Genomic DNA, 54,306 nt, shown 5'->3' with positions numbered 1-54,306 from the left:
CCACGCTCAACTCCCTCATCTAGGGAGTGTCAAGGATCAGCCGAAACCACTGTCAACAATCAGCCGAAACACCGTCAGGCATCACCCGAAACCAAACCGTCAAACATCAGCCGACTTCATACATCCTGCTCTGTGCCCCCACTAGGACTCGAACCTAGGACCTGCGGATTAAAAGTCCGTAGCTCTACCAACTGAGCTATAGGGGCGGCGACGCACAAGGATACTGGGTCCTCGTTTGAGGATTCGGTCCCCGGTGCCCTAAGCTGACGTGGCTCCAGCGAACCACGTTGTGAGTACCCCCGAAGAGATTCGGTTCTGGCCCCCATCGTCTAGTGGCCTAGGACGCCGCCCTTTCACGGCGGTAGCACGGGTTCGAATCCCGTTGGGGGTACGCGCGGCGGCGGCGACGCCGGAGCGAGCAGTACAGCAAGGCCCTGTGGCGCAGTTGGTTAGCGCGCCGCCCTGTCACGGCGGAGGTCGCGGGTTCGAGTCCCGTCAGGGTCGCCAGCACGGCGAGGCATTTCCTGCCTACCGGCCAGGTAGCTCAGTTGGTACGAGCGTCCGCCTGAAAAGCGGAAGGTCGCCGGTTCGATCCCGGCCCTGGCCACCGAGATAGGTCAGCCGTCTTTGACCAAGGTGAACTGACACACGTCGGTGTAGCCGTCGCGGAACAAGTCGGCGCAGCCCGTCAGGTACCTCATGTAGCGCTGATAGACCTCTTCGGACTGAATCTCGATGGCCCGCTCCCGTTGGTTCTGCAGCGTCTCCGCCCAGATGTCCAGCGTTCGGGCGTAGTGCGGCCGCAGCGGCTGGACGCGGGCCACCCGGAAGCCGGCTCTGGTGGCGTGCTGCTCGACTTGGGCAACCATCGGCAGGTCCCCGCCGGGGAAGATCTCGTCCATGATGAACAAGATGAAGCGCAGCAGCTTTGCCGGCAGCTCCAGCCCGAGTTTTCGAGACTCCTCCGGGCTGGTCGTGACGATCGTGTGCAGCAGCATCACGCCGTCGGCGGGCAGCGCGGAGTAAGCCATGTTGAAAAAGCTCTCGTAGCGCTTCTTGCCGAAATGCTCGAAGGCACCGATCGACACGATCCGGTCGACCGGTTCACGGAATTGCTCCCAGCCCGCCAGATACACCCGCCGGCTGAGCGGGCTGCTCATCGTGCTGAACGACTTGTTGACCGCCAGGGCCTGGTTTTTGCTCAGCGTCAGCCCGACGACGTTGACGCCGTATTTCTCCAGGGCACGCCGCATCGTCGCGCCCCAGCCGCAGCCGATGTCGAGCAACGTCATGCCAGGTTGTAGTCCCAATTTGCCCAGTGCCAAGTCGATCTTGGCGATCTGGGCCTGCTCCAGCGTCATGTCGTCGGACTCGAAGTAGGCGCAGCTGTATGTCTGCGTCGGGTCGAGGAAGAGCCGGAAGAACTCGTCGGACAGGTCGTAGTGAGCCTGGACGTTGTCGAAATCCGGTCTCAGGCCGGTATTTCCCTGACCCGCAGCCGTAGGGGCCATAGCGCGAGGCTATGCGCTCGCCCGCAACGACGCAATCGCCTCGACGGTGACCGCCCGGTCAGTCGAATTCGATGGGCAGGCTCTTCGGTCACCGTTCGTTCGCTAATGCAAGGCGATTCGGAAGAGCCGGGCTCACGCCCGCAGCAGAAAGACGGGATCTCAGCGATCTCTCAGCGCGGCGTTCCTAGGCTCGGTGATCGTGCAGACCGCATCCGACCACGAGGCAATCTCCCTGCCTGCTTCCGGTGCGCTCAGGGACAGTTCGGCCGAAGGCTTTGACCTTCAGGACATTACGGTGACTCGCGGTCGCGCGACGCTGCTGAGCCACGTGAGCGCCAGCATCCCTGCCGGCTGGTGTACCGCCGTCACAGGTGCCAGTGGTGCCGGGAAGTCGACGTTGCTGCGCCTGCTGAATCGCCTAGCCGAGCCGACGTCGGGACGCATCACCCTCGACGGTGTCCCGATAGGCGAACTCGATGTGCTGGCGCTGCGCCGACATGTCGGTCTGATAGCGCAGACGCCGGTGCTGTTGACCGACAACGTGGTTGATGAGGTCAGAGCCGGCCGCCACGAGCTCTCCGAGTTCATGGTGGAGCAGTTGTTGACCCGCGTGGGTCTGGGTTCGGGCTTCATGCCGCGCGCGACCGCCGACCTTTCTGGTGGAGAGGTGCAACGGCTCTGCCTTGCGCGCGCGTTGGCCGTTGAACCCGACGTGCTGCTGCTCGACGAGCCGACGTCAGCGCTCGACGGCGCTTCCGCGGAGGTCATCAGCGGCCTCATCGTCGACCACGTGACCGAGGGCGGAACCGTCGTTCTTGTCAGCCACGACCGCGACCTCATCGCACGAGTCGCAACGCAGGTCCTGTTCCTCGACTCCGGCCGCATCGTGTCGACGCGCTCGGCCGGTCGGTGAAAAACGTGACATCGATCAGACAACAAAGTGAAGGAGTGTTCGACATGGTGTGGCAAGGGGTTTTGGCAAAGGCAGCACCCACGGTGGTCACCGGGGTAGTCGGGATGGTCGCTTACGAGGGGCTGCGCAAGGTTGCGGCGAAAAAGCCGCTGCGAGCAGCAAGCGTATCGGTGACGGCCTGGGGACTTCGCGTGGCGCGCGAGGCCGAGAAGAGCGCCTCACGGGCCCAATTGGCGGTCGCTGACGTCGTCGCCGAAGCCGCGGAGCGCATCGACAACGAACCCGGGCACACGGCGGCTCACCCGATCGCTGACCTAGCGGAGCCCGATGATGCCGTGCGCTGACGCCGCGATCTCTCCGACGGTCCTGTCTTCGGCAGCGGGACGGATGCGTGTGCATGCCGCCGGGTTGCATCGCGATGACGTGCGGGCCGTTGCGGTCGAGCAGAAACTTGCCGGGCTGTCGGGAGTTCGGATGGTGCAGGTCTTCCCGCGTACTGCATCGGTCGTCATCTGGCATTCCGCGGACTGCGATACCGCGATCGTGCTGGCTGCAGTCGCCGACAGCGCGGGCCTGCCGACCCCGCCGGCAACCGAATCGCCGTCCCGTTCGTCGGCCGCTCACCACCACAGCGGCAGGTCAGGCGGGATCGTCAGCGGGCTCGTGCGGGCACTCACTTCATCGAAGCGTGACGCGGAGCAGGTTCCAGCGGAAATCGTGCGGTTGCGGACGGTGCTGGATCGCTTGGGATATGACGTGGCGCAGCCCGGCACCGAAAGCCCCTCGGCTGTGTCGAGAGTGGAGCGCGCCGCGCCCGGGATCCATCCGCGATGGCTGTGGCTCGCCGTACCGGTGGGCCTGGCGACGATCGGTGTGGCCACGCTCGTGCTGTCGCGCGTGACGCGGTGGCTCGCGGGTGCCGCATGGTCGGCGAACGCAGTCAGCGGCGGCCGGGTTCGACGGTCCAGCGTTTCGCTCGCCGCGCTGACCACCTCTGCGCTGGCTGTGCCCAGTTGGGGTGGTGTCGTGGTGACGCTGGTTCTGGTCTCTGTGGCAGGGGTGATCGCTCACCGTCAGCGGCTGGGGCTCACCCGCGAGATAGCCGTCGCTGCCGGACGTGCTGCGGTTCAACTGGTTGCCGCCGGTGCACTTCTTCGGCTCTTGTTCACGCGTGCAAGCTCGCTCGGCGCCGCCGGTTGGCTGATCGGGATGACGATCATTGCCGGGCAGGTTGCCGGCCGGCGCGCCGTCGGACTACCCCAGGCAAGGGTTGCCGCTACCGGCGGAGTCGCTGCCAGCACTGCCTTCACGCTGGGTGTCCTGTTGATTGGGAGGGTTGTCACGGCGCAGGCGCGCGTAATCGTTCCTGTCGGCGGCATGATCGTCTCGTCCGCCATGCTGGCTGCCGGCAGCTCGTTGCGACGGCTCGATGACGACGTTCGCCAAGCGCGGCCGGTGATCGAGGCTCGGCTGTCTCTCGGACAAGACGGACGGCAGGCCATCGCTGCCTACCGGCAATCCGCGCTGCGTGGTGCCCTGATTCCAGCGATCGACTCCACCAAGGTGGTGGGGCTGATCAGCCTGCCCGGGGCTATGACCGGATTGATCCTGGCCGGGATCAGTCCCCTCACCGCCATCCGATACCAGATCGTGGTGATGTACATGCAGCTCGCCGGCAGCGCGCTGGCTTCGCTGGTCGCGGTCCGCATCGCGGAGGAGTCGCTCTTCGACGACGCGCACCGCCTCATCCAACTGGAGCCGGCAAACGAGCGTCCGTTGCGTCCGCCGTCCGACACGTAGCCTGCCGGCATGCGGGTTTTGCTCGTCGAAGACGAGTCGGGGCTGTCGGCCACCCTTTCCATGGGTCTCAAGGCCGAAGGTTTCGTTGTTGTGAGCACCGTCAACGGTGTCGACGGTCTACATGAGGCCACCACAAGCGATTACGACGTTGTCGTTCTCGACATCATGCTGCCCGGTCTGAGCGGTTATGAGGTGCTTCGTCGGATCCGGACGGCCGGGGTGTGGACGCCGGTGCTGATGCTGACGGCCAAGGACGGCGAGTACGACGAGACTGACGCCTTCGACCTGGGCGCGGATGACTATCTCACCAAACCCTTTTCGTTTCGCGTCCTGGTGGCGCGGTTGCGCGCATTGCGGCGTCGCGGCGCGTCGGAACGTCCGACAGTTCTGACCGCAGGGACGTTGTCGCTCGACCCCGCTCGGCACACCGTGCAGCGAGACGCCACACCCATCGCCCTCACTCCTCGCGAGTTCTCGCTACTGGAGTTCTTGCTAAGCAAGAAAGACGTCGTCGTCACAAAAAACGAAATCCTGCGCAATGTCTGGGACGCCCACCACGAGGGGCCAGACAATGTGGTCGAGGTCTACGTCGGATATCTACGGCGCAAAATAGACTTTCCCTTCGGAACCAGCACCATCGAGACGGTCAGGGGCGTGGGTTACCGGCTGTCGTGCTGAGGCAATTCGACGAGAATCGTTGTTCCGCCCCATGGTGAATCATCGATTGTGACCGTGCCGCCGTGGGCGGCAACGAGTTCCGCGACGATGGCGAGTCCGAGCCCGGCGCCTCCGCTACGGCGGTCGCGGTCTTCGTCCAAGCGGACGAACCGCTCGAACACGCGTGACCGTTCGGACGGCGCGATACCCGGACCGTCGTCGCACACACTGACTGCCGCAATTCCAGAGCGGCTGGTCGTGGCGACGTCGACACGCGAATGTGCATGCTGCAGAGCGTTACTCACCAGATTACGGATCACCAGTGACAACGCCGCGGGGTCACCGATCGTATGGGCCGGGCCTACGTTGGTGCTGATCACGCACTGGGTGGTGCCGCGCGCTCGATCCGCCTCGACCGCGGCGATGTCGTCCAGTGCCACCGCTTCTCGGCGGAGCATGAGGCTGTTTTCGTCGGCGCGGGCGAGAACGAGCAGATCGTCGATGAGCGCCTGCATGCGATGGGCCTCGGGCAGCAGGGTCTTGACAGCGAGGTCGGTGTCAAGCAGCTCGGGGTGGGCCTCGACGACTTCCAGCCCGGAAATGATGGTGGCCAGCGGACTGCGGAGTTCATGCGAGGCGTTACCGACGAATCGCTGCTGTGCAAGGTGTCCGGCCTCCAACCGTGACAGCATTTCGTTCATCGTGACCGCCAGCGCAGAGATGTGATCACGCCCAGCGGGAACCGGTACTCGCTCAGCCAGATCCGACACCGAGATTTCAGCGACCCTGCTGCGAATCGCGTCGACTGACTGCAGGGATCGGCGCACGAGTCGGTGAGTGACGGCCGCTGCGACCGCGACGATGAATGGTGCGCTGCCGGTAAGCAGAAGAGAGCCGACTCGCGCCGTGGCTTCAGCCGCCTCACTCGCGCCCCCGACAATTACGGTGTAGGTGCCGAAGCGGGTCGCGACACGCTGACCACTGACACGCATGTCGTCGTCGGCGACCGCATCGTCGGGCATTCCACGCCGCGTGTCGTAGTCGAAGTTGCTGGTGGGCACCAGTGGCGTTGCCGGTGCCGAACCGGATCGGTGCAGAAACGTCCCGTCAGGGGCGATGATCTGAACGGCAACGATGCGGTGATTGGTGACGAGCAGTGCGGGACTGAGTTCACCCGGCGGATTGGATTGGAGCGCGTTGGCGATGTTGTGCACTCGTGCGGCCGTGGCGTCGTCGATACCCATCAGCAGCGAGCGGTAGAGCACCGCTACAAGTACCGCGCCGGCACACGCGAACGCGATCAGCACCACGATCGCCGACACCGCTGCGGATCGCGCCGGAATGCTCATGTTGGCGAGCGGCTGAAGGCGTGCCAGCGTGTTCCGCCGTAGGGACGCGAACGTGGGCACCTGACCATTGTGGGGCAGCGGCGCAAAGGATTCGCTGAGAACCGACGCGAAACAGTTGCGAGATAGTCTGCGCAGATTCCAAAATATCTGCAGGACAACAGAAATCATATTTCTCAGCGAGTCTTCAGCGGCCGGCTCCTACGCTGCGGCTCATGTCGAGAACTGCAGGCCCCATCCAAAGCGCGACCGCGCCGACCGGGTCAACAATCGTTCGGCAACGGCGGGCGATGTCGAGCGCCGACGCCGGGGTCCGCGGGTCGACACAGAAGGTTTCGAGCCCGCCTTGCTCACTGATGCCGAGTGAAATGGCCTATGCATCCGTCATGGGGGCCCTGTGTGCCGCGATCGCGATCGTCGCCGTGATCCTCCCGCACGGGGGGTGGCTTGGGCTGTTGGGCGTTGTTCCCATGGGGTTGGTGGCATCTCAACACCGGCTCCGTGTACTCGTCACGTCATCGGTTGCGGCTGGAATTACGGGCTTCTTGCTGGCAGGCCTTGGTGGGCTAGGCGCGGTCTGGGTGTGTTCCTGTGTCGGTGCGGTGGCGGGGTCTGTGAAGCGCCGTGGCCGCGGTGCAGCCACCCTCGCGGTGACGTCTCTGTCGTTGGGCACCGTGATCGCCGCGACCGTGGTGGTCTCGATGGCGATTCTCGAACCGGTGCGGACTGTCATGTTGGGCTCCGCCGCAGCGTCGGTGAACGGGGCTACCCGGGTGCTAGCGCAGGTGCCGAGTCTGTTCGCGGCCACACAAGCCCTGCAGCGTTGCTTCGCGGGCGCCTTGATCCATTGGCAGGTGCTCGTATTCCTTGCAGCGCTCATCGGCGTCACGGGGGCGGTGGGATTCGGATGGTGGGTGTTGTCGCGGGTGCTGGAGCGCATGGAAGGCATCCCGGCCAGGCAACTGTTCGATGCGCGCCCCGATGATGGCGCGATCGCGCCGGTGCCCGTGCGGCTGACGAACGTGCGTGTCCGGTTTCCTGACCGCGACCGTGACGCGCTGCCGACTATCAACATGGACGTCCAGCGCGGCGAGCACGTCGCGGTGACAGGCCGCAACGGTTCGGGCAAGTCGACGTTGATGCAGGTTTTGGCTGGGCGCACACCGACGGCGGGGGCAGTCGAACGGCCGGGTGCGGTGGGTCTGGGCCGGGTCGGAGGTACCGCGGTCGTGATGCAGCACCCCGAGAGTCAGGTGTTGGGGATGCGGGTTGCCGACGACGTGGTGTGGGGCCTACCCCCGGGTGTGACCATCGACGTCGAACGGCTGCTAGGTGAGGTGGGCCTGGCCGGGCTGGGCGACCGGGATACTGGCGCCTTGTCCGGCGGCGAATTACAGCGACTGGCCGTGGCCGCCGCACTGGCGCGGGAGCCTGCGCTGATCGTCGCGGACGAGGTGACGAGCATGATCGACCAACAGGGCAGAGATCGGGTGCTGGGAGTGCTGGCCGATCTGGCACGCCATCGCGGAACGGCATTGGTGCACATCACCCACTACCTCGACGAGGCCGAATGTGCTGATCGCACAGCTGATCTCACATCGGATAAGGGATCAACGGTCAGGTCGGGGACGACGCCCGAAACGGCGACTCGGAATCATGGCCGTGGCACTGCACCGGTGCTGAAAGTCATTGGTGTCGGACACGAATACGGCGTCGGCACACCGTGGGCGCACACTGCACTACGGGACATCAGTTTCGAGGTCGACGAGGGTGAGGGCCTGTTGATCTACGGCGACAACGGTTCTGGCAAATCGACGCTGGGATGGATCATGGCTGGACTGACAGCACCGACCACCGGCGTGTGTCTGGTCGACCAACAACCCGCGTCCGCCCGGGTTGGCGCCGTCGCCTGTCAGTTCCAAACAGCTCGCTTGCAGGTCATGCGCCACCGGGTCGATCTCGAAGTGGCGTCATCGGGCGGCTTCTCGCCGCAGGACCGGCAACGGGTCAAGGCAGCGCTGGTGGACGTCGGCCTGGATCCAGCGTTGGCGGACCACCGGGTGGATCAGCTCAGCGGGGGGCAATTACGTCGCGTGGTCCTGGCTGGCCTGCTCGCACGCTCGCCGCGGGTGCTGATCCTCGACGAACCGCTGGCCGGCTTGGATGCCGCGGGCCGCCGGAGTCTGATCGACCTACTCATGAGGCGCCGGCGTGACGACAAGTTGACGTTGATCGTCATCTCGCACGATTACGCCGAACTCGCAGAATTATGCCCGCGCACAATCCATCTCGCGGGCGGATCGCTTCGGGACCCGTCGGGAGCAGACCCAACTGATCAGGTGGCCTCGGTAGCGAACACAGCGCACTTCGGTCGGCGTTCCCGCCGCCCTCTGGTGCTCTTGCGCCCGGTTCCGGGTGACTCCGTGGTTCACCGACTTTGGGCCGGAACCAAATTGCTGACCGTGTTCTCGATGTCGCTGTTGTTGGCCGTCGATCCGACGTGGGTGGCAATCGGGCTGGTAGCTGCCGTTGGGCTGGCAGGTGCGTTAATGGCGCGCATTCCCCGTACGGCGCTACCCTCACCGACTCGGGGACTGTGGGTTGGGCTTGCGATCTTCGGCGCCTTGGCAGCGGGTGCCGGTGGTGCCCCGGAGATCACGCTGGGAACGGTCAGCGTTGGCGTAGGGGGCCTGCTGGACTTCCTGCGCTTCACCTCGTTGTCAGTCGTATTGCTGGGCCTCGGTTTCCTGGTGCAGTGGACAACGAACGTCGCTGAGATCGCGCCCGCGCTTGCCGCCGTGAACCGCCGCCTACACCGATTGCGCATCCCGATGAACGAATGGTCGGTTGCCTTGGCGCTCACGCTGCGCACTTTCCCGATGTTGATCAACGATTTCCGAGTCGTGCATGCCGCCTACCGACTGCGTCCCAGGTCCATGTCGTCGCTCAAGGGGCGAATCCGGCGACGCACAGTCGGACTGCTCGATCTGACGTTCGCCGTCATAGCCGTCGCAATTCGGCGAGCGGAGGCAATGGGTGACGCGATCACGGCGCGTGGTGGTTTCGGACTGATATCGGCAAGCCCATCAGGTCCGAAAATGATTGACTGGTGCGCGCTTTTCGCCGTCGCGACAGTGTGCACCGTCGTCCTGTCGGCTGCATCGATGGTCGGTGGCTAGTCCGCAAGGCCGGCGGATTTTCTTCCTGGCGTGACCGTCCAGCTCATACTGGATCCGTGGTCCGATATCTCTTAGTCGCTGTCCTCATTGCAATGAGCAGTGGCGCGGTCGCCGGCGCCGACGTGCCCCCGCTGAGCCCCCAGGCGCGGGCGGCGGGGTTCGTCGACGTCCGTTCCGTGGTGCCCAACGCGTTGATCGATCTGCGCTACGCGACCCCGAACAACTTCACCCACACGCAGCTGTATCCGGCCGGTGCCCGTTGTCTGGTGCACGAATCTCTGGCGGCCGGGCTCGCCTCGGCGGCCAAGGCGCTCACGGCGACCGGCGACCGGTTGGTCTTCTGGGATTGCTATCGCCCGCATGACGTGCAGGTCAAGATGTTCGACATCGTGCCGAACCCGGCATGGGTGGCCAAACCCGGTAATTTTGCCAAGAGCCACGAGTCGGGCCGCTCGGTCGACGTGACGCTGGCGAACATGTCCGAGCAGTGCCCGCACTGCCTCGTCGACATGGGGACCGACTTCGATGACTTCTCGCCGCGGGCAACGGCTTTCGCCACCGAAGGCGTCAGCATCGGCCAGCAGGCGAACCGCCGGAGATTGCGTGACGCAATGGGTGCCGCCGGACTGTCGGTGTACTCCGGTGAATGGTGGCATTTCGACGGAGCCGGCGCGGGTGTCCAGCGACCGATTCTCGACGTGCCGGTCATCTAGCATCTCACTATGTGAAATAGCCGTTTCTTATTTTGGGATTGACAGCGGTACCCTTGGCGCCGAACCAGATTCGAGGAGGGTCGTGCCATGTCCGGTGAATACCAGGCCGTCTATACCCACGGACATCACGAGTCGGTGCTGCGCGGGCATCGGGTGCGGACCGCGGAGAATTCGGCGGCATATCTGCTGCCGCATCTGCGGCCCGGACTGTCGCTTCTCGATGTGGGCTGTGGCCCCGGGACGATCACCGTCGATCTTGCCGCCCGCGTCGCACCAGGGACCCTGACCGCTGTCGAGATGACAAACGCTGCACTGGATTTGGCGCGCACCGAGGCACAACGGCGAGGTCAGTCCAATGTCGAGTTCGTGACCTCGGACGTTCACGCGCTCGCGTTCTCCGATGACACCTTCGACGTGGTGCACGCTCATCAGGTGTTGCAGCATGTCGCCGACCCGGTCCAGGCGCTGCGTGAGATGCGGCGCGTGTGTAAGCCCGGCGGTGTCGTCGCCGCCCGCGATGCCGACTACGCGGGATTCACCTGGTTCCCGGAGCTTCCGGCGCTTGAGCACTGGAGGGCACTCTATTCCGCGGCCGCGCGGGCCAATGGCGGTGAACCCGACGCGGGACGGCGACTGCTGTCCTGGGCCCGGCATGCCGGGTTCGAGGACATCGCGCCCACCGGGGGGCTCTGGTGTTTTGCGACTCCCGAGACCCGCGACTGGTGGGGCGGGATGTGGTCCGACCGGATCGTCGAGTCGGCCTTGGCGCGACAACTCGTCGACTCCGGGATGGCCACCACGGCCGAACTCGCCGAAATCGCGGCGGCGTGGCGGCAGTGGGCCGCCGCCCCCGACGGCTGGCTGGCCATCCCGCACGGCGAGATTCTCTGTCGCGGCTAGTCCTGTCGCTGCATCACGGCTGATCAGAGCCGTGATATTGGCATTCTCTTTTTTTGCAAGTACGTTATCGTCAGAAAGAAAACGATACTTTGGAGGACACGTGCGTCTCGGAGTAATGATCGGCGCCGAGCGTGGCGATTCCGCCCGCAAAGTCAGCAAGCTGCTCGCCGACATCGAATGGGCCGAAGCGGCGGGCATGGACACCGCGTGGATTCCCCAGGTGCCGAACGACTTCGACGCACTGCTGGCCGTCGCACTGATGGGAACCCGCACCAGCCGCATCGAGCTGGGCACCGCGGTCGTGCCGCTACAGGCGCAGCACCCGATTGCTCTCGCGCGGCAGGCTTTGTCGACGCATGCCGCGACCGGTGGCCGGCTGGCGCTGGGCGTCGGGCCGTCGCATCACTGGATCATCCAAGACATGCTGGGCCTGCCGTATGAGAAACCGGCCGCCTACACCCGCGACTACCTCGAGGTGCTGCGTGCGGCGTTCGCCGGACCAGGCTCGATCGACGTGGAGAACGACCACTTCACCGTGCACAATCCGAACGATCTCGCGCCGATCGCGCCGCTACCGGTGTTCGTCGCAGCGCTCGGGCCGGTGATGCTTCAGCTGGCCGGTGAACACGCCGACGGCACGGTGCTGTGGATGGCCGACGAGCGATCGGTCGCCGAGCACGTTGTCCCGCGGATCACCAAGGCCGCTGCCAACGCCGGACGCCCGGCGCCCCGCATCGTTGCCGGAATTCCGGTATGCCTCTGTGCCGCAAGCGAAGTCGATGCAGCCAAGGAGCGGGCCAACCGGATTCTGGGTGAAGCCGAAGTGTCGCCGAACTACCAGCGGCTGCTGGATCACGGCAATGCCCGCGACGTCGGTGACATCTGCGCAGCCGGCGACGAGGATGCCATCCTGGCACGGATGCGGCGATTCGCCGACGCCGGAGTGACCGACCTGTCGGTGCGACTGCTGCCGATCGGCGACAACCGCGACGAGCTGATCGCCTCGAAGCGACGGACCCGCGAGGTCATCGCCGAATTGGGCGCGCAGCTCCGCTGACTACGGCGCAGCGAGATGCTGCGCGGCGAGCTTGCAGAATGCGGCAACCAACCGGTTGCGGTCATCAGCGCGACACGCGACCACGACGTGGCTGGGCTCGACGCCTTCGAGTGGAATCGTCGTCAAGTCCGGGCGCAGGGCACCGATGTGCGGACCACTGGCCGTGATCGCCACCGCCTGCCCAGCCGCAATGACTTCGAACTTGTCCTCGAGCGCTTCGATGACCGGCCCGCCGGGGGCGCGTCGACCGTCCGGGCGGGGATCTACCCGCCAGAAGGCGCTCCAGGCCGGGTCCGAGCCGCGTATCTGCGGCATCGGCTCGTCGGCGATGTCGTCGATCGTGATCGACTCCTTGCCGGCCAGCCGATGACTCTTCGGCACCACCACGACGCGGGGCTCGTCGTACAGGATCGTCACGTGCAGCTGATCGGTCGGAAATGGCAACCGCGTCACCACGGCGTCGACCCGGTGATCAAGCAGCGACTCGCGCGCGACGTTCCAATCCAGATGCACGGTATGCACATCGGCTTCCGGGTGTTGGCGCCGCATTTCCAGCACGGCCGGGGTGACGATCAGGCCCGTCGTGTAGCCGATGGTGATCCGGCTGGGCTGGGCGGCGGCGCGGGTCTGCGCGGCCGCGCGCGCCGCCGAACGCAGCAGCGCCTTCGCCGACGGCAGGAAGGTCGCGCCGGCCTCGGTGAGTTGAGCGCCCTGCGGGGTGCGGTCCAGCAACCGGGCGCCCAGTTGCTGTTCGAGCCGGCGGATCTGGCGGCTCAGCGACGGCTGCGCCACCCGGAGGCTGGCGGCGGCACGGCCGAAATGACGATGCTCGGCCACCTCGACGAAGTAGCGCACCAACCGCAGATCGAGATCGGCTGAGGTGTCCTCCATGCACAAATGGTAACCGCCCGACACGGCATCTCGTTATCAAAGATGCTTCTCACGTGCGGTGATGCCTGATGTGTATTGACTCATCCGAAACAAGACTTGGACGATCCCGTGGTGCCGACAGCAAGGTGGGAGTTACCGATTCATCGTCATTACAGGGAGCACACCATGCGAGTTTTCGTCACCGGCGCGTCGGGTCATATCGGGTCAGCAGTGGTGCCCGAGCTGATTCAGGCCGGACACCAGGTCATCGGACTGGCCCGCTCCGAGCAGTCCGCAGCGGCGCTGGAAGCAGTCGGAGCCGAGGTGCACCGGGGGACGCTCGACGACCTCGACGGTCTGCGCGAGGCGGCCGCGGCCGCTGACGGCGTGATCCACTTGGCGTTCCACCACGACTTCGGCGACTTCCTCGGCTCCGTCGAGAAGGATCGGCGCGCCGTCGAGGCGATCGGTGAGGCGCTCGTCGGCTCGGGCAAGCCGTTGGTTGGCACATCGGGCACGCTGATGGTGGCCTTTGTCGAGGGGCGACCGGCCACCGAAGAAGACACCTTGCCCGCCGGGCCGCGAATCGACGCGGAGAACTATGCGATTGCCTTGGCGGAGCGCGGCGTTCGGTCTTCGGTCGTTCGGCTCGCACCGCTGGTGCACAGCAACCTGGACCACCACGGCTTCACCAACCACATCATCGATTGCGCGCGCAAGGCAGGCTTCTCCGCCTACATCGGCGACGGCGCCAACCGCTGGCCGGCCCTGCACACCCTCGATGCCGCGCGGCTTTATCGGCTGGCACTGGAGAACGCCCCGGCCGGTTCGCGTCTGCATGGCGTCGCCGACGAGGGCGTGCCGTTCCGCGACATCGCCGAGGCCGTCGGTCGCCACCTGGATCTGCCGACCAAGAGCGTCACCGGTGACCAGATCGCCGAGCACTTCGGTTTCCTCGCGGCATTCGCCGGGTTGGACGATGCGACATCCAGCGAGCTGACGCAGAAGCTGCTCGGGTGGCGCCCGGAACACCCGGGGCTGCTGGCCGACCTCGACGACGGCCACTACTTCGCCGAAGCACAACACTGATGGCAGGCGTGGTCGAAGCCGCTCGAACGGCGTTGGGGCCGTTAGGTGTCTGTCTGCCGGGCTCGTTGACCGTTGCCCTCGATGTTGATCTGCAACGCGATGCAGTGCGGCGTCTCGACCACGTCGGCTACCGGACGGTCTGGGTCAACGAGACGATCGGCAAGGACGCCTTCGTGCAACTGGGCGTGTTGTTCAGCGAGGCGGAGCGGATGGTGTTCGGAACCTCGCCCCGGCGCTGACCGGACTCGGTCAGCCGCGTCCCGGGTTGGTGTAGACGCGGTCCGGGGTGATCAGCACCGCGGTGCGACGCTCTTCGCGCATCACCCGGTCATAGGTGTCCCAGTCGTCGTGGGTGCCGCCGGCCGCGGCGAAGATCTCGCGAAGGATCACCCTCAGCCGCTCGTCGTCCACGTCGGGATGCGGGTCGTCGGGCCCGATGAGCTGGGCGGTGCCCTCGACGGTGGCCCATTGCCAACCGGCCCTCGCCGTGACGGTGGTGCGGGGATCGGCACGCAAGTGGCCGAGCTTGCGCGCACTGCCAATGGCCACCAGCCCGACGACCGGTTCCTGGGTCAGCGGGTGGGGCAGGACTCCGGCATTGACGACGGACGCCTGCGCGCTGCCGTCGCGCCGCAGCGTCGTGAACACAACGAGGCCCTGATCGGAAGAAGCGACGTCAGCGAAGGCGGGAAGGTCGGTCATACGCGATTCAGCCCCGGACGGCCGATTTACATTCCCCTACTCGTATTCCACGGTGATCGACGTGGTGTCCGGGACGGCCTGGCAGGTCAGGATGTAACCGTCTTCGATCTCATCGTCTTCGAGCACGTCGTTGGTGCGCATGGTGGCTTCGCCCTCGACGAGCTTGGCGATGCACGTTCCGCAGTTGCCGGCCTCGCAGCTGAACGGCGGTGACAAACCTGCCCGTCGCGCGCTCTCCAGCAATGTCTCCCCGGGCACCCGCGGCACGGACACTTTCTTACGGTTCAGTCGGATGTTCACCGTGCCGCCCGAGTCGACGTCACCCGCGGCTTCCGATACCTCCGGCGCCGGAGCCTTGACCGGCGGCGTGGCATCGAAATCCTCGACCATGACATTCGCCGTGTCGGGCAGCGCAGACCGGACGACGGCCATGAAGCCCTCGGGGCCGCAGACGTAGCAGTCGGCGCCGGTGTCCGCACCGACGAAGGTCTGGACCTCGGCTGCGCCCAGCAGTCCCTGCTCGTCATCGAGGTGGCGCTGGACCGTCAGCCGTCCGGGATGGCGCGCAACCAAATCGTCGAGCACCGCGTCGAAGATCGCCGAATCCCGGTCCCGGTCGGCGCACAGAATCCGCACCGCACGATCGGTCCCGGCTAACGCGCTCTTGGCCAGCGACAGAATCGGTGTGACGCCACTGCCGCCGGCGAAAGCCAGCAGCGGGGCGGTGGACGGGCTGAGCACGAACGTTCCCGCGGCCCGGGTCATGGTCAGCACGTCGCCCTCGACCACGTTGTCCACCAGCCAGTTCGACACCCGACCGCCGGCGACCCGCTTGACCGTGGTCATCAATTCGGCATCGGTCTCGGGGGCACTCGACATCGAATACGAGCGGTACAGATCCTCGCCGGCAACGGTCACCTTGAACGTGCTGAACTGCCCGGCCCGATAGGAAAAGGGTTGCTCTTCCGGGGCGAGCACGTAGGTACGGCTGTCGGCGGTTTCCTTGACGATCCGAGTCACCGTCGCGCGCTGGAACACGTGGCGTTCCACCATCCGTACACCATCCCTACTTTGCGTTCTTCGCCTGAGAGAATACTATTCTCTCAAAACGATAGGATCTTCTCAATGTCCCCGACCGCGCTGGTCTTCGAGGAGCGGCAGTACACATTGCCGCAGCTCGAGGCGTTGGCGAACGGCCTGGCTGCCACCTTGCGGGCCCGGGGTGTGACGGCGGGCCAGCGGGTCGCGTTGATGACGTCCAATCGTCCCGAATTCGTCATCGCGCTGCACGCGATCTGGCGGCTGGCCGCGGTCGTGGTGCTGATCAGTCCGGCATGGAAGCGGCACGAGGTTGAGCATGCCCTGGCGCTGACCAACCCGCCGCACGCGGTCGGCGACCATGAGGTGCTGTCGGGTCTGATGCCGATGCTGCATCTCGACGAGCCGATCGTTTCCGGCGATCCGGCGCCCACCCCACCTCCGGCGCCCGATGCCGACGCAGTGCTGGCGTTCAGCTCGGGAACCACGGGCCTACCGAAAGCCGTTCGGCACAGCCATCATTCGCTACAGGTCGCGGTGGGTCACTGGCGCGATGCGATGGGCTTGACCGCGCGTGACCGCATCCAGATCGCCACGCCGCCGTCGCACATCCTCGGCTTGCTGAACATCATGACGGCTCTGCAGACCGGCGTATGGATGCGCCTGCACCGGCGGTTCGACATCGACCGCATGTTGCAGCACATCCAGAATGACCGGATCACCGTCGAGATGGCCGTCGCACCAATCGCTTTGGCGATCGCTGGTCACGCGAGGCTCGAGTCCTACGATCTGTCCTCGCTGCGTTTCATCATGTGGGGCGCGACGCCGGTCAGCGCCAGTGTGGCCGAGACCGTCACCCGCCGTACCGGAGTCGGCTGGGTTCCGGCGTACGGCACCACCGAGTTGCCGGTGATCGCCTGCAACCCGCTCGACGGCGCGCGACTCGACTCCGTCGGCCGGCCGGTGCCCGGTGTCGAGGTCCGGGTGACGTCGTCGCAGACCGAGGAGCCGGTAGGTCCCGGTGAGATCGGCGAGATCCAGGCGCGCGCCGAGTCTTTGATGTCCGGCTATCTGCCCCGCGAAGCGACGCGAGAGGTGTTGCGCGACGGCTGGTATCGCACCGGTGATATCGGCTACCTGGATGCCGACGGCTGGTTGCGGATCACCGACCGGTCCAAAGAGATGATCAAGGTTCGCGGCTTCCAAGTCGCGCCCGCGGAAATCGAGACCGTGCTGCACGAACATCCCGCCGTCGACGATTGCGCGGTGTTCGGCATCCCGGACGGTGCCGACGGGGAATTGGTCGTCGCGGCCGTTGCCGTCCGTGAGCCGGTTGACGCCGACGAGCTCACCGCACGGGTCGGTGAGCGTCTGGCGTCCTATAAACGTCTGAGCCGTGTCGTGTTCGTGCCGGAAATACCTCGGCTGCCTTCCGGGAAGGTGCTGCGCCGAGTTCTCAAGGAGCGCTATGGATGTACGTCTGACAGCTGAACAACAACAGCTCCGTGATGCGGCCGCGAAACTGGCCGACGATCTCGGTCCGGGCTCGGTGCAGGATCTCGGTGACTCCGAGCGAATCGCCAGGCTCGACAAGCAGATTCAGCAGGCCGGCTGGCGATCGCTGCGTTCGGACGAGGCATCCGCGGTGGAAGTGGTGATCGTCGCCGAGGAGTTCGGCCGCGGGTTGGTCGACGCGCCGTTTCTCGGTCCGGTGCTGGCCGACGACCTGGCCCGGCGGCTCGGTGACGACGGATCCGGGTCGACCGTCGCGGTCGGTGGCCGGGCAATCGACGCGCGCGGTTACCGACGGGCGTTGACGCTCGATGGCACGACGGTGTCGGCCGTCGACGTGGGCGCCGTCCGGGACGCCGTGGACCTCACCCGATCCACTGCAGATCTTGGCGAAAACGCCACTGCGATAGGTGAGCTCGACGCTGACGCCGCTCGGCGGTGGTTGGCGCTCGCACTGGCCACCACATCGGCAGACCTGGTGGGCGCAGCCCGTGGCGCGCACACTCTGGCGGTCGAGTACGCGAAAATTCGCGAGCAGTACGGTAATTCGATCGGTTCGTATCAGGCCGTCGCGCATCTGCTTGCCGAAAGCCTGGCACTCATCGAGGGCTCGGTGAGCATTCTCCGGCACGCCGCGTGGGCCGTCGACGAACTGGATCCGGACGAGGCGATCCGCGCCGGGCGGTTCGCGAAAGTCTACTGCGGCCGTGCCGCGCGGACCGTGTGCGAGACCGCGATCCAGGTGCACGGTGGAATCGGCAACACCTGGGAATGCCTGGCGCATGTCTTCCTGCGCCGCGTGCTCACCTCGACCGAACTGTGGCCCGTCAAGCTGGAGGAGATCAGCGTTGGACTTCCGTGATTCATCCGAGGAAGCGGCCTTCCGGGATCGACTGCGATCGTGGCTTTCGCTGCATGCCAAAGAGTTTCCCAGCTCGGGCGACGAGTACTGGGCGCGGCAGGGCGAGTGGCACCGGGCGCTCTATGAAGGTGGATTCTTTGGATTGTCCTGGCCGCGCGAGTACGGCGGCCAGGAACTTCCACCCGTCTACGACGTCATCCTCGACGAGGAGTTGGCACGTGCCGAGGCGCCGCCACGGCCCAGCCTCGGTTATCTGGTCGCGGGACTGAGCCGGCACGGCAGCAAGGAACTGTGCACCCGGTTCCTGCCGGGCATGATCAACGGCACCGAGCGGTGGTGTCAGGGCTTCAGCGAGCCGGGCTCCGGCTCCGACCTTGCTTCGTTGACCACCACCGCGACCCGGGACGGCGACAACTACGTCATCAACGGACACAAGATCTGGACCAGCTACTCCGATGTCGCCGACTGGTGTCTACTGCTGGCCCGTACCGATTCCGAGGCCAAGCGGCACCGCGGCATCTCGGCCTTCATCATCCCGATGAAACAGCCAGGCGTGCAACAGCGTCCACTGCAGATGATCAATGGTGTCACCACCGAGTTCGGTCAGGTGTCCTTCGACGGAGCCACCGTGCCGGCCGAGAACATGGTCGGCGCACCCGGCGAAGGATGGCCGCTGGCGATGACCGTGGTCGGCCACGAACGCGAGCCGTCGACCCTGGGTTACGCGGCGCGCTACGGCAAGCTCGTTCGGCAGCTGGCCGCCCGCAGCGGCGATACGCCCAACGAGGAACTTGCCTGGGCCGCAGTGCAAACCGAGATGCTGACCCACCACGTCCGGCGGCGGCTGTCCGAGCAACTCGACGGCGTCACGCACACATCGGACGGGTCGCTGGACAAGCTGCTGATGACCTGGGTCGAGCAGTCGGTCGGCCATGCCGCGCTGGCGGTGGGCGGCATCGACGATCCGAACCTGCTCAGCGCGTACCTCTACAGCCGGGCACAGAGTGTCATGGGCGGCACGTCGCAGATCCAGAAGAACATCATCGCCTCACGAATATTGGGGTTGTAACAGTTATCGAAGCGGGTCACGACCCAGAAGGAGCCTGACATGTACGACATGCCAACCGAAATCGACGTTCAGGCCGACGGGCCGCTGCGGATCATCACGCTGAATAGGCCCGATTCGCTGAACTCGGTCAATGACTCGTTGCACCACGGCCTGGCCAAGCTGTGGCAGCGACTGAGTGACGACCTGAGTGCCCGGGCTGCGGTGATAACCGGTGCGGGACGGGCATTTTCGGCCGGTGGCGATTTCGGGTATCTGGAGGAGCTGGCGAACGACGCGGCCCTGCGGGCCAAGACCATCATCGATGGGCGAGAGATCGTGCTGGGCATGGCGCGCTGCCGGATACCGGTGCTGGCCGCGGTGAACGGGCCGGCCGTCGGGTTGGGCTGCAGCCTGGTGGCACTGAGCGACATCGTCTACATCGCCGAGGACGCCTATCTGGCCGACCCGCACGTGCAGGTGGGACTGGTCGCCGCCGACGGTGGACCGCTGACCTGGCCGCAGCACATCAGCTTGCTGCTGGCCAAGGAGTATGCGTTGACCGGTGCGCGCATTCCCGCCGCCAAGGCCGTCGAACTCGGGCTGGCCAACCACGTCGTCGCCGACCCGGTGGCCGAGGCGATCAAAGCGGCCAAGAAGATTCTCGAGTTGCCGCAGCAAGCGGTCGAGAGCACCAAGCGGGTGCTGAACCTGCATCTGGAACGCGCGGTGCTGGACACCATCGACTACGCGCTGTCCGCGGAAAGCCAGTCCATGCAGACCGACGATTTCCGCGCGATCGTTGCGAAATTCAACGCCGCAAAGAACTAGCCGCCGGTCCGACCTCGGTCAGATGTGGTCCGGGCCGGCCGGATTCATCGGACTCATCGGGTTGGCCGGATTCATGGGATTCATCGGGTTGGCCGGATTCATGGGATTCATCGGGTTGTCGGGGTTGGCCGGGTTCATCGGATTGAGTGGATTGGTGGGGCTGTTCGGATTCGTCGGGCTGTTCGGGCCGTAGGGGCCGAGATTGCATACCGCGCTCGCGTTTGCGATGCAATCCGCGGGATTGAACGGATCGGGGTCGGCGGGGTCGGCACCCGCCGGAAGGGCGAAGGCGCCCAGGAGAACCACGACGGCTGCCACCCCGGCGACCACGCCGGAGACAAGTGTGAACCTCATCGAGACCACCTCCTTCGACTGTGCGAGTTCCGCTACCCGCTATTAGCTCACGTCGCGGGAGCGCAGCCGAGGCGTTTTCGTCATCTCGGCGGGAAGCGCAGCGCTCCGTCCAGGCGGATGACTTCGCCGTTGAGGTAGTCGTTTTCGACGATGCTCTGCACAAAGGCACCGTATTCCGGCGAGCGGCCCATCCGCTTGGGGAAGGGCACCTGCGGGCCCCAGTAGGCTTCCAGCTGGTCGCCGGCCTTGCCGTAGGCGGGCGTCAGGAAAGTGCCGGGGGCGATCGTCACGACCCGGATGCCGAGCGGGGACAGGTCTCGCGCGGCGACCAGCGTCATGCCGACGACGCCGCCCTTGGCCGCGGCGTACGGCAACTGGCCGATCTGACCCTCGTAGGCCGCGATCGATGCGGTGTTGATGATGACGCCGCGGGCACCTTCGTCGAGTGGCTCGGTTCGCGCGATGGCCGCAGCAGCCAGTCGCAACACGTTGAAGACCCCGGTCAGGTAGACATCGATGGTCGTCTTGAAGCCGTCCAAGTCCAGCGGCGAGCCGTCCTTGCCGATCAGCCGTCCGCCACTGGCGGGGCCACCATGCGCATCCACCGAGATCCGTAGCGGGGCAAGCGACTCGGCCTCGGCCAATGCGGCGTTGACGTCGTCGGTCTTGGTCGCGTCGGTGCGGACGTAGCGGGCGTCGAGCTCTTTGGCCAGCGCTGACCCCTTCTCGTCGGCCAGGTCGGCGATCACCACCTTGGCTCCCGCCGCGTGCAGCCGTCGAACCGTGGCTTCGCCCAGCCCGCCTGCGCCGCCGACGACTACCGCCGAACTCCCGCTAATCTGCATCGCTGTTTCCCTTCTTGCAATCCATGCTCTCGCTGAATGAGAATAATGTTCTCATATTCACCTGGAAGCTTGGGGTCCCGTCAACCCGAAGTGAGGTGATGGCCCGGCAGCGACGCTTTGGCGCTGATCTCTGCGGTTGCATGGAAGCCATGACCGTGGGTGACTTTTTGCCCGCGAAGACGGTCACCCAGCCGTCCAGCTAGTCGACCGACGTTCCGGTCGCCGCGGCGTGGCCCGCCCGGTAGCCGAAAACCATTGCCGGCCCGATGGTTCCGCCGGCACCCCCGTAGGCGCGCCCGGTCACTCCGCCCATGGCGTTTCCCGCGGCGAACAGTCCCGGGATCGGCTCGCCGCGGACATGCAGGACACGTCCGTCGCGGTCGGTGCGTGGGCCGCCCTTGGTGCCCATGGCGCCGACCGAGATCGGGACAGCGTAGAAGGGTCCGGTGTCGATCGCGCCGAGCGTCTTGCCGGCCAGCGTCGTCGCGTGATCGTCACCCCAATAGCCGTCGTAAGCGCTTGAGCCACGGCCGAAGTCGGGATCGACGCCATCGCCCACGTTATGGTTCCACTGTTGGATGGTCCGAGTGAGCCCTTCGATCGCGATACCGGTCTTGGCGGCCAACTCGTCGAGATCAGCCGACTCGCAGAACCAGTCTGGAACCGGGCCGTCCGCGTCGACACCCAGGAATCCGTACCGCTTGAGGTGTTGGGCGTCGAACACCATCCAGGCCGGGTCGTTGACGTAGCCCTCGCGAGGGTCGAGATAGTGGAAGGCGCCGGCCATCGAGTTGTAGTCGCACGCCTCGTTGACGAATCGCTTGCCGAGCCGGTTGACGATGATGCTGCGCGGCCGGGTCCGCTCCAGTCGCACGCTGCGGCTGCGTTGATGTCCGTCGATCGTGTCACCCGGGATCTGCACGATCGGCACCCACCACGCCTCACCCATGTTGGCCAGGTCGGCCCCGTGGGCCATCACCATCCGCAGTCCGTCGCCGGTGTTGTTGGGCGGCGAGACGGCGCCGTGCATCGGGCCACGCAGAAAAGCGTTGACCAGACTGGGCTCCCATTCGAATCCGCCGGTACCCAGGATCACGCCACGCCGGGCGTGCACTGTCATTTCCCGACCGTCGGCGTCGATCCGCACCCCGACGATCCGGCCGTCGTCGGCGATCAGTTCCGCGGCGCGGGCCTGGGTCTGCGGCAGGACGCCGGCGTCGAGCAGTCCCTTGAGCAGGCCGGCGATCAGCGCGGTGCCCGCCACGCAGAGGTCGGCGTTCGGGTCGCCCTTCGCGTACAGCCGGGCCCGCGTTTCCGCGTCAAACCCGACGTTGGACCAGTCCTGCGGGAATGCCGTGATGCGGTCACGCCATTCGCCGAGCTGGTTGAGGTCGAATGGAGCGGCGCTCAGCGACCGGCCGCCGCCGGGCTGACCGCCGGGCAACTCGGGCTTGTAATCGGGGAAACCGGTGGCGATTTCGAAACGCAGGCTGCTGTGCGCCTCGATGAAGTCGAGCATCGCCGGGCCGGTTCGGACGAATGTCTCGACCAGAGCGTCGTCCATCGACCCGAGCGCCTGCGCCCGCAGATAACTGAGCGCGTCGTCGACCGACAATTCGCCGTCAGGGGAGCGGTCGTGTGCCGGGATCCACACCACGCCACCCGAAACCGCGGTGGTACCGCCGACGGTCGCCGCCTTCTCGTACACCGCGACCGAGGCGCCGTTGGAAACGGCGGTCAGTGCCGCTGCCAGCGCGGCACCGCCGCTGCCGAGAACGATGATGTCGACCTCGTGGTCCCACGACGGCATGAGCTCCCGTTGTCCTTCCTGTCCGGTTCAGTTCAGTCAGTTGAGGATTGCCGATAATTCCTTGGCGGCCTTGACAACTGCGTCTTTACCGCGCATCACCACGTCCTCGCGGTGCGAGATCAAGTTGATACACGCCGGCGGTGACGGCAGATCGCGATGCACCGGGACCGCCAAACCATAAGTGTTCGGTTCGATTTCACCGTGGGTGATCACCCAGCCCTGCTGCCGGGCGCTTGCCACCAAATCGCGCTCGTCGGGCCGCGGCGGCAAACTGGCCGACAGCGCAATGCCGGCGGCACCCCGATCGAGCGGGTAGCGACTGCCCTCGTGAAACGCCAGCTGATAGGGGACCTGCGTCGGGACGATCACCGCGACGGCCACCTGTTGATCGCCCTCGGCTACCAGTAGCGACACCGTGGTGCCCAACTCGTCGGCCAGCGTGCGCAGGATCGGGACACTGAGCTGCCGCACATTGTTGTCGAACGATGCACCCAGCGGCACCAGGCCGGCGGCTGGTCGATAACGGCCGTCCTCGCCTTTGGCGACGAATCGGAATTGGGCCAGCGTGGCGAGCAGTCGATAAGCGATCGTCCGATGCACGCCGACACCGTCGGCCACCTGCTGCACGGTCAGACCCGCGGGAGCATCGGCCACCAGCTGCAGAGCAGTGAGTCCCCGGGCCAGGGTCTGCGAACCGGGTGCGGTGGTTGTCGGTACCTCGCCCATGTCAGCGGCCCGCGATCCTGCTTGACAGACACTTCGCGGAGAGTGATGCTCTATAGATAGTGCACATTGGTGTGCGATTTTAGCACACACAGCTGGCGCAAGACGAGAACAAGATCTCCGCACACACGGCAGAGAGGGGACCCGGTGGCCGAGCACGAAAGCGTGTGGAGTGACCTCCAGGGAGTCCCGTTCGTGCAGGGGTACCTGGATGCCGGTGGCGTGCGAACCCGCTACCTGCATGCCGGTGACGAGAGCAAGCCACCGCTGATCCTGCTGCACGGATCAGGTGGTCACGCCGAGGCATACGTGCGCAACCTGGAAGCGCACGCCGAGCACTTCTCGACATGGTCGATCGACATGCTCGGCCACGGGTACACCGATAAACCCGGTCATCCGTTGGAGATTCGCCACTACCTCGACCATCTCTTCGCGTTCATGGCTGCCATCGGCGTCGACCGCGCCCATCTGTCCGGTGAATCCCTGGGCGGTTGGGTCGTGTCTCGTGCCGCTGCCGATCATCCCGAGAAAGTCGACCGGCTGGTGCTCAACACCGCCGGTGGCTCGCAGGCCGATCCCGAGGTGATGAAGCGGATCATCACGCTGTCGATGGCGGCAGCGGAGAACCCCACCTGGGAGACCGTGCAGGCACGCATCAAGTGGTTGATGGCCGACAAATCAAAGGACTACGCCGACCTGGTCGCCAGCCGGCAACGGGTATATCGCCAGCCGGGCTTTGCCGCCGCGATGAGTGACATCATGGCATTGCAGGATCCGGATATCCGGGCGCGTAACTTGCTCGGGCCCAAGGAGTATGGATCGATCACCGCACCCACCCTGGTGTTGTGGACCAGTGACGATCCAACCGCCGACGTCACTGAGGGTCGCCGGATCGCCTCGATGATCCCCGGCGCCCGTTTCGAAGTGATGTCCGGCTGCGGCCACTGGCCGCAATACGAAGACACCAAGACGTTCGACCGCTTGCACATCGATTTCCTGTTGGGACGTTGACGGTGGACGGCATCGACGAAGACCAGGACGTGGATGTCGACGTTGTCGTCGTCGGCGCGGGTCCGGTCGGCCTGACCCTGGCCAATATCCTTGGCCTGCAGGGTGTCAGCACGCTGGTGGTCGAAGAGCGTGACACCCTGATCGACTATCCGCGCGGGGTCGGCCTCGACGACGAGTCGCTGCGGACCTTCCAGGCGATCGGCTTGGTCGACCGCGTCCTCCCGCACACCGTGCCCAATCAGATCCTGCGATTCGTCGACGCCAAGCGTCGGGTTCTTGCCGAAATGGCACCTCCCGACGCCTGTTTCGGCTGGCCTAAGCGCAACGGGTTCGTCCAGCCGCTGGTCGACGCCGAGCTTCTCCGTGGGTTGGAGCGCTTCGGGCATGTCGAGGTTCGGTGGGGGCGGTCGATGGCGTCCTACACCGAGGCGCCCGACGCGGTGAGCGTCGAACTCGACGGTGCAGGCGGGCGTACGAGCGTGCGCACCCGCTACGTGGTCGGATGTGACGGTGGGCGGAGCGCCACCCGGCGGTTGATGGGAGTGCCCTTCGACGGCACCACCTCGCCGACCCGCTGGCTGGTGGTCGACATCGCCAACGATCCCCTCGGCCATCCGAACAGCGAAGTCGGCGCCGACCCGGCCCGGCCCTACGCTTCGATCTCGATAGCACACGGAATTCGCCGGTTCGAGTTCATGATTCACGCCGACGAGACCGACGAGCAGGCTGAAGACCCGGCCTTCCTCACCACGATGCTGGCCTCGATGGTTCCGCATCCCGACCGGGTCGACGTGATCCGTCACCGGCTCTACACCCACCACTCCCGGATCGCCGGCGCCTTCCGCAAGGGCCGCCTCCTGCTCGCCGGCGACGCCGCGCACCTGATGCCGGTATGGCAGGGGCAGGGCTACAACAGCGGCATCCGCGATGCGACGAACCTGGGCTGGAAGCTCGCCGCCGTGGTCAACGGCTACGCGGAAGACGCGCTGCTCGACACCTACGACATCGAACGCCGTAAACACGCCCGGGCGATGATCGATCTGTCCACCATGGTGGGCCGCGTCATCTCACCGACCAACCGCCGCGTCGCGGCGGCTCGCGACCTGCTGATCCGATCGGCGTCAATTGTGCCGTCCCTCAAGCGGTATGTGCTCGAGATGCGGTTCAAGCCGATGCCGCGCTACGAACAGGGGGCGGTGGTGCACCCCGAGCCGCGGCGACCCGATTCACCTGTCGGCACTCTGTTCGTGCAGCCCCGGGTGGACACCCGCGAGCAACAGGATCTCCTGCTCGACGATGTGCTGGGCGATGGGTTCGCCGTCGTCTGCTGGAACAACAATCCCCGAGAGATTCTCGGCGCCAAGGTATTCGCGGATTGGCAGGCGCTGGGGGCGAAGCTCGTCGCAGCAAGGCCCCTTACCCAGTTGTACTGGGACGGCGACGACGACCCCGACGTGACCGTGGTCGGCGACCGCACCGGCCGGCTCAAAGCCTGGTTCGACGTCCACCGAGAATCCGTGTTGTTCCTGCGCCCCGATCGCTGTATCGCCGGCGCGTGCATCGCCCAACTCGCCCCCGAGTTGAGCGCTTCGCTGTTCGACGTCCTCACGTTGACATCGGGAGGCGGTGAATCTCACAGTGCCCATAGCCCTCTGCTGCATGTCCCACAGCCCACTGCTCAATCTGCCCGGGCCATCGCGGGGCCTTCTTGATGACATTGACATCCCACTCACGCAGGCAAGAGATTTCGTCACCGACTTCGATCCGGAGATCGTCGTCGTCTTTGCGCCGGACCACTACAACGGGTTCTTCTATCGGACGATGCCGCCGTTCTGCATCGGCACCGACGCGCAGGGAGTCGGTGACTACGGCACCCACAAAGGCCCGCTCGACGTACCCGAGGCCACCGCGGTCGGCTGCGCCAAGGCCGTGTTGTCGGCCGGTGTCGACGTCGCCATCTCGGCGAACATGGATGTCGACCACGGCACAGTCCAGCCGCTGGAGAAATTGTTCGGCAGCGCAAGGGCGCGACCCGTGATACCGATCTTCATCAACTCCGTTGCCACCCCGTTGGGTCCGCTGCACCGCTGCCGCACACTCGGCACCGCGGTGGGCAGCTACCTGGCGACGCTGCACCAGCGGGTGCTGGTGGTGGGATCCGGTGGGCTGTCGCATGATCCGCCGGTGCCGACCCTGGCCACCGCGACACCTCAGATCGTGGAACGGATCGTGCACGGGCGACCGATGACCCCCGAGCAGCGGTCGGCACGTCAGACCGCCGTGATCGACGCAGCCAAGAGGTTTGCCGGCGGCGACAGCGACTTGCGGCCGCTCAACCCCGACTTCGACCAGAAGTTCCTCGAGATCATCGACAGCGGCCGGCTCGACGAATTGGACAAGTGGTCGAACGCGTTCATCGCCGGCGAGGGCGGCAATTCCGCTCATGAAATCCGGACCTGGGTCGCGGCGTTCGCAGCGCTGGCGGCGACCGGACCTTACGAGACAGGTCTTCGCTACTACCGACCGGCGCCGGAATTGATCGCCGGTTTCGCCGTGCGGACGGCGGTGACGGCGGCGTGAGCGAACCCTTCGACGATGTCGTCGACGTCCTGATCGTCGGCTCCGGTGGCGGTGGCATGACCGCGGCGTTGGCTGCGAAGGCCTCCGGGCTGACCACGTTGGTCGTCGAAAAGTCCAGCCAGTTCGGTGGTTCCACCGCATTGTCCGGCGGCGGCATCTGGGTCCCTGGCGCGCCGGCACAACGGCGGGCGGGATACACACCGCCGCCCGACGAGGTCGTCGACTACCTGCGGCGGATCACCGACGGACTGGTCAGCGACGCGCGAATTAGCCAATACGTCGAGTCGGCGCCGAACATGATGGACTTTCTGGAGAAGCTCAGCCCGTGGCTCGAATTCGTCTGGAAGCCTGGGTATGCCGACTACTACCCGGAACTGCCGGGCGGTTCCGAACTCGGCAGCACGATCAACGTCCCGCCGATTGATCTGCGCACGCTGGGCGAGGAGGAGCAGAACCTGCTGACCCCGCTGGCGCTGGCGCCGCGAGGAATCTGGTTGGGTCCCAAAGAGCTACGGTCCTTCTACCAGGTTCGCCAGTCGTGGGCGGGCAAGGGAGTTCTGGTCAAGCTGGTCTGGCGGATGATGAGGGCGCGGGTGTTCGGCGACCGGATGGCGGCGATCGGCCAGTCGCTGGCCGCGCGTCTACGACTGGCGATGAGCGACCAAGGTATCCCGCTGTGGCTGGACGCACCGATGACGCAACTGCTCACCGCCCCGGACGGATCGGTGATCGGCGCGGTCGTCCTGAAAGACGGTACGCCGCAACGGATTGGGGCCAGCCGCGGTGTGATCGTCGCGAGCGGGGGTTTCGACCACGACATGGCCTGGCGCAAAGAGCATCAACCGACCGTGGACCAGGACTGGAGCTTCGGTAACCCAGCGGCCACCGGTGACGGTATCCGGGCCGGCCAGCAGGTGGGCGCCGCCGCCGACATGCTGGACGAGGCCTGGTGGTTCCCGGCCATCCAATGGCCGGACGGTCGAATGCAATTCATGCTCAACGAGCGGATGATGCCCTCGCAATTCATCGTCAACGGTGCGGGCCGCAGATTCATCAACGAGGCGGCCCCGTACATGGACTTCGGGCACGCGATGATCGAAGGCCAGGAGTCCGGCGTCACCCACATACCGTGCTGGCTCATCACCGACCGTCGGTCCTTCCTCAAGTACGTGGTCGCCGGTCACTTGCCGATCCCGAAGGTTCCCCTGGCACCGGTTCCCACCGGCCGGCGTATCCCCAAAGCCTGGCTGGAATCCGGGGTGGTCAAGGCGGCCGGCAGCTGGGACGAGCTCGCCGCCAAGATCGGCGTACCCGCTGCTGAACTACGCCGCACTGCAACCCGATTCAACGAACTCGCGATCACTGGCCACGACGACGACTTCAACCGCGGTGACAGCGTGTACGACAACTACTACGGGGATCCGACGCTGCCGAATCCCAATCTGCACCCACTGGGCAAACCGCCCTACTACGCATTTCGGATGGTGCTGGGCGATCTGGGCACCTCAGGCGGTCTGCGTACCGACGAATTCGCGCGGGTGCTGCGCGCCGACGACACCGTCGTGCCCGGCCTCTACGCGGTGGGCAACGCTTCGGCGGCGGTCATGGGACGCAGTTACGCCGGCGCCGGCGCCACCATCGGACCGGCGATGACCTTCGGCTACGTCGCGGCCAAGCATCTTGCCAGCCAAAACTCAATTCGCTCAACAGTTCCGGGAGGCACAAAGTGAAGATCTCACTGTTCTACGAATTCGCCCTACCTCGTCCGTGGTCAGACGACGACGAGCACATCCTGCTCAAGGAATGCCTGGACGAGGTCGAGGCCGCCGACAAGGCCGGTTTTTCCACAGTCTGGCTGACCGAGCACCACTTCCTCGAGGAATACTGTCACTCGACCGCGCCGGAGATGTTCCTGGCCGGAGCGAGCCAGCGCACCAAGGACATTCGGCTGGGATTCGGCATCATGCATCTGCCTCCCGCGGTCAACCACCCGGCCCGGGTCGCCGAGCGGATCGCCACCCTGGACCTGATCTCGGACGGCAGGGTCGAATTCGGCACCGGCGAATCGTCGTCGATCGGTGAGCTCGGCGGTTTCAACATCGACCCGGCCGACAAGCGCGCGCAGTGGGAAGAAGCGCTCGAGGTGTCGATCCGCTGCATGACCGAAGAGCCGTTCACCGGATTCAAGGGCGAGCACATCGAGATGCCGGCCCGCAATGTCGTCCCGAAGCCGCTGCAGAAGCCGCACCCGCCGGTATGGGTCGCCTGCACCCGGCCGGCGTCGGTGCAGATGGCAGCCGAAAAATGCCTCGGCGCATTGAGTTTCGCCTACACCGGGCCGGGTCCGTTGACCGAGCGGGTGAACGGCTACTACAAGCATCTCGAGGAGGTGGGCGTACCCGTCACCCCGGCCATCAACCCGAACATCCTCGCGATCGGCGGCGACCTGTCGATGATGGTGGCCAAGACCGACGAGCAGGCGGTCCAACGGCTCGGCATGGGCGGCGGATTCTTCTCGTTCGGCATCATGCACTACTACATGACCGGCGTGCACACCCCCGGTCGAACCGGGGTCTGGGAGCGCTATCTCGAAGAGTGCGACAAGGATCCGACGCTGGCCTACGGACCGGGGCGCGGGGCGATCGGATCGCCGGCCACGGTGCGGGAATTCCTGCGTGGGTATGAAGAGAGCGGCGTCGACGAGATCATCCTGCTGCTCAACCCGCGCAGCCACGAAGGCACGATGGAATCCATCGAGCTGATGGGCAAAGAGGTGCTGCCGGAATTCATCGAACGGGACAAACGGGCGGTGGCCGAGAAGGCCAAACGGCTGGAGCCGATCATCGAGAGGATCGAGGCACGCCGTCCGGAACCCACCGCGCCGAGGTTCGACGAGAACTACTCCTTCGGAGGTCTGCCCACCGGACGCGGCGGAAACTTCACCGCGAGTGAGATTCCCGAAGCGATGGCCGAGATCAACGAAGGTCGTGTCCAGGCCGCCCAGCGGCTCAAAGACGAGTCGAAGCCGTAGTTGTTGGAGCGGATCGACGAGCTCTGGCGATACGACGGACGCCGGGCGGTCGTCACCGGGTGCTCGTCGGGCATCGGAGCGCACGTGGCCCGGCAGCTCGCGGAGTTGGGTGCGCACGTCGTCGGGTTGGACAAACAGCCGCCCGGCGACGAGATCGCCGAGTTCTACGCCGTCGACCTGACCGATCCCGAGTCGATCGATCGCGGCGTCGCCTCGGTCGGCGAACGAGTGGACACGTTGTTCAATGTCGCCGGCGTCTCCTCGGGCATCGGAGACCCGCTGCTGGTCGTCACGGTGAACTTCCTCGGACTACGGCACGCCGCCGAGTCGCTGGTGCGCAAGATGCCCGCCGGGTCGTCGGTCGTGAGCGTCTCGTCGCTGGCGGCCAGGGATTACCAGCAGAATCGACACGTCACCAGCGGGTTGCTGACAACTCAGACGATGTCTGACGGAATCGACTGGTGCAAGGCCAATCCCGACGCACTCGCCGACGGGGGCTACCGGTTGTCCAAGGAAGCGATCATCCTGTACACCATGAGCCAGACCGAAAAGCTGGGCAGCCGGGGCATCCGAATCAACTGCACCGGGCCGGGCGTCACCGAGACCCCGATCCTCGACCAGCTCCGCGGCGCGTACGGGCAGGACTTTCTCGACGACATCCCGAAACCGTTGGGTCGGGTATCCAAACCCGAGGAACAGGCGGCGGCACTGGTGTTTCTGAATAGCCAAGCCGCCAGCTATATCTCGGGTCAGGTGCTGTGGGTCGACGGCGGCAATCTCGGCGCCGCTGTCGCGCGTCAGATCGAGGAGAGGTAAGCGCAGTGGCTAGCCTGACCGACTTCCGCCGGGTGTCCGGCGAGGTGTCCAACTGGGGGCGGTGGGGCGACGACGACGAACTCGGGACGCTGAACTTCATCACCGCGGAAAAGGTGGCCGAGGCGGCCGGTCTGGTCAAGCACGGCAAGGTGTTCCCGCTGGGCGTCGACTTCGGATCCTCGGGTCCACAGGGCTCGTTCAAGTTTCGGCACAACCCGATTCACGTCATGACGGTCGACGGTGGTGACGCCAAGTCGCTACCTCGATTCGGGCCGGACTGGGCGGCCAACCCGGGCGCACAGGAGATGGGCACCTACTTCCAGGACGACCTGTTCCGCTTCAACGACGACATGATCATCATGCCGCTGCAAAGTGCCACCCAGTGGGACGCACTGTCGCACGTCTACTACGAAGACAAGCTCTACAACGGCTTTCCGGCCGACTCGGTGACCAGCTTCGGCGCGAAGCATTGCGGCATCGACAAAGTGGACGGCAAGGGCATCACCTCGCGCGGCGTGCTGCTCGACGTCGTCCGGCACCGGGGCGTCGAAACCTTCATCGAGCTGGGCAACCCGATCACCCCGGCCGAACTCGACGACGTAGCACGGGCGCAGGGTGTGGCCATCGGCCGCGGTGACATCGTGCTGGTGCGGACCGGTTGGTGGGCAAGATTTTTGGAGACCGGCAACGGCGGCGAGCCCGGGTCGGGACTGGACTGGCAGTGCGCGTCCTGGCTGCACGATCACGACATCGCGGCGGTGGCCGCCGACAACTTGATGGTCGAAGACCCGATATCGGGTGTGAAAGGCACCCTGCTGCCGATGCACATGCTCTGCCTGCGGGACATGGGACTGATGCTCGGCGAGTACTGGGACCTCAACGCGTTGGCAGCGGATTGCGCCGCCGACGGCGTGTACGAGTTCCAACTCGTCGCGCCGCCACTGAGATTCACCGGCGCGGTCGGCTCTCCGGTCAACCCCATCGCGATCAAGTAGGAGCGTCCGATGGAGTCCACGACGATGACCGTCGACGGCCTTGTCACCCACTACCTCGAAGCCGGCGCCGGTGATCCGGTGATCCTGCTGCACGGTGGGGAATTCGGAGTCAGCGCCGAAATTGCCTGGGAGGCAACGATACCCGCGCTCGCTGAGCGGTACCGGGTGTTGGCACCCGATATGCTGGGTTTCGGTCAGTCGGCCAAGGTCGTCGATTTCAACGACGGCCGCGGCATGCGGATCCGCCATCTGGCGAGTTTCTGTGCGACGCTCGGCATCGGGTCGGCGCACTTCGTCGGCAACTCGATGGGCGCCATCAACCTGCTCGTCGACGCCACTGCGGACGCGCCGATGTTGCCGATGCGCAGCTTGGTTGCCATCTGCGGCGGCGGCGAGATCCAGCGCAACCAGCACATGACCGCCCTGTACGACTACGACGCCACACTGCCGGCGATGCGCCGGATCGTCGAGGCGCTTTTCCATGATGCGAAGTACCCGGCCGACGAGGCCTACGTCCGGCGCCGGTACGACTCGAGCATCACCCCCGGGGCATGGGAGAGCCTCGCCGCCGCGCGCTTTCGTCGTCCCGGCGCCGATCTTCCGCCGGCGCCGTCTAGCAAACGCGCCTACGGGCGGGTGGCGGTGCCCGCGCTGGTGGTCGAGGGCGCCTGCGACAAGCTGCTACCGACCGGCTGGGCGAAAGAGATCGCCGATCAGTTTCCACAGGGCAGGTCGGCGGTCATCGAGGCGGCCGGCCACTGTCCTCAGCTGGAGCAACCGGCAGTAGTCAACGCCGTCTTGCTGGACTTTCTCGCGAGCGTGTAGCCCAGGGCCGGGTGCTGTGGCCCTGCTTGGAAAACCCCATTCATCTGCTATTAAGCCTCACGCTGTCTGCCGTTAACGGTAGGCTCGGCGTCCAGTTGTCGATCAACGTAGGGGACGTGTCTTGAAGGTCAGCCGATGTATCGCGGCGCTGAGCGCGCTCGTGATAGGTGCATCGCTGGTGTCGGCGTGCGGCGGCAGCGACAGTAAGTCGTCGTCGAGTTCCGGCACCGGACCCCCACCGGTGCCGGTGAACTGTGGCGGTAAGAAGAAGCTCCTGGCCAGCGGTTCGACCGCACAGACCAACGCGATCGAACAGTTCGTCTACGCCTACATTCGCGCCTGCCCGGGAATGACCCTGGACTACAAGGCCAACGGCTCGGGCACCGGCGTCCAGCAGTTCCTCAGCAACGTCACAGACCTCGCCGGCTCGGACCGGCCGCTGGATGCGGCGAAGGGCGAACCCGACAAGGCGCAACAGCGCTGCGGTTCTCCCGCCTGGGATCTGCCGGCTGTCTTCGGACCCATCGCGGTGACGTACAACCTCGAGGGCGTCTCGACGCTGAACCTCGACGGCCCGACCGCCGCGAAGATCTTCAACGGCGCGATCACCCAGTGGAATGATCCAGCGATCAAGAATCTCAACTCTGGCGTGAATCTTCCTGCGGCGCCTATCACTGTCGTGTTCCGCGGTGATAAATCCGGCACCACCTTCAACTTTCAGAAGTACCTCGATGCCGCCTCGGACGGCGCCTGGGGCAAGGGCACCGGCGAGACCTTCGAAGGCGGCGTCGGCCAGGGTGCGGTCGGGAACGAAGGCACGTCGGCCGCGTTGAAATCGACCAATGGGTCGATCACCTACAACGAATGGTCATTCGCCGTCGGTCACCAATTGAGCATGGCGCAGATCGTGACGTCGGCCGGTCCTGACCCGGTGACGATCACCCCCGAGTCGGTCGGCAAGACGATCGCGGGCGCGAAGTTCGCCGGCCAAGGCAACGACCTGGTGGTGGACACGTCGTCCTTCTACAAGCCGTCCCAGTCTGGCGCCTACCCGATTGTGTTGGCCACCTACGAGATCGTCTGCTCGAAGTATCCGGATGCGTCGACCGGGGCGGCGGTGAAAGCCTTCATGCAGGCCACCATCGGGGCGGGCCAAACCGGCCTGGATCAATACGGATACATCCCGATGCCGAGCTCGTTTCAGTCGAAGCTTTCCGCCGCGGTGAACGGGATCTCGTAATGGAGCGTCGACAGTGAGCACTGGTCAGCAGAATTCCCGAGTGGGATCGTGGTTCGGCCCCTACCGGCTGACCCGAGCGCTGGGGCGCGGCGGCATGGGCGAGGTCTACGAGGCAGAGGACACCCGCAAGGGCCGGGTGGTCGCGCTCAAGTTGATATCGCAGGAATTCTCCGACGACCCTGCGTACCGCTCCCGGATGCAACGCGAGGCCGGCGCCGCCGGACGGTTGACCGAACCGCATGTGGTGCCCATTCACGACTACGGCGAGATCAATGGCCAGCTCTATCTGGACATGCGGCTCATCGACGGTGAGAGCCTGGCCGACGTGCTCAGGCGGACCGGACCGATGAGCCCACCACGTACGGTAGCCATCATTCGTCAGGTCGCGGCGGCCTTGGACGCCGCGCACGCCAGCGGCATCACCCACCGAGATGTGAAGCCGGAGAACATCCTCATCACCGGCGATGACTTTGCTTATCTGGTGGACTTCGGCATCGCTCGCTCGGGCGAGGACGCCGGCGTGACTCAGGTCGGGATGGCAATCGGAACGTACCGATACATGGCTCCGGAACGATTCAGCGACAGCGAGGTCACCTACCGGTCCGACATCTATTCGCTGGCATGCGTTCTCGGCGAATGCCTCATCGGGGCGCCACCGTTTCGCGGCGAGAGCGTCGAACGACTGGTCGCCTCACACCTGATGGAGCCCGCGCCGCGGCCCAGCCAGCTTCTTCCCGGGCGAGTGCCGCCCGCGCTCGACGACGTTGTCGCCAAGGGCATGGCCAAAAACCCCGCCGACCGGTACCGCACCGCCGGCGAGCTGGCCAACGCCGCTCTGCGTGCGCTGACGACAACCGAGCAGCATCAAGCGGAGAGCATTCTTCAACAGAACGAAGTCGCTGCGGGCGAGCAGACCATGGCGAGTCCTTCGCTCTCTGACCCCGGCAGCGGGCGGTGGAACTCTCCGCCTACCGGCCTGGCCGGTGGCGGGTGGAGATCGGCGCCCACCGGATCCCGCACCGGAGGTTATGCGGCACCGCCCACCGGATCCAACACCGGAGGGCACGCAGCACCGCCGACCGGGGTCGCTCCCGCGGGGCGTTCAGGCCCACCGCCCGAAGGAGATTGGTCCTCGCCGCCCACCGGCATCGCGCCCGCGGCGCGCACGTCTCCGCCCAGCGGTGGAGGCAACTGGGGCCCCGCCACCGGTGCGTCGCCGGCGCCGGCATCGCCGCGCCCCCGTCAACCGGACTTCAGACCCCAGCCCGACCCTCGCAGCAAGCGCAAACTGTGGGTGATCCTGGGCGCTGCCGCGGCCGCGGTCTTGCTCGCTGTCGTGGCCGCCATCGTCTTCAGGCCCGACAAGGGCCCCGCAGCCGAGGCGTGCGGTCAGAATGAGTTGCCCTTCAACGGGCTCAACTTTCGACTGTCGCCCGGCGGCGTCGCGGTGGACTCCGCCGGCGCCGTCTATGTCACCAACCAAGGCATGTACGGCCGCGTGGTGAAACTGAATCCTGGATCGGAAACGCCTGCGGTGCTTCCCTTCACCGGTCTGTACCAGCCACAGGGGCTGGCCGTCGACTCGGCCGGTGCGGTGTATGTCACCGACTTCAACCACCGGGTCGTCACGATGGCGGCCGGATCGAACACTCAGACGGAGTTACCGTTCACCGGCCTGAGTTTTCCGGAGGGCGTGACGGTCGACAAGTCCGGCAACGTCTACGTCGCCGATCGGGGTAACGACCGGGTGGTGAAATTGCCGGCCGGCACCAAGACACCCGAGGTGCTCCCGTTCAGCGGACTCGACAACCCCGACGGCGTGGCGGTCGACGATGCCGGCAATGTCTACGTCACCGACACCGACAACAATCGGGTCCTGAAGCTCGCGCCCGGGTCGACCGAGCAGACCGTGCTCCCGTTCACCGGGACCAGCGTGCCCTGGGGGATCGTGGTGAATGCCGCCGGCGATATCTACGTCAGCGAGCACGACGACAACCAGGTGGTGAAACTGGCGGCCAACGGCAGTGCCCCAACTCCGTTGGCGCTCAACGGCCTCAACACACCACTTCAGTTGGCGTTGGACAAGGACAGCAATCTGTACATCGCCGACCGTGGCAACGACAGGGTGACCAAGTTCCGGGTCGCCGGGTGCTCGGGATAGACCCGCTTCCGATTCAGCGGCGTCGCAGGGTGATGAGCCGGTTGGCCAGGGTCGCGACCAGGTAGACAACGGCCACGACGATGATCAGCGTCAGCGCCGAGCCCCACACCCGCAGAAATCCGGCGTGCTCGGGGTTGTTGAGTTCGGAATAGATCAGCAGCGGCAGCGAAGCCATGTTCCCGTGGAAGATGTCGAAGTTGATCGACCGGCTGTATCCGACCAACACCAGGACAGGCGCGGTTTCGCCCATCACTCTCGCGATGGCCAGCAGCACCCCGGTGACGATCCCGGGCAGGGCAACGGGAACGACGATCCGCATGATGGTTTTCCACTGGGGAATCCCCAACGCGTAGCTGGCTTCTCGTAAGTCTTGTGGCACCAGTCGAAGCATTTCTTCGGTGGACCGCACCACGACGGGCAACATCAACAAGACCAGCGCGAGAGACACGGCGAAAGCACTCTGCTGAAAGCCGAAGGTAGCGATCCACAGGCTGAAAATGAACAGTGCCGCGACGATGGACGGCAGTCCGGCCAGCACGTCGACCATGAAGGTGGTGAACCGGGCGAGCCTGCTGGAACGGTACTCCGCCAAGTACACCGCGGTCATGAATCCCAAAGGGACAGCGATGATTGCGGCTACCGCCGCCTGAACAAGGGTGCCGTAGAGAGCGTGATAAACCCCGCCGGCGAATTGCTCCGGCAGTACTCCGCGCAATGAGTGACTCCACCACCCCTGCCTGGTGATCGCGTACCAGCCCCGGTCGACCACGATCCACAGCACCCAGAACAGCGGCACCAGGGCGAGCCCGAACGACGCGACGAAGAAGAGTGCGGCTGCGTTGTTCTTGATTCGCCGGCTGAGGCTGATTCGGGCAACCGCGGGGCTTTTGACGGGGAGACTCAGGGCTGGAGCACTCATACCTTGACTGCCCTTCCGACGATCCCGCGTGCGGCGGCGTTGACGATGAAGGTGAGCACGAATAGCACGAAGCCTGCCGAGATGTAGGCGCCAGTCGGCAGTGGAGCGCTGAATTCACTTGCCGCAGAAGCAATTTTGGAGGCAAAAGTGTAACCACCGTCGAACAGCGACCAATGGCCGGCTGACGCGGATGCGCGCAAGATGATCAGGACCGCGACGGTCTCGCCCAGTGCGCGGCCAAGTCCGAGCATCGACGCGGCCACCGCACCGCTACGGCCATACGGCAGCACGGTCATCCGCACCACTTCCCATTTCGTCGCGCCGAGCGCCTGCGCCGCTTCGGTGTGACTGGTCGGCGTCTGCCGGAACACCTCCCGTGTCACCGACGTGATGATCGGCAACACCATCACCGCCAGCACCACACCGGCGGTGAAGATATTGCCGCCACCGGCCAGGGACACATCGCCGGGCTTGAACAGGAAGAACCAGCCCAGCTTCTGGTTCAGCAGCGATTCGACCGGTGCGAGTTGTGGTGCCAGCACGAAGATTCCCCACAGTCCGAAGACGATCGAGGGGACGGCGGCCAGCAAGTCGATGACGGCGGCGAAGGGACGGGACAGTCGCGCGGGCGCGTACTGGGTCAAGAAGACCGCAATTCCGATCGCGATCGGCACCGCCAGCACCATGGCCCACAGCGAACTCAACAGCGTCACCATGAAGAGGTCGCGAATCCCGAACGCCAGGTTGTTGCCGTCAGTGGTGGTGAACTGCGCGCTGGTGAAGAAATGCGCATGATTGGCCCGCAGCGCCGGGATGGCTTTCGCCAGAAGGAAGACGGCGATCAAACCGATCAAGATGGTGATCGTCGAACTGGCCAGGGCGGCGGCCGACTTGAACAGCCGGTCGCCGACCCGTGCCTTGTTTTCGCTTCTGGCGCTGCGCGCCGGCGCTTTCGACACTTATCGCCCGACGTCAGGCGATGGCGTCAACCGCGGTCGACAGCCTCGACTTGAAGGACTCAGGAATCGGGATGTACCCGTTGTCCGCCAAACCGGTCTGGCCCGCACCGATGGTGGTCTGCAGGAAGGCCTTGACCGCAGTACCGACCTGGCCGTCCGAATACTTGGAGCACACAACTTCATACGTCGCCAACACGATCGGGTACGCGCCGGCTTGCGTCGGCTTGTAGAACGACAGCGTATCGAGAATCAGGTCGTTGCCCTGCCCCTTGACCTTGGCGCCGGCGATCGTCTTTCCGACCGAGTCCGCGCTGATCGCCACGGGCTCAGGCCCTGCCGAGGTCACGATCTTGGCGATGTTCAGTTTCTGCGCCTGGGCGAACGACCACTCGTTGTAGGTGATCGAGCCAGGCGTGTTCTTGATGGCCGCTGAGGTTCCGTCGTTACCCTTGGCGCCCTCGCCGACGCCGCCGTTGAACGACTTACCGGCGCCCTTGCCCCACGCCCCGTCAGAGGCGGCGTCGAGGTACTTCTGGAAGTTGTCCGTCGTGCCGGACTGGTCGCTACGGAACACCACGTGGATCGGTAGATCAGGCAGGGCGGTACCGGCGTTGAGAGCCGCGACCGCCGGGTCGTTCCACGTCTTGATGGTGCCGTTGAATATCTTGGCCGCGGTCGGTCCGTCCAGGTTCAGCGTGCTCACCCCGGTGACGTTGTACGTCACCGCGATCGGTCCGAACACCACCGGCAGATCCCAGGCCGGCGAACCGCAGCGTTGCTGCGCCTTGGCGTGCTCCTCCTCGCTGAGCGGGGAATCCGAGCCGCCGAAATCGGTCTGGTTGCCGGTGAATTCGTTGATTCCGGCACCTGATCCGTTGGCCGTGTAGTTCAGCGTCTGGCCCGAGCACGCCTGCTCGAAGGCGTTGACGAAACGCGCCATCGCGTTGGCCTGAGCGGTCGATCCGCTCGCTTTCAGCGTCTGCTTTCCGCCGCAGTGCACGTTCGCCGAGGATGCTTTGGAGCTGGTACCACCCTCATTCGGCGCGTTGTTGCTCCCGCAGCCCGACAGCACCATAGCGCCGGCGGCCAGCACGCCTACCGCGGCGCCAAACTGGTTGAGTTTCAATTCATTTCCTTCGATCGGGTCGGGTCGACGGCCATTTCACACGATCAGGTGCCCGGGTACGGCGTGGTCCCGACATACGGCAGCGTGGCGGCTCCCGGTGAACGCCATGAGAATCGGAGGTTAACTAACCCGCTCACGAAGCCGAAGTTAGCATCACGGGCTGCGAGTCTGCGGTGATAGCACTAAATCAATCGCTTGACTTAAGCGGCGACGCGCCGATTAACTCGACGGCATGGTCAACGAATTGCTCGGCAAGGTTGCGATCGTCACGGGTGGCGCCTCGGGCATCGGCGCCGGAATCGTCGAGAAATTCGTGGCGGAGGGGGCTCGGGTGGTGGTCGCGGATGTCGACCGTGACCGCGGAGAAGACCTCGTCACCAGACTCGGCGGTGAGGTGATCTTCCGGCCTGCCGACGTCTCCGACACCGATCAGATAGCCGACTTGGTGGCAGGCGCCGTCGAATCGTTCGGTGGCCTGGACGTGATGGTCAACAACGCCGGGATCTCCAGCAAAATGCACCGGAGCTTTCTCGATGACGACCTGGCCGACTTCCAGCGGGTCATGGCGGTCAACGTCCTGGGGGTGATGGCCGGAACCCGCGACGCGGCCCGCGAGATGGCCAAGAGCGGCGGCGGGTCGATCATCAACCTGTCGTCGATCGGCGGTATCCAAGCCGGTGGCGGGGTGATGACGTATCGCGCCTCCAAGGCGGCGGTGATCATGTTCACTCAATCGTCGGCAATTGAGTTGGCGCACTTCGACGTACGAGTCAACGCCATCGCGCCGGGCAGCATACCCACGCCGATTCTGGCGTCCTCGAATTCCGGCAAGTCGCCCGAGGAACTCGAGATATTCGAGCAGAAAATCCGGGCCCAGATGCGTGCCGATCGGCCGCTGCAGCGGGAGGGGACTCCTGAAGACGTGGCCGAGGCCGCGCTGTACCTGGCCGGCGACCGGTCCCGGTATGTGACCGGCACGGTGATGCGCGTCGACGGTGGGACGACGGCCGGAAAAGTGGTCCGGCGCCGAATCGAGAAGACCGATTAAATCAATCGCTTGACTTAATCGAGGTCAGCGCGTTGACTGGCCAGGGTGACTACCGCGAGGGCCGCGCGCAGCGATCGGGCCAGCACCACGCAGGAAGCGATCTTGACCGCAGCCGAGCGGCTGTTCGCCGAGCATGGCGTCTTCGCTGTCTCGAACCGTCAGGTCAGCGAGGCAGCCGGGCAGGGCAACAACGCGGCGGTGGGCTATCACTTCGGCACCAAGACCGATCTGGTCCGGGCCATCGAGCAGCGGCACCGGGAGCCCATCGAACGGCTGCGGGAAGACATGGTCGCTTCGACTCTTCGGTCGGACGACACCCGCAGCTGGGTTGCCTGCCTGGTGCGCCCGTTGACCGACCATCTGGCGGCGCTGGGCAATCCCAGTTGGTACGCTCGCTTCGCTGCGCAGGTGATGACCGACCCGGCGTACTACAACATCGTCGTCAAAGACGCACTCACGTCCGAGTCCCTGGTCCAGGTGATCGACGGAATCAACCGGTGCCTGCCCGAGCTCCCGATCGACGTCCGGGTGGAACGCAATCTGATGGCCCGCAACCTGCTGGTGCACACCTGCGCCGACCGCGAACGGGCGCTGGCCGCGGGCGCATCCGCGCCGTGGACGTCCTGGGAGGCCGCCGGGACGCGCCTCATCGACGCAGTGGTGGGGCTGTGGCTGGCGCCCGTCACGCCGCACGAGTGAAGAAGAATTGATGAAAGTTTCTGTGGAACAAGATAAATGCGCATCGTCGGGCAACTGTGTGATGCACGCCCCGGAAGTCTTCGATCAGCGCGACGACGACGGCGTCGTTCTCGTGCTGGACGAGAACCCGCCCGCCGAGCAGGCCGACAGCGTCCGCAAAGCCGAGGCCAACTGCCCCGCACTAGCCATTCACCTCGAGGAGTGAGACGTGTCCGACACACTCGCCGGCACCAGCACTGCAGCGACCTCCGACGGCCCCGAATACCCGATGGCCCGCGCCGCCGGTTGCCCCTTCGCGCCGCCGCCGGAAGTGATGGAGTTGGCCCAGGCGCGGCCGCTGTCCAGGGTGAAGATCTGGGACGGCAGCACGCCCTGGCTCATCACCGGATACGAAGTGGCGCGCTCGCTGTTCTCCGACTCCCGGGTCAGCGTCGACGACCGGCGGCCGGGCTTCCCGCACTGGAACGAAGGCATGCTGTCCACCGTGCACAAGCGGCCCCGGTCGGTCTTCACCTCAGATGCCGAGGAGCACACTCGATTTCGCCGGATGCTGTCAAAACCGTTCACGTTCAAGCGAGTTGAAGGTCTACGGCCGGCGATCCAGCAGATCACCGATGACTCCATCGACACCCTGCTGGCCGGCCCGAAGCCGGGCGAGATCGTCAACACGATTGCCCTGCCGGTGCCGTCGTTGGTGATCAGCCAGCTGCTGGGCGTGCCGTACGAAGACGCCGAGATGTTCCAGCACCATGCCAATGTCGGCCTCGCACGCTACGCCGCCGCCGAGGACACCATGAAAGGTGCGATGAGCCTGCACAAGTATCTTGCGCAGCTCGTCGAGGCAAAGATGGAGTCCCCTGCCGAAGATGCGGTTTCGGATCTGGCCGAGCGCGTCAAGGCCGGCGAGCTCAGCGTCAAGGAAGCCGCGCAGCTCGGCACCGGCCTCTTGATCGCGGGCCACGAGACCACCGCCAACATGATCGGGTTGGGCGTCCTGGCGCTGCTGGCGCACCCCGACCAGGCGGCGGTGCTGCGCGAGACCGACGACGCGAAAGTCATTGCCAATGCGGTGGAGGAGCTGCTGCGGTACCTCTCGATCATCCAGAACGGCCAGCGTCGTGTCGCCGCCGAGGACATCGGCATCGCCGGCGAGACGATCCGGGCCGGCGACGGCATCATCATCGACAACGCGCCGGCCAATTGGGACGCCAAGGAATTCAGCGAACCCGACCGCCTCTACCTACACCGTTCGGGCGCCGGCCAGCACGTCGCCTTCGGCTACGGCCGGCATCAGTGCGTCGGGCAGCAGCTCGCTCGCGCCGAACTGCAGATCGTTTTTCACACACTGCTGCGCCGTGTCCCCACCCTCGAACTCGCCGTACCGATCGAGGACGTTCCGCTCAAGCACGACCGGCTCGCCTACGGCGTCTACGAACTACCGGTGACCTGGTGAAGACCCTCGCCAGCCATTCCGGGACAACCAACACATCAATCCAATTGGAGGGCCACTGATGTCGCCTCAAACAAGCACCGTTTCGCTCTATCCGCCCGGGGGTTTCGGCGCTCCGAAGAATCGGCACGGGCATGCCGACGGAATCCAGACCGGTCTGCCCGAAGGCACCGTGGTCTTCTCGGCGGACAACCACATCTCGATCGCCGACGACATCTTCTTCAACCGCTTCCCCGACGAGCTCAAAGAAAAGGCGCCGCGGATCTGGTACGAGGACGGTGCCTACCAGGTTGGCCGTAAGGGGCAGTCGTTCCTGCCCGGTGATTTCAGCGCCGTGCTGATGCAGTACGACGACCTGCCGGGCGCGGCGAGCACCAACATCGCGGCCCGGATCCAGGAGCTGCGTGAGGACGGCGTCGAGAAGGAACTCGCGTTCCCCAACGCGATTCTGGCGCTGTTCCACTACCCGGACAAGCAACTTCGCGAATTGGCTTTCCGGATCTACAACGAGTACATCGCCGAACTGCAGGAGCAGTCAGGCGGTCATTTCTACGGCGCGGGACTGATCAACTGGTGGGATCCCGCTGGTGCCAAGAAAACGTTGGCGGAGTTGAAATCCCTGGGGCTCAAGACATTTCTGCTGCCACTGAACCCCGGCAAGGACGACGACGGCAACGTCATCGACTACGGCAGCACCGCCATGAAACCGGTGTGGGACGAGATCGAAGCCGCCGGGTTGCCGATCTCCCACCACATCGGTGAGACGCCGCCCAAGACTCCCTGTCAGTTCAACAGCGTCGTCGTCGGCATGATGATCAACATCGACGGGTTCCGCGAGCAGTTCGCCAAGTACCTGTTCACCGGCATCCTCGACGATCACCCCAGCCTGCGCATCGGCTGGTTCGAAGGCGGAATATCCTGGGTTCCCTGGGCTTTGCAGGATGCCGAGCATCTGGTGGCGTCCTACCAGCACATGTTCAACCGGCCGCTGCAGCACGACGTGCGCTACTACTGGGACACCCACATGAGCGCCTCGTTCATGGTCGACCCGCTCGGCCTGCAGCTGATCGATCAGATCGGCGTCGACAAGGTGATGTGGTCCAGCGACTATCCGCACAACGAAAGCACTTTCGGCTACTCGGAGAAGTCGTTGGCCTCGGTTGTCGAGGCGGTCGGACCGGACAACGCCGTCAAGATCGTCAGCGACAACGTCACCAAGTTCCTGGGGTTGTAGGCCGTTCGATGACTGCAACCACTTCGGTCCTGCCCGCCTGCAAGTCGGTCGCCGACATTCCGGCGACGCCGGACATCGAGCGGATGCGTCGCGAAACCGGCGCGCGGCTTCGTTCGGCGATGGCCGATCGCGGCGTGGACGCGTTGATCCTGCTGGGAAACAACAGCGTGGTGTACGCCACCGGGGTCAGTTGGCCATTGGGGGATGCCGGGCTGTCGTATGTCGAACGACCGGTCGCGGTGGTGCTGGCCGACGATCCGCATCCGCACCTGTTCCTGCCGTTCCGGGAGGGCGCATCGTCGGAATCGGGCTTGCCGGCAGACCACCTGCACGGTCCGGTGTATCTCGAATTCGACGAGGGCGTAGAGAAATTCGCACGGATGATCCACGAGCTCATCCCGGCCGCGGCCAGTATCGCGGTCGACGAGCTCACCGGTGCGATGCGGCGCGGGCAGTCTCAGCTCTTCCGGTCCGGTCAGCCGACCGACGCCGCGCAGGTCGTCGGTGCCGCCAAACTCATCAAGACCCCAGATGAAATCGCGTGCATCCGAACCGCGGTGAAGATCACCGACGCGGCGATGGTCGACGTGCAGGCCGGCCTTGCGCCGGGAATTCGGCAGATCGACTTGTCGGCCGAGTTCACCCGCCGCACATTCGAATTGGGCGCAATGGCCAGCATGCTGGAGCCGATCTGGCAGGTGATGCCCAAGTTCAAGGCGGACGGAGTCTGGACCACCCACGGTGATCTGGCGTTGCCGCTGTTGACGACTGAGCGCGAACTCGCCGCCGGTGATGTGCTGTGGACCGACGTCAGCATCACCTACCAGGGCTACTGCTCGGACTTCGGCCGCACCTGGGTAGTCGGCGACGAGCCGACACCCCGGCAGCATGCCCAGTACTTCAAGTGGCAGGAAATCATGGATGCCGTGCTCGGCGTGGTCCGCGCCGGGGCCACCGTCGCGGACCTGGGAAGGACGGCGACCACCGCCAACGGCGGTAACCGGCCGTGGTTGCCGCACTTCTACCTGGGTCACAGCATCGGCGTCAACGCTGCCGAAACACCAATGATTGGAACCGATCTCGGTGAAGAGTTCGACGAGAACTTCGTCCTCGAGCCTGGCATGGTGCTGGTGCTCGAACCGGTGGTGTGGGAAGAAGGCACCGGGGGCTACCGCAGCGAGGAGATCATCGTCATCACCGAGGACGGGCATATCCGGTTGACCGACTACCCCTATGCCCCGTACGGGGAGCAGCGATGAGGAGGAGTGGCGTCGATGGCTGTTGAGGTTCTGGCCGACGACCGCGCGTTGCGGACGGCTCGGCGCGAACGCGCCCTGGCGCAGATGGAACAGCACGACCTCGACGTGCTGGTGTTGGGGCGCCAGGCCAATGTCCGCTACGTGTCCGGTGCGCCGCAGTTGTGGGTGGCCGGCACCAGACCGTTCGGTCCGACCTGTGTCGTGGTGCGGGAGACCGGCGCAATCCACTTGCTCAGCACATGGGACGAGGGCGTACCCGACGACATCCCGCACGAGAACTTGTACGGCATCGCGTGGAACCCGATGAACACCATCGCCAACCTGCGGCGTATCCCGGGTGCAGAGGCCGCGAAAAGGGTTGGCACGGATGCGCTTTCGCCGGGATTCGAGCAGCTTCTTCCGTCGGCGTTCCCCAACGCCGACCTTGTCGACGGCGAGCTGGCCATGCGCGCGGCCCGGCGGATCAAGACACCCGAAGAAGTGGCCGCACTGCGTGAGGCCATTCGGGTCGCCGAACTCGGATTGGCCGCCGCAGTAGCCGAGTTGCGGCCGGGTCTCAGCGAAAAGGCGTTGGCCGGTGTGCTGTTGGAAGCGATGGCGGCCGGCGGGGTCAGCACCCCCGCCACCCAAGATGCCGCCTGGGTGACCGCGCGCGACCACCCATGGCGCCGGGCCAATCCCGACGGCCTGGTGCACGCCGGTGACCTGGTGGCATTTTCGTCCGGAGTGCTCGACGGAGGCTACGCCGGTGAGGTGGGCCGCACCTGGCCGGTCGGTGACGTCCCGGGCTCGTCAGACCTCTATCGGCGGTGGGATGCACTGTGGAACAGGCTGTTCGAGGCCTGCCAGCCAGGGGCGTCGGCTTTCGATCTGCTGGCCGCGTATCAAGCCGCCGGTGAAGAGCTGCCGCCGATGCCTGTTGCGCGTGGCCTGGGCTTGGGATTCGACCCGCCGGTGGTGTCGCAGCATCTGCCGGCGACGGCGGCCGAGGAGCAACTCGAGGCGGGCATGGTTCTGGCGGTCACCGGCTACGTCTGGCAGTCCGGCGTGGGCGCGGTGTTCGGGCGGGAGGCGGTGCTGATCACCCCCGATGGACCCGAGGTGCTCACGTCGAGCCCCTCGGCCAACATCGCGGTCGGCGCTTGATCGTGGCCGACGAGTGTCCGCACGGCTTCCGGCTGAGCAGGTTCCGCCGGGTGAGAAGGGGCTGAGGCGTGGCGCCCGACACCGGTCCGTTGCACGGTTACACCGTCGTCGAACTCGCTTCCGGAATCGCCGGCGCCTACTGCACCAAGCTGTTGGCCGACGGCGGTGCCCGCGTGATCAAAGTCGAATCGCCAGAAGGTGATCCGTTGCGCCGATGGTCGGCATCCGGTGCCGCCATCGGCCACGGCCGTGACGGCGCCCTGTTCGGTTTCCTGGCCGGCGGAAAGCACGGTGTGGTCGCCGACCCCGCCACCGACGCCGACTTCGTGGACGAGTTGCTGGCCGGCGCGGACGCGGTGGTGTGGTCGCACGGATCAGCGCTGGCCGAGTCGTTCACACCGGCGAAGCTCCGTGAGACGCATCGGCATCTGATCGTCACGTCGATCACACCCTTCGGGCTGGAAGGACCGTGGTCCGACCTGCCGGCGACCGAGTTCACCCTGCAGGCCTGGTCCGGCGGCATCGTCGGGTTGGGCCGCGGATCGGCCGATCGCGCACCGGTATTCGTCGGCGGCCAGGTGGGTGACTTTCTCTCCGGTGCCTTCGCCAGTGCCGCAACCCTGACGTCACGGATCCGGCAGTCGAAGACCGGAGCGGGCGAACTCCTCGACCTGTCGATGCTCGAAGCCCACATTCTGGGGCTCACCTACTATCCGGTCACGTTCTTCCAGATGCTCGGGCGACCGTGGCGCGATGCCCGCAAACTCACGGTTCCCGGAATCGCCAGTGCCAAAGACGGTTTGGTGGACGTCGGTTGCGGCACCGCGCAGCAGTGGTTCGACCTCTGCGCGATGATCGGCCGGCAGGACTGGATCGACGAGGACTCGCCGCTCTCGATCACCGAGATGGCGAACGAGAAGGCCGCCGACATCTACGCCTGGTTCGAGGGGCAGAACGCCGACGACATCCGCGAACTCGCCACCGCGTTCCGGATCCCCAATGCGCCGGTGGCGAACGGCGCCACCATCGTCGGGCTCGAACACTTCCGGCACCGGGGCTCGTTCGTCGCCAACCCTCGCGACGGGTTCGCCCAGCCCGGTCCTCCCTACCGCATGAACCCGGCGACACTGGTTGCGCCGCAACCTGCACCGCTGCTGGGTGAGCACACCGCGCGGTACCGGCAGACGGGACCGATCGCCCGGCGAACCCCGCCCGATCCGATCTCGGATGAGTTGCCGCTCAACGGTATCCGGGTGCTCGACATGACGACGTTCTGGGCGGGGCCGAGCTGCACCCATTTTCTGGCGATGCTCGGTGCCGACGTCGTGCACGTCGAATCCACCCGCAAACCGGACGGCACCCGGCTGATCGCCGGCATCCCGGTCAGCGAAGACCAGTGGTGGGAGAAGTCTCCGATCTTCTCGGCGCTGAACACCAACAAGAAGGGCCTGACCCTTGATCTGCAGACCGACGCGGGCCGGGACCTGCTGCGTCGGCTGATCCCGACGTTCGACGTGATCGTCGAGAACTTCACGCCGCGGGTGCTTGACCAGATCGGTCTGGACTTCGATGCGGTCCAAGCGATCCGGCCGGATGCGATCCTGCTGCGGATGCCCGGCTTCGGGCTGGACGGGCCGTGGCGGGACAATCCGGCTTTCGCTTATGTCATCGAGGCCGCGTCGGGGGTGAGCTGGCTGACCGGGCATCCGGACCGAAATCCGTACGAGCCGTACTCGATCGGTGACCCGAATGCCGGTATCCACGCGGTCAACGCGTTGTTGCTGGCGCTGGAGTTGCGGCGCAGCACCGGCCGCGGCGTGATGATCGAGGCCGCGATGGTCGATGCGGCCCTGAACATCGCCGCCGAACAGGTCATCGAGTACTCCGCCTACGGAGCCCTGCTGCAACGCGCCGGCAACCGGGGGCCCGCGGCGGCGCCCCAAAACGCCTACCTCTGCAGCGATATCGACGAGTTCGGCCGCCTCGACAGCTGGGTCGCGATCGCTGTCGCCGACGACCGGCAGTGGTCCGGGCTCTGCGACGCGCTGGGCGGTCCGCAATGGGCGCTGGACCCGAGACTGTCGACAGCGGAGGGCCGCCGCCAGTGCCACGACCTGATCGACGAGCACCTGAGCGCGTGGTGTGCCAGTCGGGACAGCGACGAAGTCGTACGACTGCTCTGGGATGCCGGCGTGCCGGTCGCCAAGGTGATGCAACCGCATCGTCAGATCGAGATTCCGCAGCTGCGGTTCCGCGGTTTCTTCGAAGACGTCGGTCACCCGGTCAACGAACCCACGCCGCACAGCACTGTGCCGGTGAGGTTTTCGGCCGGCCCACACCGATTCCATCGAGGCCAGGCGCCACTACTCGGTGAACACAACTACGAGCTGCTGGCCGAAATCGGGCTCAGTGCAACTGAAATCGCCGAGCTGGAGGCCGAGGGTGTGATCGGCCGGGCGCCCGGCGGGACGCGAAAGACCGCCGCCCGGTGAGCATCGACAGGGTCAGTGATTCCAGCCGTCGTCGGCCTGTGCGTCGAACGTCTGGTCGATCCGGTCGAATCGCTTGCGGATAGACCGGCGGGCGGCCGAGTGAGGTAGCACGTAGAGCCGGTTGGCGGCGATCGCGTCGACGGTCAGGCGGGCGACCTCGTCGACGTCCAAGGTGTCCGGTTGTGCCGGTACCTCGTCCGAGGCAGTCCCGTAGTCGGCACCCATGATCCGCCCCGAATTCGACAGCAGCTTGGTCTCGACCACCATCGGGCACAGCACCGAAACACCGATACCGTCGTCCCTGACCTCGCGGGCCAGGTTCTCGGCCAGGCCCACGACGCCGTATTTCGCCACGCTGTAAGCGCCGAGCCCGACATTGGGCATCAGGCCGGCGAACGACGCGGTGAAAGCGACGTGCCCGCCGCTGCCCTGCTGGAGCAGTCGCGGCACGAACGCTTCGACGGCGTGAATCGAGCCCCACAGGTCGATGTCGATCACCCAGTGCCAATCGTCGTGGGTCATCTGCGCGATCGGGCCCCCGACCACGATGCCGGCGTTGCTGAACACCACGTCCACCCGGCCGAGAAGACGGAACGCTTCGTCGGCGAGGTGCGTCATCTCCTCCAGTGACCGGACGTCGCACGTCACCGGGTGGGCCTCGAATCCCTGTGCCCGCAGGTCTGTGACGGCCTGCTCCAGGGCCGCCTCGTCGACGTCGGCCAGGACGAGACGCACTCCGCGCCTTGCCAACTCAGTTGCGGTCGCGAGACCGATACCGTTCGCACCGCCGGTGATGACGGCGCTCTTCCCGTCGAAATGCCCGCTGTCCTTGCTCATGGCGCGACGGTAGCCGACGTGGCTACGCGACCAAAGACAGCCCCGCTAGTTGGTGATGGCGTCGAGCGCCGCGCGGGGGTCGAGGTCGACGAACGACGTCGCTCACCACCGCGCCAGGATGGTCACGCCGGCGCGCATCCGTCATCCAGGCCGGGGTGATCTGGTCCCAGCCGCCCGGAATTTTCAGCTCTGAAAGCGGCACGGTGAGAGGCTATTTGAGGCAGCTACCGCCGTCGACCGGCAGCGTGACGCCGGTGATGAAGCGTGCCTCGTCAGATGCCAGGAACAGCACCGCGTTGGCGATGTCCTCGGGTTCGACCCAGCCGATCGGCAGGGTGTGCATCAGCTGGCCCACGACTTTCATGTCGTCGGGACCCGGGTTCTCCAGGTCCGGCCGGAACAGCCTCATCGTGCCTTCGTTCATGAACAGCGGGGTGTTCACGTTGGTCGGGTGCACGGAGTTGACCCGGACGTTCTGCGCGCCCAGCTCGACGGCGAAGGTGCGCATCAAGCCGACTACGCCGTGCTTGGCGGCGACGTAGTGACCCGTGTGCGGGTAGGCCTTGAGGCCGCCGACCGAGCTGGTGAGGATGATCGATCCACCGTTGCCGCCGGCGAGGATATGCGGCACACCGGCTTTCACGGTCTTCCACACCCCGCCGAGGTTGATGTCGATCATGGCGGTCCAGTCCCGTTCACTGGTCTTGTCCAGCGTCTGGCCGCCGTTGCCGATTCCGGCATTGGCAACGATGATGTCGAGCTTGCCGAGCTGCTCGACACCGGTGTCCACCGCTGCCTTGAGTGCGTCGAAGTCACGGACGTCGACCTCGGCTGTGTAGATCCGACGGTTGTGGCCCTTGACCAGATCTGCGGTCTCGGCCAGATCCTCCGGCGTGGACGCGGCGATCAGATCGACGGTGTCGATCTTCTTACAGACGTCGACCGCGATGATGTCGGCACCCTCCTGGGCCAGCCGCACCGCGTGGGCGCGGCCCTGACCACGCGCCGCACCGGTGACGAACGCGACCTTGCCTTCGACTCGACCCGCCATCGTTTCCTCGTTTCCTAGTTGTGATTGCTCAACCGACGACCGCAGGCATTGTGTCCCAGCCACGCACGGTGGAGGTCGGGGACAATGCGGCGCGGCTGAGGTCGACCTGCCATTCGGGGAAGCGCTTCAAGATCTCCTCGAGCGCGATGCGTCCCTCCAGCCGGGCCAGCGCCGAGCCCAGGCAGTAATGCGTGCCGACGCTGAACGACAGGTGCTGGCGGGGTTCGCGGTGAATGTCGAAAACGTCTCCGTCGGGCGGGAATTGACGATGGTCTCGGTTCGCGGCGCCGATCAGCATCATCATCGCGCTGCCCTCCGGGACCGTCTGCCCGTAGTAGGTGACGTCGCGAGTCACGTACCGGGCCACGTGTGGGGCCGGCGGTTCGAAACGCAGCAACTCCTCGATGGCGGCGGGGATCAGAGCCGGGTTGTGCGCCAATTCCCTGCGCTGATTTGGATGCTCGGCCAGCACCTTGCCGGCCCAGCCGATCAGCCGGGTGGTGGTCTCGTTGCCGGCGCCGGAGACGACAGCGATGTAGGTGAGCAGCTCCTCGCGGGTCAACCGCCGCGTCACGCCCTTGTCGTCGGTGAATTCGACGTTCAGCAGATCCGTCATGATGTCGTCGGACGGGTGCTTGGCGCGCCAGTCGATGAACTCGGCGAAGAACTCGCCGGTGTCCATCGCGGACGAGGCATCCATGGGTTTGCCTGCCTCCGTGCGCATTTGGTCGTTTGTCCGGTCGCGCGCGGCTTCCTGGTACTCGTCGGGGACGCCGAGCAGCATGCCGATCACCTTCATCGGCATCTGGGCGCCGAGATCGCCGACGAAGTCGAAACTGTCACCGCCGGCAATCGGATCCAGGCTGTGCGCGCAGAATTCGCGGATCTTGGGCTCGAGGTCGTTGATCTTGCGCGGGGTGAACATCCTGGCCAGCAGCTTGCGGTGCACGTCGTGGATCGGCGGATCCTCGAAGATGATCACACCCGGCGGGATGTCGATGTTCGCCTTGATTAATTCGATGATCGCGCCGCGGGCGGAACTGAACGTGGCGTGGTCGACGAGCGCGTCGTCGACGTCGGCGAACCGGCTGAGCGCGTAGAAGTCGTGCTGCTCGTTGTAGTACAGCGGAGCTTCCTCGCGAATCGCCCGGAAGGCGCGGTAGGGGTCGGCATTGATCTCCACGTCGTACGGGTCGTAGTAGACCCCGTCGGGTGCAGTCACTGTCACGGGAATTCGCCTCTCGCCGCGCGCGCATATGTGATGGCGCTCAGAATCTGCGGCAACTCTGTCATCAGGCGGCTACGGGTGTCAATGTGGGATCCGTTTTCGCTACTTAGCATTCTCTTGCGACGAGAATTAGATTTCCGGATCGGCATATTTTGTGCGTTATGTGAGCATTGAGCCGCTGTCGGTCGGCGTCAGCGCGGTCGCGGCCGGAAAAGGGATTCGACAGGCCGGAGCACCATCCGGTGCGGACCCCGGCAACCGAACCGGTCGTGGCGGGGTTACGGCGTCACTCGTGTAAGTGGAATTCTCACTTGACGGTAAGTGGATTCTCGCGCGGCTAGCGGCCGACGAATCCCTGCGAGCAGAAGTCCCACACCTCGTCCGCGGTGATGGGATGCACGGTCGCCTCACCCGGGCCGCCGCTGGACTGCGCGATGAACATCACGGTCTGCATGGTCATCGCGGCCATCCGCTTCGCGTTGACACCGGCGCGCAGCTCGCCGGCTTCGCTGGCGGCCTCCATCAGCTCGGTCAGCAAAGTAACCAGAGGCGCATGCGCAATCTTGACTTCGTCAGGATGTGAAACCAGAAGTCGCGGAGCAAAGTCGGTGAACAACGGACGCTTGGCTGTGGGGTCCGGGCGCGAGGCCTCGAACAACAGCTCGACGGCAACCTTCAGCCGTTCGATCGGGTCGGTGTGGTTGGCCGTCGCGGCGCGGATCTGGTCCGAGGAGCGGCTCAGCGCGTCTTCGAAGAGCGCCAGCAGCAGCTCGTGTTTGCCGTCAAACTGCAGGTAGAAGCTTCGCAAAGACTGCCGGGAGCGGTCGACGACCTCTTGGACGGTAAAGTCCGTGCTGCCCTTCTCGATGATGATGGCTTGCGCCGCGTCCAAGAACCGTTGGACACGTTGCGCGGCCCGCAGTTTCGCCGTCTTGATGGACCGTTCGACGGCGCGCTGCTTCCAGGCCGGCTCTTCGCTGGGGCTGGTCACGGGCGGCTCTGGTGATTGCCGCGAGGGGAGAACATGTTTGGACTGTACCGGAGAACGCCGTGTCATCAGTGTGCTCTCCCCCTCGCGGGACGACGTGTCTGAGATTGTAACTTTCCCTTGGCGAGAATAGTATTCTCTCACTGCTCTGCAGGGAAGTGGAATGCGAATTACGGAGCGCCGATGCAACTGACGTTCGATGCCGACGTGGAGCAATTCCGGGCCGAATTCGTGGCATTCCTCGACGAGCATTCGCCGGACGAAGCCGACGCGGTCCATCGTTCACGCTCGTCATCCGATGTGCCGCCGTGGGCACGGCGCTGGCAGCGTTTGCTCTTCGACCACGGGTGGCTGCTGCCCGGTAATCCGCCAGAGTTCGGCGGCCGCAACGCGACCGTGTTGCAGCAATACGTCCACGCCGAAGAGTTGTCGCGGCGACGCATTTACCAGAGCTTCAATCCCCAGGGCGTCGGCATCATCGCCGCGTCCCTGCTGTCATTCGGGACGGCGGAGCAGAAGCACCGCTGGGCGGTGCCGATCCTGCGCGCCGAGATCACGGCGTCATTGGGTATGAGCGAGCCAGGCGCCGGTTCGGACCTGGCTTCGCTTCGGACGGCCGCGGTGCGCGACGGCGAGCACTTCGTGGTCAACGGACAGAAGGTGTGGACATCGGGTGCCCATGACGCCGACGTGCTGCTGACTTTCGTCCGGACCGATCCGGATGCGCCCAAGCACAAGGGAATCAGCGTGCTGGTGATACCGACCGACAGTCCGGGTCTGGTGCGACGGCCGTTCGCCTCCGCCGCCGATCCCGACGACCTGGACTTCAACGAGGTGTTCTTCACCGACGTCCGGGTGCCGGTCGAGAATCTCGTCGGCCCACTCAACGAGGGCTGGCGAGTCGCCAACGGCTCGCTCGGCCACGAGCGCAACATGCTCTGGATGGGCTATGCCGATCAATTGCAGGAGATGACAGCCGATTTCGAACCGGTCGGAGACTTGGAGCGCGATCGTTACGCGACCCTGGTGATGGATCACGAGGCGCTGCGGCTGCTGGGTTCGGTGACCCTGGCGCGAGCCGCCCGCGGTGAAGACGACGTGGCGGGCCAGTCGGTGCTCAAGCTGCTGGGGTCCGAAGCCGTGCAGACCGCCACCGAGCATGTGCTGGGAGCGGGCGGGGTGGACGGGCTCGTGCACCCCGCGCTGACCGGGCCTTACGCGCCGCTGAACCTGGACTCCCACTACGGCAGCTGGTTTGACCGCTACCTGCGCACGTTCGCGGCGACGATCGCCGGTGGCACCTCGGAGATCCAGCGAAACATCGTCGCGCAGCGGGTACTCGGGCTGCCTCGCAACTAGGACGCGGCGCCGAAATCGGCGCTGACGCGGATTTGTGCGAGAGGCGTCGACGCTGGCGTCGATCTCGACGGCCTCAGAGCTGGATCAGCCGCGGC

General features: G+C 65.5%; 49 protein-coding genes and 4 tRNA genes. 36 read left to right on the top strand and 17 right to left on the bottom strand.

Annotated features, from left to right (window positions below; all coding sequences use genetic code 11):
* Positions 1–133 precede the first annotated feature (133 nt).
* Positions 134–206, bottom strand: a tRNA-Lys gene (locus CYU59_RS03905).
* Between the two features lie 112 nt (positions 207–318).
* Here CYU59_RS03905 and CYU59_RS03900 point away from each other — a divergent pair.
* The 3 genes from CYU59_RS03900 to CYU59_RS03890 all read left to right on the top strand — a co-directional run bounded on the left by CYU59_RS03900 (position 319) and on the right by CYU59_RS03890 (position 607).
* A tRNA-Glu gene (locus tag CYU59_RS03900) sits at positions 319–391 on the top strand.
* A 39-nt stretch (positions 392–430) separates the two neighbouring features.
* Positions 431–507, top strand: a tRNA-Asp gene (locus CYU59_RS03895).
* Positions 508–533: 26 nt separating this feature from the next.
* Positions 534–607, top strand: a tRNA-Phe gene (locus CYU59_RS03890).
* Between the two features lie 10 nt (positions 608–617).
* On the opposite strand, the gene CYU59_RS03885 is transcribed toward CYU59_RS03890, so the two are convergent.
* A complete protein-coding gene (locus tag CYU59_RS03885; RefSeq protein WP_292976084.1) occupies positions 618–1,511 on the bottom strand; it encodes a cyclopropane mycolic acid synthase family methyltransferase in 894 nt (297 codons plus the stop codon).
* 199 nt (positions 1,512–1,710) lie between these two features.
* Between CYU59_RS03885 and CYU59_RS03880 the strand changes: the two genes are divergently transcribed.
* The 4 genes from CYU59_RS03880 to CYU59_RS03865 all read left to right on the top strand — a co-directional run bounded on the left by CYU59_RS03880 (position 1,711) and on the right by CYU59_RS03865 (position 4,902).
* On the top strand, positions 1,711–2,424 hold the full coding sequence (locus CYU59_RS03880; protein WP_292976083.1) for an ATP-binding cassette domain-containing protein: 714 nt from the start codon (positions 1,711–1,713) through the stop codon (positions 2,422–2,424).
* Positions 2,425–2,468: 44 nt separating this feature from the next.
* Positions 2,469–2,768 carry a DUF1490 family protein gene (locus CYU59_RS03875; RefSeq protein ID WP_292976082.1) on the top strand — a complete coding sequence of 100 codons (300 nt, stop codon included), beginning with the start codon at positions 2,469–2,471 and terminating at the stop codon, positions 2,766–2,768.
* 640 nt (positions 2,769–3,408) lie between these two features.
* A complete protein-coding gene (gene fetB / locus CYU59_RS28950) occupies positions 3,409–4,224 on the top strand; it encodes an iron export ABC transporter permease subunit FetB (RefSeq protein WP_363113836.1) in 816 nt (271 codons plus the stop codon).
* Between the two features lie 9 nt (positions 4,225–4,233).
* Positions 4,234–4,902: a response regulator transcription factor gene (locus CYU59_RS03865; RefSeq protein ID WP_292976080.1), complete on the top strand. Its 669-nt coding sequence runs from the start codon at positions 4,234–4,236 to the stop codon at positions 4,900–4,902.
* On the opposite strand, the gene CYU59_RS03860 is transcribed toward CYU59_RS03865, so the two are convergent.
* Positions 4,884–6,230: an ATP-binding protein gene (locus CYU59_RS03860; RefSeq protein ID WP_363113834.1), complete on the bottom strand. Its 1,347-nt coding sequence runs from the start codon at positions 6,228–6,230 to the stop codon at positions 4,884–4,886. The two genes, CYU59_RS03865 and CYU59_RS03860, sit on opposite strands and share 19 nt — an antisense overlap.
* Before the next feature lie 353 nt (positions 6,231–6,583).
* On the opposite strand from CYU59_RS03860, the gene CYU59_RS03855 reads away from it, so the two are divergent.
* The 4 genes from CYU59_RS03855 (at position 6,584) to CYU59_RS03835 (ending at position 12,076) form a co-directional block, all read left to right on the top strand.
* Entirely contained in the window at positions 6,584–9,406 is a 2,823-nt protein-coding gene (locus CYU59_RS03855; RefSeq protein ID WP_363113830.1) for an ATP-binding cassette domain-containing protein, read from the top strand.
* A 92-nt stretch (positions 9,407–9,498) separates the two neighbouring features.
* A complete protein-coding gene (locus CYU59_RS03845) occupies positions 9,499–10,119 on the top strand; it encodes a M15 family metallopeptidase (RefSeq protein WP_363113829.1) in 621 nt (206 codons plus the stop codon).
* Between the two features lie 87 nt (positions 10,120–10,206).
* On the top strand, positions 10,207–11,019 hold the full coding sequence (locus tag CYU59_RS03840) for a methyltransferase domain-containing protein (protein ID WP_292976078.1): 813 nt from the start codon (positions 10,207–10,209) through the stop codon (positions 11,017–11,019).
* A 100-nt stretch (positions 11,020–11,119) separates the two neighbouring features.
* Positions 11,120–12,076, top strand: a complete 957-nt coding sequence (locus tag CYU59_RS03835; RefSeq protein WP_292976077.1) for an LLM class F420-dependent oxidoreductase — start codon at positions 11,120–11,122, stop codon at positions 12,074–12,076.
* On the opposite strand, the gene CYU59_RS03830 is transcribed toward CYU59_RS03835, so the two are convergent.
* Positions 12,077–12,967 (bottom strand): LysR family transcriptional regulator, encoded by an 891-nt coding sequence (locus CYU59_RS03830; RefSeq protein ID WP_292976076.1) that lies wholly within the window; start codon positions 12,965–12,967, stop codon positions 12,077–12,079.
* A gap of 165 nt (positions 12,968–13,132) precedes the next feature.
* Between CYU59_RS03830 and CYU59_RS03825 the strand changes: the two genes are divergently transcribed.
* Together CYU59_RS03825 and CYU59_RS03820 are read left to right on the top strand one after the other, a co-directional pair.
* Positions 13,133–14,035, top strand: a complete 903-nt coding sequence (locus CYU59_RS03825; RefSeq protein WP_292976074.1) for an SDR family oxidoreductase — start codon at positions 13,133–13,135, stop codon at positions 14,033–14,035.
* Positions 14,035–14,274, top strand: a complete 240-nt coding sequence (locus tag CYU59_RS03820; protein WP_292976072.1) for a hypothetical protein — start codon at positions 14,035–14,037, stop codon at positions 14,272–14,274. The genes CYU59_RS03825 and CYU59_RS03820 overlap by 1 nt, the downstream gene beginning before the upstream one ends.
* Positions 14,275–14,284: 10 nt before the next feature.
* On the opposite strand, the gene CYU59_RS03815 is transcribed toward CYU59_RS03820, so the two are convergent.
* Both CYU59_RS03815 and CYU59_RS03810 read right to left on the bottom strand, forming a co-directional pair.
* Positions 14,285–14,737, bottom strand: coding sequence for a TIGR03618 family F420-dependent PPOX class oxidoreductase (locus CYU59_RS03815; protein WP_292976070.1), 453 nt, complete (start codon positions 14,735–14,737; stop codon positions 14,285–14,287).
* Between the two features lie 36 nt (positions 14,738–14,773).
* A complete protein-coding gene (locus CYU59_RS03810) occupies positions 14,774–15,790 on the bottom strand; it encodes a ferredoxin--NADP reductase (RefSeq protein WP_292976067.1) in 1,017 nt (338 codons plus the stop codon).
* 72 nt (positions 15,791–15,862) lie between these two features.
* Here CYU59_RS03810 and CYU59_RS03805 point away from each other — a divergent pair, with 72 nt between their 5' ends.
* From CYU59_RS03805 to CYU59_RS03790, 4 genes are read left to right on the top strand one after another with little or no spacing between them, the layout of a single operon-like run.
* Positions 15,863–17,266, top strand: a complete 1,404-nt coding sequence (locus tag CYU59_RS03805) for an AMP-binding protein (protein ID WP_292976065.1) — start codon at positions 15,863–15,865, stop codon at positions 17,264–17,266.
* The gene (locus CYU59_RS03800) at positions 17,244–18,149 is read left to right on the top strand and encodes an acyl-CoA dehydrogenase family protein (protein WP_292976063.1); all 906 of its coding nucleotides are present in this window, start codon (positions 17,244–17,246) and stop codon (positions 18,147–18,149) included. The genes CYU59_RS03805 and CYU59_RS03800 overlap by 23 nt, the downstream gene beginning before the upstream one ends.
* Complete coding sequence (locus CYU59_RS03795; protein ID WP_292976061.1) at positions 18,136–19,218, top strand: acyl-CoA dehydrogenase family protein; 1,083 nt, start codon at positions 18,136–18,138, stop codon at positions 19,216–19,218. The genes CYU59_RS03800 and CYU59_RS03795 overlap by 14 nt, the downstream gene beginning before the upstream one ends.
* Positions 19,219–19,257: 39 nt before the next feature.
* Positions 19,258–20,025 (top strand): enoyl-CoA hydratase/isomerase family protein, encoded by a 768-nt coding sequence (locus tag CYU59_RS03790; RefSeq protein ID WP_292976059.1) that lies wholly within the window; start codon positions 19,258–19,260, stop codon positions 20,023–20,025.
* Positions 20,026–20,043: 18 nt separating this feature from the next.
* Here the strand turns inward: CYU59_RS03790 and CYU59_RS03785 are convergent, their stop codons facing one another.
* The 4 genes from CYU59_RS03785 to CYU59_RS03770 all read right to left on the bottom strand — a co-directional run bounded on the left by CYU59_RS03785 (position 20,044) and on the right by CYU59_RS03770 (position 23,760).
* Positions 20,044–20,379 (bottom strand): hypothetical protein, encoded by a 336-nt coding sequence (locus tag CYU59_RS03785; protein ID WP_363113824.1) that lies wholly within the window; start codon positions 20,377–20,379, stop codon positions 20,044–20,046.
* A gap of 80 nt (positions 20,380–20,459) precedes the next feature.
* The gene (locus CYU59_RS03780) at positions 20,460–21,224 is read right to left on the bottom strand and encodes an SDR family NAD(P)-dependent oxidoreductase (protein ID WP_292976057.1); all 765 of its coding nucleotides are present in this window, start codon (positions 21,222–21,224) and stop codon (positions 20,460–20,462) included.
* Between the two features lie 199 nt (positions 21,225–21,423).
* Positions 21,424–23,034: an FAD-binding protein gene (locus tag CYU59_RS03775; protein WP_292976055.1), complete on the bottom strand. Its 1,611-nt coding sequence runs from the start codon at positions 23,032–23,034 to the stop codon at positions 21,424–21,426.
* A 36-nt stretch (positions 23,035–23,070) separates the two neighbouring features.
* Positions 23,071–23,760, bottom strand: coding sequence for a helix-turn-helix domain-containing protein (locus CYU59_RS03770; RefSeq protein ID WP_292976053.1), 690 nt, complete (start codon positions 23,758–23,760; stop codon positions 23,071–23,073).
* Between the two features lie 144 nt (positions 23,761–23,904).
* Here CYU59_RS03770 and CYU59_RS03765 point away from each other — a divergent pair, with 144 nt between their 5' ends.
* The 10 genes from CYU59_RS03765 (at position 23,905) to CYU59_RS03720 (ending at position 36,416) form a co-directional block, all read left to right on the top strand.
* Positions 23,905–24,768: an alpha/beta hydrolase gene (locus CYU59_RS03765; protein ID WP_292976051.1), complete on the top strand. Its 864-nt coding sequence runs from the start codon at positions 23,905–23,907 to the stop codon at positions 24,766–24,768.
* A 2-nt stretch (positions 24,769–24,770) separates the two neighbouring features.
* Positions 24,771–26,480, top strand: a complete 1,710-nt coding sequence (locus tag CYU59_RS03760; RefSeq protein WP_292976087.1) for a bifunctional 3-(3-hydroxy-phenyl)propionate/3-hydroxycinnamic acid hydroxylase — start codon at positions 24,771–24,773, stop codon at positions 26,478–26,480.
* Positions 26,428–27,348, top strand: coding sequence for a 3-carboxyethylcatechol 2,3-dioxygenase (locus CYU59_RS03755; RefSeq protein WP_292976049.1), 921 nt, complete (start codon positions 26,428–26,430; stop codon positions 27,346–27,348). Before CYU59_RS03760 ends, CYU59_RS03755 begins: the two co-directional genes overlap by 53 nt.
* Positions 27,345–29,078, top strand: coding sequence for an FAD-binding protein (locus CYU59_RS03750; RefSeq protein WP_292976047.1), 1,734 nt, complete (start codon positions 27,345–27,347; stop codon positions 29,076–29,078). Before CYU59_RS03755 ends, CYU59_RS03750 begins: the two co-directional genes overlap by 4 nt.
* Positions 29,075–30,379: an LLM class flavin-dependent oxidoreductase gene (locus CYU59_RS03745; protein WP_292976045.1), complete on the top strand. Its 1,305-nt coding sequence runs from the start codon at positions 29,075–29,077 to the stop codon at positions 30,377–30,379. Before CYU59_RS03750 ends, CYU59_RS03745 begins: the two co-directional genes overlap by 4 nt.
* Before the next feature lie 3 nt (positions 30,380–30,382).
* Entirely contained in the window at positions 30,383–31,195 is an 813-nt protein-coding gene (locus CYU59_RS03740) for a coniferyl-alcohol dehydrogenase (RefSeq protein ID WP_292976086.1), read from the top strand.
* Positions 31,196–31,200: 5 nt separating this feature from the next.
* A complete protein-coding gene (locus tag CYU59_RS03735) occupies positions 31,201–32,190 on the top strand; it encodes a cyclase family protein (RefSeq protein WP_292976043.1) in 990 nt (329 codons plus the stop codon).
* Positions 32,191–32,199: 9 nt separating this feature from the next.
* Positions 32,200–33,015 carry an alpha/beta hydrolase gene (locus tag CYU59_RS03730; RefSeq protein ID WP_292976041.1) on the top strand — a complete coding sequence of 272 codons (816 nt, stop codon included), beginning with the start codon at positions 32,200–32,202 and terminating at the stop codon, positions 33,013–33,015.
* Between the two features lie 121 nt (positions 33,016–33,136).
* Complete coding sequence (gene pstS, locus CYU59_RS03725) at positions 33,137–34,255, top strand: phosphate ABC transporter substrate-binding protein PstS (RefSeq protein WP_292976039.1); 1,119 nt, start codon at positions 33,137–33,139, stop codon at positions 34,253–34,255.
* Positions 34,256–34,268: 13 nt separating this feature from the next.
* Positions 34,269–36,416: a protein kinase gene (locus CYU59_RS03720; RefSeq protein WP_292976037.1), complete on the top strand. Its 2,148-nt coding sequence runs from the start codon at positions 34,269–34,271 to the stop codon at positions 36,414–36,416.
* 13 nt (positions 36,417–36,429) lie between these two features.
* Here the strand turns inward: CYU59_RS03720 and pstA are convergent, their stop codons facing one another.
* From pstA to pstS (CYU59_RS03705), 3 genes are read right to left on the bottom strand one after another with little or no spacing between them, the layout of a single operon-like run.
* Positions 36,430–37,335 carry a phosphate ABC transporter permease PstA gene (gene pstA, locus CYU59_RS03715; protein ID WP_292976035.1) on the bottom strand — a complete coding sequence of 302 codons (906 nt, stop codon included), beginning with the start codon at positions 37,333–37,335 and terminating at the stop codon, positions 36,430–36,432.
* The gene (gene pstC, locus CYU59_RS03710) at positions 37,332–38,294 is read right to left on the bottom strand and encodes a phosphate ABC transporter permease subunit PstC (RefSeq protein WP_292976033.1); all 963 of its coding nucleotides are present in this window, start codon (positions 38,292–38,294) and stop codon (positions 37,332–37,334) included. The genes pstA and pstC overlap by 4 nt, the downstream gene beginning before the upstream one ends.
* A 13-nt stretch (positions 38,295–38,307) precedes the next feature.
* Positions 38,308–39,420 (bottom strand): phosphate ABC transporter substrate-binding protein PstS, encoded by a 1,113-nt coding sequence (gene pstS, locus CYU59_RS03705; RefSeq protein WP_292976031.1) that lies wholly within the window; start codon positions 39,418–39,420, stop codon positions 38,308–38,310.
* Positions 39,421–39,652: 232 nt separating this feature from the next.
* Here pstS (CYU59_RS03705) and CYU59_RS03700 point away from each other — a divergent pair, with 232 nt between their 5' ends.
* From CYU59_RS03700 to CYU59_RS03665, 8 genes are all read left to right on the top strand, one after another.
* On the top strand, positions 39,653–40,468 hold the full coding sequence (locus CYU59_RS03700; RefSeq protein WP_292976029.1) for an SDR family oxidoreductase: 816 nt from the start codon (positions 39,653–39,655) through the stop codon (positions 40,466–40,468).
* A gap of 45 nt (positions 40,469–40,513) precedes the next feature.
* On the top strand, positions 40,514–41,167 hold the full coding sequence (locus CYU59_RS03695) for a TetR/AcrR family transcriptional regulator (protein WP_292976027.1): 654 nt from the start codon (positions 40,514–40,516) through the stop codon (positions 41,165–41,167).
* Between the two features lie 10 nt (positions 41,168–41,177).
* Positions 41,178–41,372 (top strand): ferredoxin, encoded by a 195-nt coding sequence (locus tag CYU59_RS03690; protein ID WP_292976025.1) that lies wholly within the window; start codon positions 41,178–41,180, stop codon positions 41,370–41,372.
* Positions 41,373–41,375: 3 nt separating this feature from the next.
* The gene (locus CYU59_RS03685) at positions 41,376–42,620 is read left to right on the top strand and encodes a cytochrome P450 (protein WP_292976023.1); all 1,245 of its coding nucleotides are present in this window, start codon (positions 41,376–41,378) and stop codon (positions 42,618–42,620) included.
* Between the two features lie 169 nt (positions 42,621–42,789).
* Complete coding sequence (locus CYU59_RS03680) at positions 42,790–43,851, top strand: amidohydrolase family protein (protein ID WP_292976085.1); 1,062 nt, start codon at positions 42,790–42,792, stop codon at positions 43,849–43,851.
* A gap of 8 nt (positions 43,852–43,859) precedes the next feature.
* Complete coding sequence (locus CYU59_RS03675; RefSeq protein WP_292976021.1) at positions 43,860–45,110, top strand: Xaa-Pro peptidase family protein; 1,251 nt, start codon at positions 43,860–43,862, stop codon at positions 45,108–45,110.
* A 15-nt stretch (positions 45,111–45,125) separates the two neighbouring features.
* Positions 45,126–46,256 (top strand): M24 family metallopeptidase, encoded by a 1,131-nt coding sequence (locus CYU59_RS03670; protein ID WP_292976019.1) that lies wholly within the window; start codon positions 45,126–45,128, stop codon positions 46,254–46,256.
* 68 nt (positions 46,257–46,324) lie between these two features.
* Entirely contained in the window at positions 46,325–48,748 is a 2,424-nt protein-coding gene (locus tag CYU59_RS03665; RefSeq protein WP_292976017.1) for a CoA transferase, read from the top strand.
* A gap of 12 nt (positions 48,749–48,760) precedes the next feature.
* On the opposite strand, the gene CYU59_RS03660 is transcribed toward CYU59_RS03665, so the two are convergent.
* The 4 genes from CYU59_RS03660 to CYU59_RS03645 form a co-directional block, all read right to left on the bottom strand.
* Positions 48,761–49,585, bottom strand: coding sequence for an SDR family NAD(P)-dependent oxidoreductase (locus CYU59_RS03660; protein ID WP_292976015.1), 825 nt, complete (start codon positions 49,583–49,585; stop codon positions 48,761–48,763).
* 211 nt (positions 49,586–49,796) lie between these two features.
* Positions 49,797–50,636, bottom strand: coding sequence for a mycofactocin-coupled SDR family oxidoreductase (locus tag CYU59_RS03655; RefSeq protein WP_292976013.1), 840 nt, complete (start codon positions 50,634–50,636; stop codon positions 49,797–49,799).
* 28 nt (positions 50,637–50,664) lie between these two features.
* Positions 50,665–51,864, bottom strand: a complete 1,200-nt coding sequence (locus tag CYU59_RS03650) for a cytochrome P450 (RefSeq protein ID WP_292976011.1) — start codon at positions 51,862–51,864, stop codon at positions 50,665–50,667.
* A 337-nt stretch (positions 51,865–52,201) separates the two neighbouring features.
* A complete protein-coding gene (locus tag CYU59_RS03645) occupies positions 52,202–52,855 on the bottom strand; it encodes a TetR/AcrR family transcriptional regulator (protein ID WP_292976009.1) in 654 nt (217 codons plus the stop codon).
* A gap of 180 nt (positions 52,856–53,035) precedes the next feature.
* On the opposite strand from CYU59_RS03645, the gene CYU59_RS03640 reads away from it, so the two are divergent.
* Positions 53,036–54,211: an acyl-CoA dehydrogenase family protein gene (locus CYU59_RS03640; protein ID WP_292976007.1), complete on the top strand. Its 1,176-nt coding sequence runs from the start codon at positions 53,036–53,038 to the stop codon at positions 54,209–54,211.
* The last annotated feature ends 95 nt before the right edge of the window (positions 54,212–54,306 follow it).

The sequence above is a fragment of the Mycobacterium sp. genome, from assembly GCF_002863225.1.
Lineage (GTDB): Bacteria > Actinomycetota > Actinomycetes > Mycobacteriales > Mycobacteriaceae > Mycobacterium.
Note: the sequence above shows the minus strand (reverse complement) of the source record. Positions and strands in the feature narration are given on the sequence as shown.

What these genes read in the sequence shown, in the direction of transcription:
- CYU59_RS03885 (WP_292976084.1), bottom strand. Translation starts at nt 1,511, where the DNA reads ATGGCCCCTACGGCTGCGGGTCAGGGAAATACCGGCCTGAGACCGGAT.
- CYU59_RS03815 (WP_292976070.1), bottom strand. Translation starts at nt 14,737, where the DNA reads ATGACCGACCTTCCCGCCTTCGCTGACGTCGCTTCTTCCGATCAGGGC.
- CYU59_RS03845 (WP_363113829.1), top strand. Translation starts at nt 9,499, where the DNA reads ATGAGCAGTGGCGCGGTCGCCGGCGCCGACGTGCCCCCGCTGAGCCCC.
- CYU59_RS03805 (WP_292976065.1), top strand. Translation starts at nt 15,863, where the DNA reads ATGTCCCCGACCGCGCTGGTCTTCGAGGAGCGGCAGTACACATTGCCG.
- CYU59_RS03855 (WP_363113830.1), top strand. Translation starts at nt 6,584, where the DNA reads ATGCCGAGTGAAATGGCCTATGCATCCGTCATGGGGGCCCTGTGTGCC.
- CYU59_RS03830 (WP_292976076.1), bottom strand. Translation starts at nt 12,967, where the DNA reads ATGGAGGACACCTCAGCCGATCTCGATCTGCGGTTGGTGCGCTACTTC.
- CYU59_RS03865 (WP_292976080.1), top strand. Translation starts at nt 4,234, where the DNA reads ATGCGGGTTTTGCTCGTCGAAGACGAGTCGGGGCTGTCGGCCACCCTT.
- CYU59_RS03770 (WP_292976053.1), bottom strand. Translation starts at nt 23,760, where the DNA reads ATGGGCGAGGTACCGACAACCACCGCACCCGGTTCGCAGACCCTGGCC.
- pstA (WP_292976035.1), bottom strand. Translation starts at nt 37,335, where the DNA reads ATGAGTGCTCCAGCCCTGAGTCTCCCCGTCAAAAGCCCCGCGGTTGCC.
- CYU59_RS03860 (WP_363113834.1), bottom strand. Translation starts at nt 6,230, where the DNA reads ATGAGCATTCCGGCGCGATCCGCAGCGGTGTCGGCGATCGTGGTGCTG.
- CYU59_RS03755 (WP_292976049.1), top strand. Translation starts at nt 26,428, where the DNA reads ATGTCCCACAGCCCACTGCTCAATCTGCCCGGGCCATCGCGGGGCCTT.
- CYU59_RS03810 (WP_292976067.1), bottom strand. Translation starts at nt 15,790, where the DNA reads ATGGTGGAACGCCACGTGTTCCAGCGCGCGACGGTGACTCGGATCGTC.
- CYU59_RS03675 (WP_292976021.1), top strand. Translation starts at nt 43,860, where the DNA reads ATGACTGCAACCACTTCGGTCCTGCCCGCCTGCAAGTCGGTCGCCGAC.
- CYU59_RS03730 (WP_292976041.1), top strand. Translation starts at nt 32,200, where the DNA reads ATGGAGTCCACGACGATGACCGTCGACGGCCTTGTCACCCACTACCTC.
- CYU59_RS03785 (WP_363113824.1), bottom strand. Translation starts at nt 20,379, where the DNA reads ATGAGGTTCACACTTGTCTCCGGCGTGGTCGCCGGGGTGGCAGCCGTC.
- CYU59_RS03660 (WP_292976015.1), bottom strand. Translation starts at nt 49,585, where the DNA reads ATGAGCAAGGACAGCGGGCATTTCGACGGGAAGAGCGCCGTCATCACC.
- CYU59_RS03690 (WP_292976025.1), top strand. Translation starts at nt 41,178, where the DNA reads ATGAAAGTTTCTGTGGAACAAGATAAATGCGCATCGTCGGGCAACTGT.
- CYU59_RS03700 (WP_292976029.1), top strand. Translation starts at nt 39,653, where the DNA reads ATGGTCAACGAATTGCTCGGCAAGGTTGCGATCGTCACGGGTGGCGCC.
- CYU59_RS03640 (WP_292976007.1), top strand. Translation starts at nt 53,036, where the DNA reads ATGCAACTGACGTTCGATGCCGACGTGGAGCAATTCCGGGCCGAATTC.
- CYU59_RS03875 (WP_292976082.1), top strand. Translation starts at nt 2,469, where the DNA reads ATGGTGTGGCAAGGGGTTTTGGCAAAGGCAGCACCCACGGTGGTCACC.
- CYU59_RS03820 (WP_292976072.1), top strand. Translation starts at nt 14,035, where the DNA reads ATGGCAGGCGTGGTCGAAGCCGCTCGAACGGCGTTGGGGCCGTTAGGT.
- CYU59_RS03775 (WP_292976055.1), bottom strand. Translation starts at nt 23,034, where the DNA reads ATGCCGTCGTGGGACCACGAGGTCGACATCATCGTTCTCGGCAGCGGC.
- CYU59_RS03840 (WP_292976078.1), top strand. Translation starts at nt 10,207, where the DNA reads ATGTCCGGTGAATACCAGGCCGTCTATACCCACGGACATCACGAGTCG.
- CYU59_RS03670 (WP_292976019.1), top strand. Translation starts at nt 45,126, where the DNA reads ATGGCTGTTGAGGTTCTGGCCGACGACCGCGCGTTGCGGACGGCTCGG.
- CYU59_RS03825 (WP_292976074.1), top strand. Translation starts at nt 13,133, where the DNA reads ATGCGAGTTTTCGTCACCGGCGCGTCGGGTCATATCGGGTCAGCAGTG.
- CYU59_RS03655 (WP_292976013.1), bottom strand. Translation starts at nt 50,636, where the DNA reads ATGGCGGGTCGAGTCGAAGGCAAGGTCGCGTTCGTCACCGGTGCGGCG.
- CYU59_RS03800 (WP_292976063.1), top strand. Translation starts at nt 17,244, where the DNA reads ATGGATGTACGTCTGACAGCTGAACAACAACAGCTCCGTGATGCGGCC.
- CYU59_RS03790 (WP_292976059.1), top strand. Translation starts at nt 19,258, where the DNA reads ATGTACGACATGCCAACCGAAATCGACGTTCAGGCCGACGGGCCGCTG.
- CYU59_RS03780 (WP_292976057.1), bottom strand. Translation starts at nt 21,224, where the DNA reads ATGCAGATTAGCGGGAGTTCGGCGGTAGTCGTCGGCGGCGCAGGCGGG.